General features: G+C 66.3%; 57 protein-coding genes and 1 other RNA gene (1 of these 58 only partly in view). 26 read left to right on the top strand and 32 right to left on the bottom strand.

The window, feature by feature from the left end:
• The 3 genes in view from AC1DKD_RS09525 to AC1DKD_RS09515 are tightly spaced (at most 11 nt apart) and all read left to right on the top strand, a layout consistent with a single transcriptional unit that may run on beyond the window.
• On the top strand, positions 1–10 hold the end of the coding sequence (locus AC1DKD_RS09525; protein ID WP_276286618.1) for an amino acid ABC transporter permease. Its footprint begins 719 nt before the window's first position; the window shows 10 of its 729 coding nt (coding positions 720–729); its start codon lies off the left edge, out of view; it ends in the stop codon at positions 8–10.
• A gap of 11 nt (positions 11–21) precedes the next feature.
• Positions 22–705: a glutamate/aspartate ABC transporter permease GltK gene (gene gltK, locus AC1DKD_RS09520; protein WP_276286617.1), complete on the top strand. Its 684-nt coding sequence runs from the start codon at positions 22–24 to the stop codon at positions 703–705.
• Positions 702–1,436, top strand: coding sequence for an amino acid ABC transporter ATP-binding protein (locus tag AC1DKD_RS09515; RefSeq protein ID WP_477143211.1), 735 nt, complete (start codon positions 702–704; stop codon positions 1,434–1,436). Before gltK ends, AC1DKD_RS09515 begins: the two co-directional genes overlap by 4 nt.
• A 241-nt stretch (positions 1,437–1,677) precedes the next feature.
• On the opposite strand, the gene AC1DKD_RS09510 is transcribed toward AC1DKD_RS09515, so the two are convergent.
• Positions 1,678–2,577 carry a LysR family transcriptional regulator gene (locus AC1DKD_RS09510; RefSeq protein ID WP_441629176.1) on the bottom strand — a complete coding sequence of 300 codons (900 nt, stop codon included), beginning with the start codon at positions 2,575–2,577 and terminating at the stop codon, positions 1,678–1,680.
• A gap of 183 nt (positions 2,578–2,760) precedes the next feature.
• Here AC1DKD_RS09510 and AC1DKD_RS09505 point away from each other — a divergent pair, with 183 nt between their 5' ends.
• Together AC1DKD_RS09505 and AC1DKD_RS09500 are read left to right on the top strand one after the other, a co-directional pair.
• Positions 2,761–3,987, top strand: coding sequence for an alpha-hydroxy acid oxidase (locus AC1DKD_RS09505; RefSeq protein ID WP_441629174.1), 1,227 nt, complete (start codon positions 2,761–2,763; stop codon positions 3,985–3,987).
• A 64-nt stretch (positions 3,988–4,051) separates the two neighbouring features.
• Complete coding sequence (locus AC1DKD_RS09500) at positions 4,052–5,026, top strand: tripartite tricarboxylate transporter substrate binding protein BugE (protein ID WP_441629172.1); 975 nt, start codon at positions 4,052–4,054, stop codon at positions 5,024–5,026.
• Between the two features lie 44 nt (positions 5,027–5,070).
• On the opposite strand, the gene AC1DKD_RS09495 is transcribed toward AC1DKD_RS09500, so the two are convergent.
• On the bottom strand, positions 5,071–5,901 hold the full coding sequence (locus tag AC1DKD_RS09495; RefSeq protein WP_276290167.1) for a class II glutamine amidotransferase: 831 nt from the start codon (positions 5,899–5,901) through the stop codon (positions 5,071–5,073).
• Between the two features lie 144 nt (positions 5,902–6,045).
• On the opposite strand from AC1DKD_RS09495, the gene AC1DKD_RS09490 reads away from it, so the two are divergent.
• The 5 genes from AC1DKD_RS09490 to rnpB all read left to right on the top strand — a co-directional run bounded on the left by AC1DKD_RS09490 (position 6,046) and on the right by rnpB (position 10,885).
• Complete coding sequence (locus AC1DKD_RS09490; protein ID WP_441629170.1) at positions 6,046–7,134, top strand: tartrate dehydrogenase; 1,089 nt, start codon at positions 6,046–6,048, stop codon at positions 7,132–7,134.
• Between the two features lie 5 nt (positions 7,135–7,139).
• Positions 7,140–8,471: a glycerate kinase type-2 family protein gene (locus AC1DKD_RS09485; RefSeq protein WP_477143215.1), complete on the top strand. Its 1,332-nt coding sequence runs from the start codon at positions 7,140–7,142 to the stop codon at positions 8,469–8,471.
• Between the two features lie 49 nt (positions 8,472–8,520).
• Complete coding sequence (gene pyrC / locus AC1DKD_RS09480; protein WP_447429197.1) at positions 8,521–9,555, top strand: dihydroorotase; 1,035 nt, start codon at positions 8,521–8,523, stop codon at positions 9,553–9,555.
• A 95-nt stretch (positions 9,556–9,650) separates the two neighbouring features.
• Positions 9,651–10,475 carry a DUF3025 domain-containing protein gene (locus tag AC1DKD_RS09475; protein ID WP_441629208.1) on the top strand — a complete coding sequence of 275 codons (825 nt, stop codon included), beginning with the start codon at positions 9,651–9,653 and terminating at the stop codon, positions 10,473–10,475.
• 66 nt (positions 10,476–10,541) lie between these two features.
• Positions 10,542–10,885: RNase P RNA component class A (gene rnpB / locus AC1DKD_RS09470), an RNA gene on the top strand.
• A gap of 70 nt (positions 10,886–10,955) precedes the next feature.
• On the opposite strand, the gene AC1DKD_RS09465 is transcribed toward rnpB, so the two are convergent.
• Complete coding sequence (locus AC1DKD_RS09465; protein ID WP_441629166.1) at positions 10,956–11,378, bottom strand: OsmC family protein; 423 nt, start codon at positions 11,376–11,378, stop codon at positions 10,956–10,958.
• 737 nt (positions 11,379–12,115) lie between these two features.
• Here AC1DKD_RS09465 and rplM point away from each other — a divergent pair.
• The 5 genes from rplM to erpA all read left to right on the top strand — a co-directional run bounded on the left by rplM (position 12,116) and on the right by erpA (position 14,736).
• Positions 12,116–12,544, top strand: a complete 429-nt coding sequence (gene rplM, locus AC1DKD_RS09460) for a 50S ribosomal protein L13 (protein ID WP_017226025.1) — start codon at positions 12,116–12,118, stop codon at positions 12,542–12,544.
• A gap of 11 nt (positions 12,545–12,555) precedes the next feature.
• Positions 12,556–12,927: a 30S ribosomal protein S9 gene (gene rpsI, locus AC1DKD_RS09455; protein ID WP_477143210.1), complete on the top strand. Its 372-nt coding sequence runs from the start codon at positions 12,556–12,558 to the stop codon at positions 12,925–12,927.
• 219 nt (positions 12,928–13,146) lie between these two features.
• Positions 13,147–13,809: a DUF6776 family protein gene (locus AC1DKD_RS09450; protein ID WP_477103879.1), complete on the top strand. Its 663-nt coding sequence runs from the start codon at positions 13,147–13,149 to the stop codon at positions 13,807–13,809.
• A 35-nt stretch (positions 13,810–13,844) separates the two neighbouring features.
• Positions 13,845–14,258 carry a bactofilin family protein gene (locus tag AC1DKD_RS09445; protein ID WP_045237844.1) on the top strand — a complete coding sequence of 138 codons (414 nt, stop codon included), beginning with the start codon at positions 13,845–13,847 and terminating at the stop codon, positions 14,256–14,258.
• A 109-nt stretch (positions 14,259–14,367) separates the two neighbouring features.
• The gene (gene erpA, locus AC1DKD_RS09440) at positions 14,368–14,736 is read left to right on the top strand and encodes an iron-sulfur cluster insertion protein ErpA (protein ID WP_017225530.1); all 369 of its coding nucleotides are present in this window, start codon (positions 14,368–14,370) and stop codon (positions 14,734–14,736) included.
• Between the two features lie 83 nt (positions 14,737–14,819).
• Here erpA and AC1DKD_RS09435 read toward each other — a convergent pair whose 3' ends face one another.
• Complete coding sequence (locus AC1DKD_RS09435) at positions 14,820–15,617, bottom strand: phytanoyl-CoA dioxygenase family protein (protein ID WP_441629162.1); 798 nt, start codon at positions 15,615–15,617, stop codon at positions 14,820–14,822.
• 92 nt (positions 15,618–15,709) lie between these two features.
• Here AC1DKD_RS09435 and AC1DKD_RS09430 point away from each other — a divergent pair, with 92 nt between their 5' ends.
• A complete protein-coding gene (locus AC1DKD_RS09430) occupies positions 15,710–16,621 on the top strand; it encodes a LysR substrate-binding domain-containing protein (RefSeq protein ID WP_477111575.1) in 912 nt (303 codons plus the stop codon).
• Between the two features lie 19 nt (positions 16,622–16,640).
• Here AC1DKD_RS09430 and AC1DKD_RS09425 read toward each other — a convergent pair whose 3' ends face one another.
• Both AC1DKD_RS09425 and AC1DKD_RS09420 read right to left on the bottom strand, forming a co-directional pair.
• Positions 16,641–17,783: an anhydro-N-acetylmuramic acid kinase gene (locus AC1DKD_RS09425; RefSeq protein WP_441629158.1), complete on the bottom strand. Its 1,143-nt coding sequence runs from the start codon at positions 17,781–17,783 to the stop codon at positions 16,641–16,643.
• A 16-nt stretch (positions 17,784–17,799) separates the two neighbouring features.
• Positions 17,800–19,176, bottom strand: coding sequence for a peptidoglycan DD-metalloendopeptidase family protein (locus AC1DKD_RS09420; RefSeq protein WP_477143209.1), 1,377 nt, complete (start codon positions 19,174–19,176; stop codon positions 17,800–17,802).
• Between the two features lie 228 nt (positions 19,177–19,404).
• On the opposite strand from AC1DKD_RS09420, the gene tyrS reads away from it, so the two are divergent.
• The 5 genes from tyrS to AC1DKD_RS09395 all read left to right on the top strand — a co-directional run bounded on the left by tyrS (position 19,405) and on the right by AC1DKD_RS09395 (position 23,187).
• Positions 19,405–20,646, top strand: a complete 1,242-nt coding sequence (gene tyrS, locus AC1DKD_RS09415) for a tyrosine--tRNA ligase (protein WP_477143208.1) — start codon at positions 19,405–19,407, stop codon at positions 20,644–20,646.
• 19 nt (positions 20,647–20,665) lie between these two features.
• Complete coding sequence (gene dtd / locus AC1DKD_RS09410; protein ID WP_441629154.1) at positions 20,666–21,136, top strand: D-aminoacyl-tRNA deacylase; 471 nt, start codon at positions 20,666–20,668, stop codon at positions 21,134–21,136.
• Between the two features lie 31 nt (positions 21,137–21,167).
• Complete coding sequence (locus AC1DKD_RS09405; RefSeq protein ID WP_441629152.1) at positions 21,168–21,728, top strand: dihydrofolate reductase family protein; 561 nt, start codon at positions 21,168–21,170, stop codon at positions 21,726–21,728.
• Positions 21,729–21,775: 47 nt separating this feature from the next.
• Entirely contained in the window at positions 21,776–22,435 is a 660-nt protein-coding gene (locus AC1DKD_RS09400) for a YbhB/YbcL family Raf kinase inhibitor-like protein (RefSeq protein WP_441629150.1), read from the top strand.
• A 77-nt stretch (positions 22,436–22,512) separates the two neighbouring features.
• Complete coding sequence (locus tag AC1DKD_RS09395) at positions 22,513–23,187, top strand: histidine phosphatase family protein (protein WP_441629148.1); 675 nt, start codon at positions 22,513–22,515, stop codon at positions 23,185–23,187.
• Between the two features lie 19 nt (positions 23,188–23,206).
• Here the strand turns inward: AC1DKD_RS09395 and AC1DKD_RS09390 are convergent, their stop codons facing one another.
• From AC1DKD_RS09390 to AC1DKD_RS09315, 16 genes are all read right to left on the bottom strand, one after another.
• Positions 23,207–23,932, bottom strand: coding sequence for a queuosine precursor transporter (locus AC1DKD_RS09390; RefSeq protein WP_477143207.1), 726 nt, complete (start codon positions 23,930–23,932; stop codon positions 23,207–23,209).
• Positions 23,933–24,050: 118 nt separating this feature from the next.
• Entirely contained in the window at positions 24,051–24,635 is a 585-nt protein-coding gene (locus tag AC1DKD_RS09385) for a BPSL1445 family SYLF domain-containing lipoprotein (RefSeq protein ID WP_441629144.1), read from the bottom strand.
• 311 nt (positions 24,636–24,946) lie between these two features.
• On the bottom strand, positions 24,947–26,014 hold the full coding sequence (gene ruvB / locus AC1DKD_RS09380) for a Holliday junction branch migration DNA helicase RuvB (protein WP_477143206.1): 1,068 nt from the start codon (positions 26,012–26,014) through the stop codon (positions 24,947–24,949).
• Between the two features lie 127 nt (positions 26,015–26,141).
• Entirely contained in the window at positions 26,142–26,723 is a 582-nt protein-coding gene (gene ruvA, locus AC1DKD_RS09375) for a Holliday junction branch migration protein RuvA (RefSeq protein WP_045237857.1), read from the bottom strand.
• Between the two features lie 158 nt (positions 26,724–26,881).
• Positions 26,882–28,057: a glycerophosphodiester phosphodiesterase gene (locus tag AC1DKD_RS09370; protein ID WP_441629141.1), complete on the bottom strand. Its 1,176-nt coding sequence runs from the start codon at positions 28,055–28,057 to the stop codon at positions 26,882–26,884.
• A gap of 59 nt (positions 28,058–28,116) precedes the next feature.
• Positions 28,117–28,662, bottom strand: a complete 546-nt coding sequence (ruvC, locus tag AC1DKD_RS09365) for a crossover junction endodeoxyribonuclease RuvC (protein ID WP_045237859.1) — start codon at positions 28,660–28,662, stop codon at positions 28,117–28,119.
• 429 nt (positions 28,663–29,091) lie between these two features.
• Positions 29,092–30,666 (bottom strand): bifunctional phosphoribosylaminoimidazolecarboxamide formyltransferase/IMP cyclohydrolase, encoded by a 1,575-nt coding sequence (gene purH, locus AC1DKD_RS09360; protein ID WP_441629139.1) that lies wholly within the window; start codon positions 30,664–30,666, stop codon positions 29,092–29,094.
• Between the two features lie 16 nt (positions 30,667–30,682).
• On the bottom strand, positions 30,683–30,916 hold the full coding sequence (locus AC1DKD_RS09355) for a Fis family transcriptional regulator (RefSeq protein ID WP_006156396.1): 234 nt from the start codon (positions 30,914–30,916) through the stop codon (positions 30,683–30,685).
• Positions 30,913–31,989 carry a tRNA dihydrouridine synthase DusB gene (gene dusB, locus AC1DKD_RS09350; protein WP_035867993.1) on the bottom strand — a complete coding sequence of 359 codons (1,077 nt, stop codon included), beginning with the start codon at positions 31,987–31,989 and terminating at the stop codon, positions 30,913–30,915. Before dusB ends, AC1DKD_RS09355 begins: the two co-directional genes overlap by 4 nt.
• Positions 31,990–32,188: 199 nt before the next feature.
• Positions 32,189–33,457: a UbiH/UbiF/VisC/COQ6 family ubiquinone biosynthesis hydroxylase gene (locus tag AC1DKD_RS09345; RefSeq protein WP_441629135.1), complete on the bottom strand. Its 1,269-nt coding sequence runs from the start codon at positions 33,455–33,457 to the stop codon at positions 32,189–32,191.
• Entirely contained in the window at positions 33,438–33,947 is a 510-nt protein-coding gene (locus AC1DKD_RS09340; protein ID WP_441629133.1) for a hypothetical protein, read from the bottom strand. Before AC1DKD_RS09340 ends, AC1DKD_RS09345 begins: the two co-directional genes overlap by 20 nt.
• Positions 33,944–35,326, bottom strand: a complete 1,383-nt coding sequence (locus AC1DKD_RS09335) for an aminopeptidase P N-terminal domain-containing protein (RefSeq protein ID WP_477143205.1) — start codon at positions 35,324–35,326, stop codon at positions 33,944–33,946. Before AC1DKD_RS09335 ends, AC1DKD_RS09340 begins: the two co-directional genes overlap by 4 nt.
• A gap of 82 nt (positions 35,327–35,408) precedes the next feature.
• Positions 35,409–36,149 (bottom strand): N-acetylmuramate alpha-1-phosphate uridylyltransferase MurU, encoded by a 741-nt coding sequence (murU, locus tag AC1DKD_RS09330; RefSeq protein ID WP_441629129.1) that lies wholly within the window; start codon positions 36,147–36,149, stop codon positions 35,409–35,411.
• 17 nt (positions 36,150–36,166) lie between these two features.
• Positions 36,167–36,505, bottom strand: a complete 339-nt coding sequence (locus AC1DKD_RS09325) for an AzlD domain-containing protein (RefSeq protein ID WP_441629127.1) — start codon at positions 36,503–36,505, stop codon at positions 36,167–36,169.
• On the bottom strand, positions 36,502–37,176 hold the full coding sequence (locus tag AC1DKD_RS09320) for an AzlC family ABC transporter permease (protein ID WP_276289810.1): 675 nt from the start codon (positions 37,174–37,176) through the stop codon (positions 36,502–36,504). The genes AC1DKD_RS09325 and AC1DKD_RS09320 overlap by 4 nt, the downstream gene beginning before the upstream one ends.
• A 105-nt stretch (positions 37,177–37,281) precedes the next feature.
• A complete protein-coding gene (locus tag AC1DKD_RS09315; protein WP_441629125.1) occupies positions 37,282–38,316 on the bottom strand; it encodes an aminoglycoside phosphotransferase family protein in 1,035 nt (344 codons plus the stop codon).
• Between the two features lie 156 nt (positions 38,317–38,472).
• Here AC1DKD_RS09315 and AC1DKD_RS09310 point away from each other — a divergent pair, with 156 nt between their 5' ends.
• From AC1DKD_RS09310 to trpS, 5 genes are all read left to right on the top strand, one after another.
• On the top strand, positions 38,473–40,881 hold the full coding sequence (locus AC1DKD_RS09310; protein ID WP_441629123.1) for an LPS-assembly protein LptD: 2,409 nt from the start codon (positions 38,473–38,475) through the stop codon (positions 40,879–40,881).
• Positions 40,882–40,890: 9 nt separating this feature from the next.
• Positions 40,891–42,387 (top strand): peptidylprolyl isomerase, encoded by a 1,497-nt coding sequence (locus AC1DKD_RS09305; protein WP_477103883.1) that lies wholly within the window; start codon positions 40,891–40,893, stop codon positions 42,385–42,387.
• 27 nt (positions 42,388–42,414) lie between these two features.
• Positions 42,415–43,464, top strand: a complete 1,050-nt coding sequence (gene pdxA / locus AC1DKD_RS09300) for a 4-hydroxythreonine-4-phosphate dehydrogenase PdxA (protein WP_441629121.1) — start codon at positions 42,415–42,417, stop codon at positions 43,462–43,464.
• 20 nt (positions 43,465–43,484) lie between these two features.
• Positions 43,485–44,303, top strand: coding sequence for a 16S rRNA (adenine(1518)-N(6)/adenine(1519)-N(6))-dimethyltransferase RsmA (gene rsmA / locus AC1DKD_RS09295; RefSeq protein WP_441629119.1), 819 nt, complete (start codon positions 43,485–43,487; stop codon positions 44,301–44,303).
• Between the two features lie 153 nt (positions 44,304–44,456).
• Positions 44,457–45,479, top strand: a complete 1,023-nt coding sequence (gene trpS / locus AC1DKD_RS09290) for a tryptophan--tRNA ligase (protein WP_441629117.1) — start codon at positions 44,457–44,459, stop codon at positions 45,477–45,479.
• 96 nt (positions 45,480–45,575) lie between these two features.
• On the opposite strand, the gene AC1DKD_RS09285 is transcribed toward trpS, so the two are convergent.
• The 10 genes from AC1DKD_RS09285 to AC1DKD_RS09240 form a co-directional block, all read right to left on the bottom strand.
• Positions 45,576–46,445, bottom strand: a complete 870-nt coding sequence (locus AC1DKD_RS09285) for a DMT family transporter (protein WP_441629203.1) — start codon at positions 46,443–46,445, stop codon at positions 45,576–45,578.
• A 40-nt stretch (positions 46,446–46,485) separates the two neighbouring features.
• Positions 46,486–46,893: a lactoylglutathione lyase gene (gene gloA, locus AC1DKD_RS09280; RefSeq protein ID WP_035868018.1), complete on the bottom strand. Its 408-nt coding sequence runs from the start codon at positions 46,891–46,893 to the stop codon at positions 46,486–46,488.
• Positions 46,894–47,077: 184 nt separating this feature from the next.
• Positions 47,078–47,959: a M48 family metallopeptidase gene (locus AC1DKD_RS09275; protein WP_441629115.1), complete on the bottom strand. Its 882-nt coding sequence runs from the start codon at positions 47,957–47,959 to the stop codon at positions 47,078–47,080.
• The gene (locus AC1DKD_RS09270) at positions 47,956–48,708 is read right to left on the bottom strand and encodes a lysophospholipid acyltransferase family protein (RefSeq protein ID WP_441629113.1); all 753 of its coding nucleotides are present in this window, start codon (positions 48,706–48,708) and stop codon (positions 47,956–47,958) included. The genes AC1DKD_RS09275 and AC1DKD_RS09270 overlap by 4 nt, the downstream gene beginning before the upstream one ends.
• 17 nt (positions 48,709–48,725) lie before the next feature.
• Positions 48,726–49,304 carry a D-glycero-beta-D-manno-heptose 1,7-bisphosphate 7-phosphatase gene (gene gmhB / locus AC1DKD_RS09265; RefSeq protein ID WP_441629111.1) on the bottom strand — a complete coding sequence of 193 codons (579 nt, stop codon included), beginning with the start codon at positions 49,302–49,304 and terminating at the stop codon, positions 48,726–48,728.
• Between the two features lie 29 nt (positions 49,305–49,333).
• Positions 49,334–51,466, bottom strand: a complete 2,133-nt coding sequence (gene glyS / locus AC1DKD_RS09260) for a glycine--tRNA ligase subunit beta (protein ID WP_477143204.1) — start codon at positions 51,464–51,466, stop codon at positions 49,334–49,336.
• 36 nt (positions 51,467–51,502) lie between these two features.
• Positions 51,503–52,150: a hypothetical protein gene (locus AC1DKD_RS09255; RefSeq protein ID WP_441629107.1), complete on the bottom strand. Its 648-nt coding sequence runs from the start codon at positions 52,148–52,150 to the stop codon at positions 51,503–51,505.
• Positions 52,147–53,106 (bottom strand): glycine--tRNA ligase subunit alpha, encoded by a 960-nt coding sequence (glyQ, locus tag AC1DKD_RS09250; protein ID WP_035868032.1) that lies wholly within the window; start codon positions 53,104–53,106, stop codon positions 52,147–52,149. The genes AC1DKD_RS09255 and glyQ overlap by 4 nt, the downstream gene beginning before the upstream one ends.
• Positions 53,107–53,579: 473 nt before the next feature.
• Positions 53,580–55,172: an apolipoprotein N-acyltransferase gene (gene lnt, locus AC1DKD_RS09245; protein WP_477143203.1), complete on the bottom strand. Its 1,593-nt coding sequence runs from the start codon at positions 55,170–55,172 to the stop codon at positions 53,580–53,582.
• Positions 55,169–56,041, bottom strand: coding sequence for an HlyC/CorC family transporter (locus AC1DKD_RS09240; RefSeq protein ID WP_477143202.1), 873 nt, complete (start codon positions 56,039–56,041; stop codon positions 55,169–55,171). Before AC1DKD_RS09240 ends, lnt begins: the two co-directional genes overlap by 4 nt.
• Between the last annotated feature and the right edge of the window lie 302 nt (positions 56,042–56,343).

The raw sequence follows: 56,343 nt of genomic DNA, 5'->3' as shown, positions 1-56,343 counted from the left end.
CAGCAAGTAAGGGGAGACGTCATGGCATATTCATTTGATTTCAGCTCGATCAACCCGACCACGCTGGAAGTGCTCGGCGAGGGCATGCTTGTCTCGCTCAAGATCACCGTCACGGCGGTGGTGGTCGGCATCGTCTGGGGAACCATCCTGGCGATGATGCGGCTGTCTTCCATCAAGCCCCTGAACTGGTTCGCGCAGGGCTACGTCACCATCTTCCGGTCGATTCCGCTGGTGATGGTGCTGTTGTGGTTCTTCCTGATCATCCCGCAGCTCCTGCAGAAGACGTTCAACCTGTCGCAGGCGTCGGACCTGCGCATGACCTCGGCGCTGATCGCCTTTGCCTTGTTCGAGGCGGCGTACTATTCCGAGATCATCCGGGCGGGTATCCAGAGCGTGTCGCGCGGGCAGATGTTTGCCGCGCAGGCCATGGGCATGACCTACGGGCAGGCGATGCGGCTGGTGATCCTGCCGCAGGCCTTCCGCAACATGGTGCCGCTGCTGCTGACCCAGGGCATCATCCTGTTCCAGGATACGTCGCTGGTGTACGTGAGCGCGCTGGCGGATTTCTTCGGCCAGGCCTACGGCATCGGCGAGCGTGACGGCCGCATCGTGGAGATGCTGCTGTTCGCCGGCCTGGTGTATTTCATTATCTGTTTCTCCGCATCGCTGCTGGTTAAGCGTTACCAGAAAAAGGTGGCCGTATGATCGAAATCAATAACGTCTCCAAGTGGTACGGCRCSTTCCAGGTGCTGACCGATTGCACCACCAAGGTCGCCAAGGGCGAGGTGGTGGTGGTGTGCGGCCCGTCGGGTTCCGGCAAGTCGACGCTGATCAAGACCGTCAATGCGCTCGAGCCGTTCCAGAAGGGTGACATCATCGTGGATGGCACTTCGGTGGGCTCGCCCAAGACCAACCTGCCCAAGCTGCGTTCGCGGGTTGGCATGGTGTTCCAGAACTTCGAGCTGTTTCCCCACCTGTCGATCACCGAGAACCTGACCATCGCCCAGATGAAGGTGCTCGGCCGCTCGAAAGAGGAAGCCACCGCCAAGGGCCTGAAGTACCTGGACCGGGTGGGCCTGAAAGCCCAGGCGGCGAAGTATCCTGGCCAGTTGTCCGGCGGCCAGCAGCAGCGCGTGGCGATTGCCCGCGCGCTGTCGATGGATCCGATCTGCATGCTGTTCGACGAACCCACCTCGGCGCTGGACCCGGAGATGGTCAACGAAGTGCTGGACGTGATGGTGCAACTGGCGCAGGAAGGCATGACCATGATGTGCGTGACCCACGAAATGGGTTTTGCCCGCAAGGTGGCCAACCGCGTGATCTTCATGGACCAGGGCAAGATCGTCGAGGACTGCGCCAAGGAAGAGTTTTTCGGCAATATCGACGCGCGCTCCGAGCGGGCCAAGCAGTTCCTGTCGAAGATCCTGCATCACTGATGATGGGTCAAAACCATCAGGCATGACGAAGGCTGTCACTCCCTCTCCCCTCAGGGGGAGAGGGTTGGGGAGAGGGTTGGGGAGAGGGGGGGCTTAGCCAGGAGCCACTGGAGACGAAGCCAACGGTTTTATCCAGCGCGCGGCGGCATTTGATGCGTCCGCCCTCTCCACCGGCTTGCTCTCCCGCAGGCGGGAGAGGGGAGTCCACATTCCCGGATTCAACTCCCACTGCAATCGCGCCTCACAGTATCCGGCTCGCCGACTGGAAATCGGCCGCCTGCAGCGTCAGTTCCCGCATGGCGCCGACCAGCGGCCGCGAATCGTCGCGCCGCCATTGAAAAGAGTAGGCAAGGGGAAGCAGCGGCGGATCGCTGCGCAGGATGCGCAGCGCCCCGCGTTTCGCCAGCGATTGCGCCCAGCTCTGGGGCAGGATGCCGACACCTATTCCTTCGACCAGCATCCCGGCCACGGCGCCCCAGTGATTGCAGACGATGCGCCGTTCCGGCAGGCTGCCCCGGCCATCCAGCCATTCATCGAGCAGGCGCGTCACGCCCGAGCCGGTTGGCAAGGTCACCAGGGGCCTGTCGCCGAGGGTTTCCGGGCTGACCGGGGCGGAGCGGCCAGTTGCCTGTGCCGACATGCACCAGACAAATTTCGCTTGTGCTATCGCATGGGAAGCAACAGTGCCGCGCGTTGACTTGCCGGCCACCACGGCGAAATCGAGCTCGCCGTCTTCGACGCGCTTTTCCAGCGCCTCGCCAATGCTGACATGGGTTTCCAGTTCCAGGCCGGGATGTGCCTCGGTGATCATCCGCACCAGCCGCGGCAGCCAGGTCAGCGCGGTGAGTTCTCCCACGCCGAAGCGGCATTTGCCATGCAGGCCCGCCACGGTGCCGATCTCGATGCGCAGTTCGTCGGCCGCGCGCAGCAGCGCATGGGCGCGCGGAACCAGCCGGTTGCCGGCGTCGGTGAGGGCCGCCTTGTGCCCGCTTCGATCGAACAGTGCCTGACCCAGCGAATCCTCGAGCTCGGCGATGCGCTTTGAGAGCGATGACAGGGAAAGATGCAGTCGCTGGGCCGCAATGGCGAAGCTCGAGCAGGTGGCCGCCCAATAGAATGCCTCGAGTTGTTTGAGGGTCATGATCTGGTGAGATCAGGCCGGCCGGCGCGTGGCGCGCCGGCTTCTCCGCAGCGTTTTCCCCTGGCTGGCGATGCCTGATACTAATTGAATAAAAGAGAACATAGTATCGGAAATAAATTCGCTTTATGGAATAAAGAGGCCGGCATAGAGTGCGTGTCATCGATCCGCACCCATACCCCGACCATGACTTCAGCCACGGATGCCACCGGCTCCACCCGGCCTACCAACCGCGGCTTCGCCGCCCCGCTGAAACAGGCCTCGCGCGAGTTGCAGCGCATCCTGTCCCTGGATGATTTCGAGCACGCTGCCAGGCGCCGTCTGCCACGRCCGATCTATGGCTATATCGCGGGCGCGGCGGAAGACAACCGCTCGCGCCAGGAAAACCGCGCATCCTTCGACGACTACGCGCTGAGCACGCGCGTGCTTGTGGACGTATCCCGGCGCACCCAGAGCGTGGAGCTCTTCGGCAAGACCTATGCCTCGCCCTTTGGCATTGCGCCGATGGGACTGAGCGCGCTGTCGGCTTACCGCGGCGATATCGTGCAGGCGCGCGCGGCGCAGGCGGCCTGCATTCCGATGGTGCTGAGCGGCTCGTCGCTGATCCGCCTTGAAGACGTGTTCGCGCAGGCCCCGGATGCCTGGTTCCAGGCCTATGTGCCGGGCGACGCGGCACGTATCGATGCCCTGCTGGACCGCGTGCAAGCCTCCGGCTGCCGCACCCTTGTCGTGACCGTGGACATTCCGGTCGCGGGCAATCGCGAGAACAATGTGCGCAGCGGGTTCTCAACGCCGCTGCGGCCCAGCCTGCGCCTGGCGTACGACGGCATCACCCGCCCGAAGTGGCTGGCCGGCACGTTCGCGCGCACGCTGCTGCGCCACGGCATGCCGCATTTCGAGAACTCCTTTGCCGAACGTGGGGCGCCGATCTTGTCGGCCAATGTGCTGCGCGACTTTTCCGCGCGCGACCATCTGGACTGGAGCCACCTCGAGCATATTCGCCGCCGTTGGAAGGGCGTGCTGATCGTGAAGGGAATCCTCGGCGCGCAAGACGCCACGCTGGCCCGCGACAAAGGTGCCGATGGCATCGTGGTATCGAATCACGGCGGCCGGCAGCTCGACGGGGCAGTGGCCCCCTTGCGCGTGCTGCCCGAGATCGTGGCGGCGGTTGGCACGCTGCCGGTGATGATGGACGGCGGCATTCGCCGCGGCACCGACGTCCTGAAGGCACTGGCGCTCGGCGCGAAGCTGGTATTCGTCGGGCGGCCCTTCAACTACGCCGCATCCGTGGCGGGCGAAGCCGGCGTGACGCACGCGATCAACCTGCTGCGCGACGAAGTCGACCGGAACATGGCCATGCTGGGAGTTCGCCAGTGCGCCGAGCTGAGTCCGGCCTTGCTACATCACCGCTGACCGCTGACCGCTGACCGCTGACCGGTCGTCGGTCCATTCCAGACTACTATCAAGGAGACCGCATATGAACAGGCATTCTTTTCTCAAGCTGTGCACTATTGCCATCTGCGCCGCCGGTGCGCCGGCGATCCATGCCCAGTCCTACCCCACCAAGCCGGTGCGGCTGGTGGTGCCGTTCTCTCCCGGCGGCACGACCGATATCGTGGCCCGCGTGATTTCGGCGCCGCTGAGCAAGGAACTGGAGCAAACGGTAGTGGTGGAGAACAAGGCCGGGGCAGGCGGCGTGCTCGGCGCGGCCGAGATCGCGAGGGCCAACCCGGACGGCTACGCGCTGGGCGTGGCGACGGTGTCCACCACGGCCACCAATCCAGCCATCAACCCGAAGATTCCCTACGATCCGCTCAAGGACTTCACGCCCATCATCAATATCGCGGCGACGCCCAACGTCCTTGCGGTGCATCCTTCGTTCCCGGCGAAGAACTATCAGGCCTTCATCGCCGAGCTGAAGAAGAACCCGGCCAGGTACAGCTATGGCACGGCAGGCACCGGCTCCATCGGGCACCTGCAAATGGAGCTCTTCAAGAGCCTGGCTAACCTGTCGATCATGCATGTGCCCTACAAGGGCTCGGGTCCGGCGCTGAACGACGCCGTGGCCGGGCAGGTGGGGGTCGTCTTCGATAACCTGCCGTCCGCGCTTCCCTTTATCAAGGATGGCCGGCTGATTCCCATTGTCGTGTCCGCGCCGGCGCGGGTGGCACAGCTGCCGAACGTTCCCACCTTCAAGGAAGTCGGCCTCGAGCCTGCCAACCGCATGGCGTTCTACGGCATCTACGGCCCGAAGGCGCTACCGCAGGCCGTGGTGGAGCGCGTCAACGTGGCGGTGAGGAAATCGCTTCAGGATCCCGCCGTGCGCAGCCGCATCGAAGCGACGGGATCCCTGGTGGTGGCCAATACGCCCGAGCAGTTCCGCCAGCAGATCGCGCAGGAATACGAAATCTACAAGCGTACGGTAGCCGTGCAGAAACTCACTCTCGACTGAGGGCTGGCAGGGATCGGTGCCACAGGGGCATCCGGGGGGATGGTTCAGGTGCAGGCGCTGTTGGCGGCGTTCTTGGCCTGGACTTCGGGCGGGATCGGCACGGTCAGCGTCATCACCGCGCGGCCCTCCTCGAACATCATCAGCTCGCCCGGCGCGAAGGCGGTCCAGGTCTCGTTGTCGGTCAGCGGCGCGGTGGCGATCACCGCCACGCGGTCGTCGGGCGTGGTGACCTGGGCAAAGTCGATCGACAGGTCGGCGTCGATCAGGTGTGCGGTGGAGAATGGCCACTGGCGCACGATGTAGTACAGGCGGGTGGAGCAGTGGGCGAACAGCGCCTGCCCGTTCGACAGCAGGAAGTTGAAGACGCCATGCAGCGTGATCTCGCGCGTGATGTCGGCCAGCGCGTGGCAGAGTTCGTTGAGCGGCGGCTGCGAGCCGGGGAAGCGCTTGCGCAGCCCCTGCATCAGCGTGCAGAAGGCGAGTTCGCTGTCGGTATCGCCTACCGGCTGGTAGACCCCGGACAGGAAGGGCGAGAAGTCCTTCAGGTCGCCGTTGTGGGCGAAGATCCAGTGCCGGCCCCAAAGCTCGCGCATGAAGGGGTGGCAGTTCTCCAGCAGCACCGTGCCCTGGGTCGCCTTGCGGATATGCGAGATGACGTTCTTGGACTTGATCGGGTAGCGCTTGATCAGGTCGGCCACCGGCGAGGTGCCGGCGGACTGGTTGTCGATGAACAGGCGGCAGGCCTTGTCCTCGAAGAACGCCACGCCGAAACCGTCGGCATGGTGATCCGTGACGCCGCCGCGGGCGGCGAAGCCGGTAAAGGAGAACGTCACGTCGGTCGGCGTGGCGCAGTTCATGCCGAGCAGCTGGCACATGGCGGGGCACCGGACCGGCAGCGGGCCGCCGGATTGCAATAGAATGTTCCATTATCCGGCCTGCCCGGGTTATCTGCCAAGCGCATCGCGTTTTGCAGTGCGTTCCCTCCCGATTTCAAAGCCCGTTCAGCGGGTCTCCGAGACATGAGCAATTACAAGATCGCAGTCATCCCAGGCGATGGCATCGGCACCGAAGTGATGCCCGAGGGGCTGCGCGTGATGGACGCCGCCGCGCGCCGCTTCGGCATCGACATGCAGTTCGACCACTTCGACTTCTCCAGCTGCGACTATTACGCCCGCCACGGCAAGATGCTGCCGGACGACTGGTTCGACACCCTGGTCAAGTACGATGCCATCTACTTTGGCGCGGTGGGCTGGCCGGACGCCGTGCCCGATCATGTCTCGCTCTGGGGCTCGCTGCTGCAGTTCCGTCGCTCTTTTGACCAGTACGTCAACCTGCGCCCGGTGCGGCTGATGCCCGGCATCCGCAGCCCGCTGGTGGACCGCGACGGCAATGCGCGCAAGCCCGGCGACATCGATTTCTACGTGGTGCGCGAGAACACCGAGGGCGAGTATTCCAGCATTGGCGGGCGCATGTTCCCCGGCACCGACCGCGAGGTGGTGATCCAGGAGACAGTGATGACGCGCACCGGCGTGGACCGCATCCTCAGGTTTGCCTTTGAACTGGCGCAAAAGCGGCCGGGCAAGCATCTGACTTCGGCCACCAAGTCCAACGGCATCTCCATCACCATGCCGTACTGGGATGAGCGGGTGGAAGCCATGGCAGCGAACTACCCTGGCGTGAAGGTCGACAAATACCACATCGACATCCTGACCGCGCACTTCGTCCAGCACCCGGACTGGTTCGACGTGGTGGTCGCCAGCAACCTGTTCGGCGACATCCTGTCCGACCTGGGCCCGGCCTGTACCGGCACCATCGGTATCGCGCCCTCGGGCAATATCAATCCGGACCGCACCTTTCCCAGCCTGTTCGAGCCGGTGCACGGCTCGGCGCCGGACATCGCCGGGCGTGGCGTAGCCAACCCGATCGGCCAGATCTGGTGCGGCGCCATGATGCTGGAACACCTGGGCCAGCCGGAAGCCGGCGCGGCCGTGCTCGGTGCTATTGAAACGGTGCTGTCGGCAGGGCCGGACCATGCCCCGCTGACCCGCGATATCGGCGGCAAGGCCGGTACGGCTGACCTGGGCCAAGCCATCGCGGAGGCCCTGTGAACGCGATCGCCCAATCCCTCCCGGCCAGCGCGGCCGATGCCCGCGCCTTGCTGCTTGATACCTTCCGCGCCGCGGTGGCGGCGGCCGACCCGTTGCGCATCGTGGCGGACCACCTGCCGCCGCCCAAGCCAGGCGGGCGCACCCTGGTGGTCGGCGCGGGCAAGGCGGCGGCCTCGATGGCACTGGCGGTGGAGCAAGCCTACGCCGCGCTGGACCGCACCCACATGATCGAGGGGCTGGTGGTTACGCGCTACGCCCACGGCCTGCCGACCGAGCACGTCCGCGTGATCGAGGCCGGCCATCCGGTGCCGGACGAAGCCGGCGAGCGCGCCGCAGCCGAGATCCTCGCGCGGGTGAGCGCACTCGGCCCCGAGGACAGCCTGATCGTGCTGGTTTCGGGCGGTGGCTCGAGCCTGCTGTCGCTGCCCGCCGAGGGCATCGCCATGGCGGACCTCAAGGCCACCACGCAGGAACTGTTGCGCTGCGGCGCGCCCATCACGGACATGAACATCGTGCGCAAGCACCTGTCGCGCATCCAGGGCGGGCGGCTCGCCCAGGCCAGCCGCGCTCCCGTGACCACGCTGATCGTGTCCGATGTGGCCGGGGACGACCCGAGCGCGATTGCGTCCGGCCCCACCGTGCCGGACCCGAGCACCTATGCGGATGCGCTGGCTATCCTGCGCCGCTACGGCGCGGTGGTGCCGCCGGTGGTGCAGGACTACCTCGAACGCGGCGCCCGCGGCGAAGTGGCGGAAACGCCCAAGCCCGGCGATCCGCTGTTCGCGCGGGTCGAAAACCGCGTCATCGCCACTGCCCACGGCAGCCTGGTGGCCGCTGCGGATCACTTCCGCGCGCAGGGTATCCAGCCGGTGGTGCTGGGCGACACGGTGACGGGCGAGGCACAGGAAGTGGCGCGTGTGTATGCTGCGCTGGTCCGCGAGATTCGCGCGTACAATGCGCCGTTCGCGGTCCCGCTGGCACTGATTTCCGGCGGTGAATGCACCGTCACGCTGCCGCAGGGCGGTGGCGGGGCGGCCGCAAAGCCCCGTGGCGGGCGTTRCTCGGAGTTCCTGCTGTCGCTGGCGCTGGAACTGGACGGCGCCGATAATGTGTACGCCATCGCGGCCGACACCGACGGCATTGACGGCTCCGAGGACAATGCCGGCGCGTTGCTGGACCCGTCCACGCTAGACCGCGCGCAGGCCGCCGGCGCCCCGGCGCGTGCCCGGCTCGACGCGCATGACGCCTGGGGCTTCTTCGAGTCCGCGGGCGATCTCGTGGTGACCGGCCCCACGCGCACCAATGTGAATGACTACCGCGCCATCCTGATTCTGTAATCCCAAGAAAAGAGCCAGCCGCAACCGGCGGCCGGTTCCCCCCGAAGCCATGACCCAGACTCTCACCATCACCCGCCCGGACGACTGGCACCTCCACCTGCGCGACGGCACGGCCCTGGCGGCCGTCCTGCCCGATACCGCGCGCCAGTTTGCCCGCGCCATCATCATGCCCAACCTGAAGCCGCCCGTGACCACGGTGGCGCAGGCCGCGGCCTACCGCGACCGCATCCTGGCCGCGCTGCCGGCGGGGCTGGCGTTCGAGCCGCTGATGACGCTGTACCTGACGGACAAGACCAGCGCCGAGGAGATCGTCGCSGCCAAGGCCAGCGGCTTCGTGCACGGGGTCAAGCTCTATCCCGCGGGCGCCACCACCAATAGCGACGCCGGCGTGACCGACCTGCGCCACTGCGCCGCCGCGCTCGAAGCCATGCAGCGCGTTGGCCTGCCGCTGCTGGTGCACGGCGAAGTGACCGACCCGGCAATCGATATCTTCGATCGCGAAGCCGTCTTTATCGACCAGGTGATGACGCCGCTGCGCCGCGATTTCCCCGCCCTGAAAGTGGTCTTCGAGCACATCACCACCAAGGACGCCGCCGAGTACGTGCGCGACGCCGAAGGCCCGGTCGCCGCCACCATCACCGCGCATCACCTGCTGTACAACCGCAACGCCATCTTCACCGGCGGCATCCGCCCGCACTATTACTGCCTGCCGGTGCTCAAACGCGAGACCCATCGCGAGGCCCTGGTTGCCGCGGCGGTATCGGGCAGCCCGCGCTTCTTCCTCGGTACCGACAGCGCCCCCCACGCACGCGGCCTGAAGGAACATGCCTGCGGCTGCGCCGGTTGCTATACCGGGCTGCACGCCATGGAGTTGTACGCGGAAGCCTTTGAGGCGGCCGGCGCGCTGGACAAGCTGGAAGCCTTCGCGAGCTTCAATGGCCCGGCCTTCTACAGCCTGCCGCGCAACAGCGGCACGCTCACCCTGAGCCGCGAGGACTGGCAACTGCCGGCCGAACTGCCCTACGGCGATACCACCCTGGTCCCGCTGCGTGGCGGTGAAACACTGCGCTGGAAAGCCCGCTAAGCCACGCTGGCGAAGCGGAAGCGGATGCTGTAGTGGATGTGAAGAACCAGGGCCGGGCTACGTCGGCTTCACATGATGCGGCCGCCGGGACCCGGCTGGCCGCGGCGGTGGCGGAGGTCGACTGGGCCCGGCCATGGTTTCGCCCCTTCGCCGCGCACGGCACGGCACTTGCCTCGGCGCTGCAGGGCGGCGCCGACTTGCGCGCTGCCCTCAGCGAAATGGCCACGCGGCTCGCGTTGCGCAATGCCCGCGGCGTGCCCTTGCGCTTCGTGCCGCAAGCGGAGCTGCCGGCAGGCACCGCCTACGAGGCGCATATCTTCGCCACCGGTGCCGTGCCGACGCGCGACAACCTGCACGACTTCTTCAATGCCCTGATCTGGCTGCATTTTCCCCGGTCCAAGCGCGTGCTGAACCGGCTGCAGGCCCACGCCATCGCCGCGACCGGCGTGCAGAGCCGCCGTGGGAGCCTGCGCGATGCCGCCACCTTGTTCGACGAAAACGCCATCCTCTTCCTGAGTGCCGATAGCGGCCTGGAATCCGTGCTGCGCGGCTTTGGCTGGGAACATCTGTTCGTGGCGCGGCGATCGGTCTGGGTGGGTTGCGGCGACGCGGACGGCGACGGCGCCAGCTGCAGCGTGGTGCCGTTCGGTCACGCCCTGCTGGAAAAACTGGTGCGGCCTTACAAAGCCCTGACCGCGCACGCCTGGCCGCTGGCGGTTCCGCCGGAAGCCGGCGCCGCGCTGCCCGGCTCGCTGGACGATTCCGTGTGCGCCTCGCTCGAGGCCGCCGAACTGCACAGTGGCCGCTTTGCGCCATTACCGGTGCTGGGCATCCCCGGCTGGTGCGAAGCCAATTGCGATCCGGCCTTTTACGCGGATACCAGCGTGTTCCGCAGGGGGCGCCGCGCCCAGGCCGCCTAGCGGGCAAGGCGCGCGGGTGGCGGTTTTGCGGGCCAGGCGGCCAATCGGTGTTAGACTGCGGGCCGCAAAGCAGGCCAGACAATCGCTGCTTGCACCCGCAAGGTGTGCAAGGGGAGGAAAGTCCGGACTCCACAGGGCAGGGTGTTGGCTAATAGCCATCCACGGCAACGTGCGGAATAGGGCCACAGAGACGAGTCTTGCCGCCGGGTTCGCCCGGTGGGAAGGGTGAAACGCGGTAACCTCCACCTGGAGCAATCCCAAATAGGCAGGCATTGAGGCGGCCCGCTGAGCCTGCGGGTAGGGAGCTTGAGCCGGTCGGTAACGGCCGGCCTAGAGGAATGATTGTCACGTGCCGGCAACCGCAAGGAAGCCGGTGCGCACAGAATCCGGCTTATCGGCCTGCTTTGCTTCTCGAATTTCCCGGCGTGGCCAGCCGCCCATCCGCATGGGCGCGCGCTGGCCGGGCCTGCCGTGCGGGGCTTATGCCTCGACGATCTCCATCGTATGCGTGATTTCCGCCGTCTTGGCCAGCATGATCGAGGCCGAGCAATACTTGTCGTGCGACAGCTGGATGGCGCGCTCGACGGTGGCGGGGTTCAGGTTCTTGCCGCTGACCGTGAAGTGGAAGTTGATCCGGGTGAACACCTTGGGATCCTCGCCGGCACGCTCGGCTTCGAGCTTCACGCTGCAGCCGCGCACGTCTTGCCTGCCACGCTTCAGGATCAGCACCACGTCATAGGCGGTGCAACCCCCGGTACCCAGCAATACCATTTCCATCGGACGCGGCGCCAGGTTGTGGCCACCGCCTTCGGGCGCGCCGTCCATGGCCACGATATGGCCACTGCCCGTCTCGGCCACGAAGCTCATGCCGTCGGTGCCCATCCAAGTCACTTTGCATTCCATTTTGTTCGTTCCTGCGCTCTGGTGAGTGCGTATCCGATCACGAACACGCGATTTCGAAACTTGCTTTTTTGAGTATAGGGCACTTGTCCGGAAGTGCCGTAATTCGGCTATTTTGCCGAAAACTGAAGTTTTCCTCTAAGATGACAGTACGATGACAGTGTACGTTTCATCTAAGCATTTGATTTTATTGGATAAAAATTAAAATCCTGTGCTCTGACAATTTTTTACAATGCGAAATGACATTTCGCACTGCAAATTCCCTTGCGCTGCGAAGGCGCTCGTGTATAATTTGAATCATTGAACGACGGCGCACACGGCGCCGCAGAGTGCGAAAGCGAACCGCACCACGAGCCAGCCCCGTCGATCTCCCAGTGTCTCCTCCACCCTCCTCCTTTGGTGGATTCAAACCCAAGCTCGATAGCTTGGGTTTTTTTTATTCTGCGCCCGCCGGCGCAAGCGCGCCGGGCCAGCCAAGTGCTCGTTGCGCTGCTTCTGGCCGTCGCCATCGGTTTGGCGACGAACCACCGGCGGCAGGGATGGCACCATCTTGACGCAATCCCCCAACTTTGCTTGTACTTGTGCCTGATTCCGCAGTATACTCGTCGGCTTTTCCGTCATGCCCGCGGGAAAGAATTCAGGGAGAGCCTGCACACACAAGCAGGAAGGTCAGATCCTAAGGGTCGACCGACGACGCAAGTCATGTTTCGGGCAGGTTCTACAAAGTCTCAGGAAAAATCATGAAGACCTTTTCCGCAAAGCCTGCAGAGGTTAAGCGCGACTGGTACGTGATTGACGCGACGGACAAAGTCCTCGGCCGTGTTGCCAGCGAAGTGGCACGCCGACTGCGCGGCAAGCACAAGCCGGAATTTACTCCGCACGTCGACACGGGTGATTACATCATCATCGTCAACGCAGCCAAGCTGCGTGTCACGGGTACCAAAGAAACCGACAAGAAGTATTATCGTCACTCGGGCTACCCGGGCGGCATTTACGAAACGACGTTTGGCAAGATGCAGCAGCGTTTCCCGGGCCGCGCCCTGGAAAAAGCTGTCAAGGGCATGTTGCCGAAGGGCCCGCTGGGCTATGCAATGATCAAGAAGCTGAAGGTTTACGCCGAAGCTGATCATCCGCATGAAGCACAGCAGCCTAAGGCGCTGGAAATCTAAGGGGGCCATCCATGATCGGAAATTGGAATTACGGTACTGGCCGCCGCAAGAGCGCCGTGGCTCGCGTCTTCATCAAGTCGGGCAAGGGCGATATCATCGTCAACGGCAAGCCCATCAGTGAATATTTCGCTCGCGAAACCTCGCTGATGATCGTGCGCCARCCGCTCGAACTGACTGCCAACGTAGAGACCTTCGACATCAAGGTCAACGTAAGAAGGTTGGTTTCCACAAGGCGCGTCGTCGGAAGCAATTCTCGAAGCGTTAATGTGTGTTCGGCGGATCCGGTGCAACCGGATCTGGCTGCGCAAAAAAAACCGCACGGTTCGCCGTGCGGTTTTTTTTTGCCGTGCCTGGCTGCAAGACGCGGGAGTTGCGCTCAATGACGGGTTTTAACCACCTTTTACAAATACTTTGCATCTCCCCGGATACAATCCCTGCTCCTGTCGCCCGGAGAACCCGCCGATGAACCGTTGGCCAGACAACCCGCACCGCGCCGGCCTGCCTGCGCTGTGCACCCGTGGCGCATGAAGTACCGTTTGCCGCGCCCGCGCCGGAGTTCGCTGTCCAGGCGCCTGGCGGTACGTTCGCATCTGCCGTGGCCGATGCGCGCGCTGGCCGCGGTCCTGGTTGTCGTTGTGGGGGCGCTTGTCGCAGGGTGGGCGTATGACGCCGGCCGGCGGCTGACGGGCGCGGCACCGGACATCACGGCGGAGAACGCGGCGCTGCGGCAGCAGGTGGCGTCGATGGCGGCGCAGCGTGAACGCTTGCAGGCGGTGGCCAATACGGCCGAAGCACAGCTGCAGATGGCGCGTGCCGCCCAGGAAGGCCTGGCCCAGCAGTTGAAGGCGGCGGAAGGCGAGGTCGCCCAGGTCAAGGAGGATCTGGCCTTCTTCGAAAGCCTGTTGCCGGCCAGCGGCAATACCTCCGGCATCCATGTCCGGAGTTTTCGCGTCAGTCTCGATGAGGCCGACGCACTGAAAATGCATTATCGCTTGCTGATAATGCAGGGTGGATCCAAGGCTTTTTCATCCTTGCCTGAATTCCGGGGTGAGTTACAGTTGGTCGTTTCGCTGATGAGGGATGGCAATCCGGTCACTTTGAGCCTGCCCGAAGCCGGGACCAGCGCGCTGCCGGGCTTGCGCCTGACGCATTACCAGCGGATCGAAGGTGCTTTCGCGCTGCCCGCCGGTGCCGTGGCGCGGGCGGTGACAGTACGAATTTTGCAAAACGGTCAGTTGCGCGCGACCCAGACGGCAATGCCGTGAGGCTTGCGCTGGGCCAGCAACGAGAAGAGGGACCTATGTTGTTTTCCAAGAAGAAAGGCCTGGCGATCGATACCCTGATTGGCCAGCACAGCGTGATCGAGGGCGACCTGACATTTTCGGGTGGTCTGCGCCTGGATGGACGGGTGCGCGGCAATGTGACGGCTGCCGCCGATCAGACCAGCATGCTGGTCATCAGCGAAAAAGGCGTGGTTGAGGGCGAAGTCCGCGTCGGCCACTTGATCCTGAACGGTACCGTCACCGGCCCGGTGCACGCTACCGAACTGCTGGAGTTGCAACCGCATGCGCGCGTGCAAGGTGAAGTGCACTACGCTGCGCTCGAAATGCACCAGGGCGCGTTAGTGGAGGGACGTCTGGTGCCGCTGGGCGGCGGCGAACCCAAGGCACTCCCCAACCTGCTCCTCGCCTCGGGTGCGCAGGAATCCGCCTGATACCGCATCTCCGGTCAGTCCGGGCAGCAGAACCCCTTGAATTCACAGGGTTTCGGCACGATCTTGCCAGAGCGCTTAAAATACAGGCGTATCTAAATAGGAGAACCCCATGAACGCAGTCGCAGAGGCACCCGTTACCGAGGACATGCCGGCCCCGTTCGTCTTTACCGACAGCGCTGCCGACAAGGTCAAGCAGTTGATCGAGGAAGAGGGCAATGCCGATCTGAAACTGCGCGTGTTCGTGCAGGGCGGCGGTTGTTCCGGCTTCCAGTACGGCTTCACCTTCGATGAAGAGGTGAACGAGGACGACACTACGCTGGACAAGAACGGCGTCACGCTGTTGATCGATTCGATGAGCTACCAGTACCTGGTGGGCGCGGAGATCGATTACAAGGAAGACATCAACGGCGCCCAGTTCGTGATCAAGAACCCCAACGCAAGCACCACCTGCGGCTGCGGCTCTTCGTTCTCGGTGTAAGGCTCGCCAGCGCGCCGCGGATTCGGCGGCAATAGAAAAGCGCACCTCGGTGCGCTTTTTTGTTGCTCAGGACCGCCGACGGCTTATTGATCTCGGCGCCACACAACCGGAAACCAGTCCTCGCGCATCCGCTCGCCGCTGCGCAGTCCGATTCCGGGGAAGGGCGGCGAGGTGCGCCCCGGCCGCTCCAGGTAGCGCACGTCGTCGCCCAGGAAACGGGCCGAGAAGGCGCGGCGGCGCCCCGTGCCGGCATTGCCCGCGGCGCCATGCACCGTGCGGAAGTCGAATACCACGGCATCTCCCGGCTCCAGTTCCGGCATCAGGATGGCGTGGCTGCCGTCGTCCACGTCCGGCATCTCCATGAACTGGTCGTCGCCGGCATAGAAATTCTCATTGCTGGCCCAGCGCTTTGGCCGCACCAGCTTGGGCCAGCGGTGCGAGCCCAGCACCACGCGCAAGGTGTTGGCCGTGGTGACCGGGTCCAGCGGGATCCAGTAGCTCGCGGTCTGCAATCCGTCCACGCAGTAATAAGGCAGGTCCTGGTGCCAGGGCGTGGGCTTGGCCGTGCCGGGTTCCTTGACCAGGATGTGCTCGTGGAACACTTGGACCGCCTCGGCCTGCATGATCTGCCCGGCGATCGCGGCGGCCGGGGAGTGCTCGATGAATCGGGCGAAGGGCGCGATGCGCTGCCAGTTACAGTAATCCTCGAAGAAACGGCCGCGTTCGCCGGTACCCACGTTCTCGATGGCGAAGGGGCCGGGCTCGGCGAGATTCTGCTCGAACCCTTCACGCAGCGAAGTCACCCAATCGGCGAAGGCGCCGCGCAGTACCAGGGCGCCGTCGCGCTGGTATGTCTCGATGTCGTCTGCAGTGATTTGCATGATGGTCCCTTGGGTGGCTGGTCCGGGACGAGTATCGGGCCAGGGCATCAATAGGAAAAGAATATATTTCCTATGTTGTAGTATAGGAAATCATGATCGCGTTCTCCTTCCGCCAGCTTGAGTACTTCGTCGCCGCCGCAGAGCACGGCAGCATCAGCGCCGCGGCTCGCGCCCGTCACGTATCGCAGCCCTCGGTGTCACAGGCGGTGGCCCAGCTCGAAGAGGTGCTGGGCGAAACCTTGTTCCGGCGTCAGGTGAGCCGCGGGCTGGAATTGACGCCGGCGGGACAGCGGTTGCTCGGGCGCGCGCGCGATATCCTGGCGCTGGCGGCCGGCCTGGTCACGGAGGGCGCCGGAGAGGCGGCGCGTGGCCTGAGCGGGCAGCTTTCTCTGACGTGTTTCCAGGACCTCGGCGCCTATTACGCGCCCCGGCTGCTGGCCGGATTCCGCCGCCTGCATCCGCACGTTGCCGTCACGCTGTTCGAAGCCGACCTGGCCACGGTGCACCGCGCGCTCACTGCCGGAAAGGCGGAACTGGCGCTGACCTACGATCTGGGTTTCGACCAGCGCATCCCGCGCTGGATACTGGCCCGGCTGGAGCCCTACGCGTTGCTGCCCGCCGGCCATGCGCTGGCCGGGCAGCCGAGCGTGAGCCTGAAGGACCTGGCGGGCGAGCGGCTGATCCTGGAGGACATCGCGCAGACACGCGAGTACTTCCTCTCGCTGTTCTGGGCACATGGCCTGCGGCCGCAACTGCACCAGTACACCCAGACCTTCGAGATGCAGCGCGGGCTGGTGGCGCATGGCTATGGCGTAGCCCTGTCCTGCACGCGGCCGGCGGGCGATCACAGCTATGACGGCCGACCCATCGTCTGCCTGCCGCTGCGCGAAGCCGTGACRCCCCAGCGCGTAGTGCTGGCGCGTTCGCCGGCAATGCGGCCTTCGCCGGTCGCCGAAGCGTTCATCCAGTGGGTTTACGAGGCGGGGCACGCCGAGCCGGCATAGCGGCGCAGATGCCCGCGTGCTATCGCGGGTAGAGCGCGCCCAATACGCGCGGACCGGCTGCGCCGGTGACGGTCGGCACATTGCCGGGTGCTCGCCGCAGCATCTGGCGCGCCAGCCAGGCAAAGGCGATGCCTTCCACCTGCGATACCGGTACGCCCAGGTCGTCCGAGCTTTGCACCGTCACGCCGGGGAGCGCCCGCGCGAGCAGCGCCATCACGAAGCTATTGCGGGCGCCGCCGCCGCAGACGATCAGCCGCATGGCGTCGGGCGCGTGCGCGCGGACATCTCGGGCGATGGCCTCGGCCGTCAGCGCGGCCAGCGTGGCTTGCACGTCGGCGGGATCAAGCGGCTGGCCGAGCTGGGCGAGATGGCTCTCCAGCCAGGCGGGATGGAAGAGGTCGCGGCCGGTGCTTTTGGGCGGGGCCACGCTGAAGTAGGGCTCGGCAAGCAGGCGCGCCAGCAAGGCCTGGTCGACCTTGCCGCTGGTTCCCCAGGCGCCGTCGGCGTCGTAGGGCAGGCCGTGGTGCCGGTCGATCCAGTAGTCGAGCAGCACATTGCCCGGACCGCAGTCGAAGCCGGTGACGGGACGTGCCGCATCGCTTTCGCCAGCGGCCGGCAGCACGCTGATATTGGAAATGCCGCCGATATTGCAGGCCACCCGCGTCTCGGCTGCATCGCCGAAGAGGGCCTGGTGCAGCGCAGGTACCAGGGGCGCGCCCTGGCCGCCGGCGGCCACGTCGCGGCTGCGAAAATCGGCCACCACATCGATACCGGCAAGCTCGGCCAGCAACGCCGGCTGCTGGCTCTGGCGCGTGTAGCCGATGCCGTCGTAGAGGCCGGGCCGGTGGCGCACGGTCTGGCCATGCGCGCCGATCGCCGCGATGGCGGACGGTGCCATGCCGGCATCGCGCAGCAGCATCGCCACACAAGCGGCATAGACGCGCGCCAGCCCGTTGGCGGCCAGCGCCTCGCGGTGTATTTCATCGTCGCCTGGCTGCTGCAGCGCCGCGAAGGCCTCGCGCAGTTCGGCCGGGAAGGGCTGGTGGGCGGCCGCGAGGACCGCGGGACGCGGTCCCGAGAAATCCACCAGCACGCCGTCCGCGCCGTCCATGCTGGTGCCGGACATGATGCCGATAAAGCAATCCGGGGGTGCGGTCTGCATGCTGGCTGCGGCTCGTTTAGTTGTTGGCGGAAGCCACGTTGTAGGTGCGCAGCGCGTTGATGCGGCTCAGCATCTCGCTCGTATAGCTCAGGAACTGCTGGCGCGCCGGGCCCGACAGCGCGGGCGTGTCGAGCGCGGCGATGGCCAGCGGGTTCAGCGGCACGTCGTTGACGCGGAACTCATAGTGCAGGTGCGGGCCGGTGGCCCAGCCGGTCTGGCCAACGTAGCCGATGACCTGCCCCTGCGACACGCGCTGCCCGCGCTGCATGTTGGCAAAGCCGGACAGGTGGGCGTAGTAGGTGGAGTAACCGCTATGGTGCTTGAGGATGACGATGTTGCCGTAACCGTTCTGCTGGCCGACAAACTCGACCTGGCCGTCGCCCGCGGCCATGACCTTGGTGCCTGAAGGCGCGGCAAAGTCCACGCCCTTGTGTTGTGCCCATTGATGGTGCAGCGGGTGGTCGCGTCCGCCGAAGCCCGACGATACGCGCGAGAACKCCACCGGCGAGCGCAGGAACGGCCGCTTCATGCTGCGACCGTCAAAAGTGTAGTAAGCGCCCTGCGTGCTGCCTTCCGGGGCATACCAGAGCGCCTGGTGCAGCTGGTTGTTGTTGATCAGCTCGACCGCGACCACCCGGCCATTGCGCACAAAAGTACCGTCGCGGAATCCGGCTTCGTACACGATGCGGAAGCGGTCGCCGCTGGTGATGTCGTGATGGAAGTCGATCACGCCGGAGAAGATCGAAAGCATCTGCTGCACGATGTCGTCGGGCACGCTGGCCGCATCCATGGCCTTGAAGAAGCCGCCTGTGGCGATCGCGCCGGACAGCATCTCGTAGTGCAGTTCGTTTTTCACCGATTGCACGCGCGCCTTGTAGACCGGTTCGTCGTCGCCGACGCGCTCGATGACCAATTCGCGCGAGGCCTTTGCGTCACCTCCGAGGTTGGCCTGCAGCGACATCAGCAGGTTGTTCTCGTCGACCTCGGCCTGCACGGTCTGGCCGGGGTTGAGCTCGAACAGGCCGCGCGCCGTGGTGTTGCGGCGGATAAAGGCCTGCGCATCGGGGTCGTCCACGCCGAGCCGCTTGAGCAGGCTGGCAATGGTATCGCCGCGCTGCATGCGCTCCTCGCGCACAAAGGTGGCGTCGGTTTCGGTAAGCTGTTCTAGCTGGGCGCGCAAATCCGGCAGCCGGATGGCCTCCCGTACACGTGGAGCCTGGGGGTCGTCGTAAGCGTTACGGGGGGCCACGCCCATGGCGGCGGCCATGCCCAGCGTGAACACCGTGCCAACCGCTGCCGTCAACTGCTTGCGCCTTCGGGCGTGCAGGGCATTGGTCGGATCGACTAGAACCACCAGCTCACGCGCGAAAACTTCGCGGAGTCTGGACCACATCACGTAAAATTCACTCTTTGGTTCGGGCTGCGCTGCCGCGACGATTTTTTGCCTCGTCTGCCTTCCTCCCCCGAGGTGCGGCGCCTGCCATATTGGTTTGCCGCCTAGAATGGCGGTTGGCCCACGGGATTGTTCCCGTCAGCACAAGAAGCGCGGATTATACCAAAACCGGCCGCAAGCCGTTTTTGAGCCCCGTCTGAATTTTCATGTTTTTCAAAGACTTACGTCATGACTGAAGTTTCCTCCGGCGCTGCCACCTCCTACCCCCTCACGCCCTCCGTGATGCACGCGCTGGAGGTGTCCAAACGCGGTTGCGACGAACTGCTGGTCGAATCCGAATGGCTGGCGAAGCTCGCGCGCAGCGAGGCCACCGGTGTGCCGCTGCGCATCAAGCTGGGCCTGGACCCGACCGCGCCCGATATCCATATCGGCCACACGGTGGTGCTCAACAAGCTGCGTCAGTTGCAAGACCTGGGCCACCAGGTGATTTTCCTGATCGGCGACTTCACCTCCACCATCGGCGATCCTTCCGGGCGCAACGCCACCCGTCCGCCGCTGACCCGCGAGCAGATCGAGGCGAATGCCCAGACCTACTACAGCCAGGYCAGCCTGGTGCTCGATCCGGCCAGGACGGAGATCCGCTACAACAGCGAGTGGTGCGACCCGCTGGGCGCGCGCGGCATGATCCAGCTGGCCGCCAAGTACACCGTGGCGCGGATGATGGAGCGCGACGACTTCACCAAACGGTTCCGCACTGGGATTCCCATTTCGGTGCATGAGTTCCTTTATCCGCTCATGCAGGGCTACGATTCCGTCGCGCTCAAGGCCGACCTGGAGCTTGGCGGCACCGACCAGAAGTTCAACCTGCTGGTCGGGCGCGAACTGCAGAAGGAATACGGCCAGGAGCAGCAGTGCATCCTGACCATGCCGCTGCTGGTGGGCCTGGACGGCGTGGAGAAGATGTCCAAGTCCAAGGGCAACTACATCGGCGTGGCCGAAGCGCCGGGCGAGATGTTCGGCAAGCTGATGAGCATCTCTGACGACCTGATGTGGAAGTACTTCGAGCTGCTGTCGTTCCGGCCCATGAGCGAGATCGACCTGATGAAGCAGGAGATTTCCCTGGGCCGCAACCCGCGCGACTGCAAGGTGATGCTCGCGCAGGAGATCGTCACGCGCTTCCACAGCGCCGCCGATGCAGACCGCGCGCTGGAAGATTTCAACCACCGCGCGCGCGGCGGCGTGCCCGACGATATCCCCGCGGTCAGCCTGATCGGCGCACCGCTGGGTATCGCCCAGTTGCTCAAGCAGGCCAACCTGGTGCCGTCCACCTCGGAAGCCAACCGCAATATCGAGCAGGGCGGCGTCAAGATCGACGGCGCCATCGTCAGCGACAAGGGTTTGAAGGTGGCTGCCGGCACCTATGTCGTACAGGTGGGCAAGCGCCGTTTCGCGCGCGTGACGCTGGCTTGAGCCCGGCCGGGAACCGCGCATGATCGCGCTGATCCAGCGGGTCGCACAGGCCCGCGTCACCGTCGGCGGACGGACCACCGGCGAGATCGGCGCCGGGCTGCTGGCGCTGGTGTGCGCCGAGCGCGGCGATACCGAGGCGCAGGCCGAGCGCCTGCTCGCCAAGTTGCTGGCCTACCGCATATTCTCCGACACCGACGGTAAGATGAACCTGCCGGTGCAGGACATCGATGGCCGCGGTACGCGCGGCGGCCTGCTGGTGGTGTCGCAGTTCACGCTGGCCGCCGATACCAACAGCGGCACGCGGCCAAGCTTCACCCCGGCCGCGGCGCCGGCGGACGGCGAACGCCTGTACAACCATTTCGTGGCCAGGGCGCGCGCTGCGCATGGCGAGGTGCAGACCGGCGAGTTCGGCGCCATGATGCAAGTCAGCCTGGTCAATGACGGGCCCGTCACGTTCTGGCTGCGGGTACCGCCCGCCGCCGCGCGCTGATGCCGTAGCCGCCGCGCCCACAGGATCGCCGATGACCCAGACCGTTACCCTTTTCATTGCCACCAGCCTCGACGGCATGATTGCCTCGCCCGACGGCGGGGTGGACTGGCTGTTTACCGCCGGCGACTACGGCTTCGAGCCCTTCCTCGCCAGCGTCGACCGTATCGTGTCGGGCCGTGTCACCTACGAGCAGAGCCTCGGCTTTGGGCCGTGGTCCTATGGCGACCGCCCCTTCCACGTGTTCAGCAGCAGCGCCGAACCGCTAGCGCGGCCCGAAGGCGGACCCTGGCGGATCGAACAGGAGGCCGAGCCGGTGCAGCAATGGCTGGCCCGCTTCAAGCATGAGCACAAGGACCGCGACGGGCACATCTGGCTGCTCGGCGGCGCGCAGGTGGCGCAGGCTTGCCTGGCCGCCGGCCTGGTCGATGCGATGGAACTGTTCGTCCATCCCGTCGTGCTGGGGCAGGGCATTGCCCTGTTCACCGGCAGCGGGCGTTCGGACTGGCGCCTGGAGGCGCATCGCGCTTTCGACGACGGCCTGCTACAACTCAGCTACCGCCTTACCTCACCGCCGGGACCGGCCACGGCCTGATCCCGCACGCCGCGCTGCGCGCGGCGCCTACCAGCAAGGAGAGACACATGAAACTCTGTAGCAAGGCTTTTGCCGACAACGGGCCCATTCCCGTCGAATTCGCCTTCTGTGCGATCGATCCCGCCACGCACGTGACACTGTCGAGCAACCGCAATCCCGACCTGCACTGGGACGAGGCCCCGGCCGAGACGCGCTCCTTTGTGGTGATCTGCCATGACCGCGACGTGCCCAGCCGTGGCGATGACGTCAACCAGGAAGGCCGCGAAGTGCCCGCCTCGCTGCCGCGCGTGGACTTCTTCCACTGGGTGCTGGTGGATATTCCGCCCGGCCTGCGCACGATTTCGGCCGGCAGCCACAGCGATGGCGTGATCGCTCGCGGCAAGCCGGGCCCCGAGGCAACCGGCGGCACCGCCGCCGCGGGCGGCCTGCGCCACGGCGTGAACGACTACACCGGCTGGTTCGCCGGCGACCCGGACATGAAGGGCGATTACTACGGCTACGACGGCCCCTGCCCCCCGTGGAACGACACCCTGGTGCACCACTACGTGTTCACCGTCTACGCGCTTGACCTCGACCGCCTGCCGCTGGATGGCACCTTCACGGGGGCGCAGGTGCGCGAAGCGATCCAGGGCCACGTACTGGCGCAGGCAGCGATCACGGGCACCTATACCCTCAATCCGAAGCTCGCCGGCCACCCGGCACAGTAAGCTACCGGCAGGCGGTGCGAAGGTACTGTCTGCCAGGGCCGCCACGAGACCGCGTRGCGTCGCGTAAAGGAAACGGCATGTCGCAATTGCCCGGGCCGCATTCGCTGGCCTTCACCCACCTGATCCTGATTCGTCACGGTGAGACCGCCTGGAACCGCGAGCGGCGCCTGCAAGGGCAGCTCGACATCCCGCTCAACGCCACTGGCGTGGCACAGGCAGATGCGCTGGCCCGGGCGCTGGCGGCAGAGCCCATCGACGCGGTCTACGCCAGCGACCTGTCGCGCGCAATGCAGACGGCGGAGCCGCTGGCCGGGGCGCTCGGCCTCGCAGTGCAGCCGGATCCCCGTCTGCGCGAACGCTGCTACGGTGCGCTCGAAGGCATGACCTACGCGGAAGTGGCCGAACAATTGCCCGAGGATTTCGCCAGGTGGCAGGCGCGCATCCCGGACTATGCGCCCGATGGCGGGGAGTCCTTGCTGGCCTTCCATGAGCGCGCGGTGGAAGCCGCGCTGGCGCTGGGGCGCCGCCATCCCGGCGAGCGCATCGCCCTGGTGGCGCACGGCGGTGTGCTGGACTGCCTGTACCGCGAGGCCAACGACATGACGCTGGAAGCGCCGCGGCGACATGAACTGCTCAACGCCAGCATCAACCGCCTGCGCTGCGACAGCGTGCGGCTGACGGTCATGCAATGGGCCGACGTGGACCACCTCGAAGCGCTGACCCTGGACGAAGTCGACCGCCGGGTCCCTTAGCCCCGCTGGCCGCTGCCCGTCAGACGCGCAGGCGGAAGGGCGTGAAATTGGTGTTGCGGTCGTAGTAGTCTTCGCGTTCGGCCTGCTTGAGGAATCGCACCACCTTGTAGGTGACCGGCGTCATCACCACTTCCCAGCCGGTCTTGAGGATGTATTGGGCGATGGCCACCTGGATCACCTTTTCCAGCGGCCATATGCCGTAGAAGGCGATCACGTAGAACAGCGAGGAATCGACCAGTTCACCGGCCAGCGTGGAGCCGATGGTGCGCGTCCACAGCCAGCGGCCTTCGGTCCACAGCTTCATCTTGGCCAGCACGTAGCTGTTGGCGAAGCTGCCGCAGCAGAACGCGATCAGCGAGCCCAGCGCGATGCGCCAGGTATTGCCGAAGACATCTTCCAGGCTCTTCTGGTAGTCGCCCATGAAGGGCGCCACCGGCATCTTCAGCACCACCAGGCTCATGAAGGTGGCGAACGCCAGGKCGGCGAAGCCGGCCCAGACCACGCGGCGGTCGCGCCCGTAGCCGTACACCTCGGTCAGCACGTCGCCAAAAATATAGGAAATCGGGAAGAACAGCACGCCCGCGCCGAAGGTCACCGGGCCGATCCACGGCAGCGTGACCTGGGCCGCCTTGGCCGCGCCGATAAGATTGGAGCAAAGCAGGACCGTGACGAACGCCACCATCACGAGGTCGTAGTAACGGTAGACGCGCCCGGTGTGGCCGGGCGTGGCTGTGGATGTGGTCATCGGGGTGTTCCGGGGGCGGCCTTGCCGCGATTATGCCAGCCACGCAAACACCGTGCCTGTGACGCAGGCGAACGCAGCCCTGGCCCGGAGGCCAAGGCTGACCGAAATGGCCCCGGGGCTAGATGTTCAGCTTGCCGATCTTGGAGCCATCCAGCGAGATGTCGAACATCAGGCCTGCATTGGTCTGCACGAAGCCGATCACCGGCTGCTGGCCGGTGATGGTATCGAGCTTGCCATTGGCTCCGACCTTGGCGAGCGCCACGCTGGCATCGGCGCCGACCGTCCAGCCGCTGCTGTTGACGAACTTGTTGTAGGCCTCGGGCGTCATGAACATCAGCACCACGGCCTTGGACTGGCCGCCTGCCGTCAGGCCGATCATGCCCGAGGTGGTGCGGTAATAGCCCACCGACGCTCCCTTGGAGCGCAGCACGCCTTCGCCATATTCGCCGCCGATCCCCAGGCCTGCCGACAGCACGCGCGGGAAGATCAGGATCCCCTGCGCGCGATTGGCCAGTTCGCGCGAGCCATCGACCGTCGAAAACAGCCGGTTGATTGCGCCATCGGCGCCCGCGTCGATCTCTTGCCTCTTTGCCGCGGCATCGGTTGGCGAATTGGTGCCCGTGGTGGTGCAGCCCGCGGCAAAGGCSGTGGCCACGACCAGGCCCGAGCCCGCCATCCGGGTAACAAACTGGCGTCGATTCATGTGCTCTCTCCTGTCTGGGAAAAGTTAGCCGGCCGTCTGGCGTCTGACGTCGCCGTGTTTCGGCGGTCGGGGCTAAGTCATTGTGGACAAGGAGGCAGCCGCCAGCAATGCACGACAAAAGAATTGTCTGCGGGGCTCGAAAGTATTTAATGCGGGGAGCGTTGGGAGGAATCCTATGCGTCGCCTGTGGCGGCCCGAGTGCGGGAAGCGGTCGCGAGGGCTACGGGGAGACCGGGCTACAACCGCCTGGCCTCAACGTCAGGATCCCCCCTTGCGTGCGCACGTTGTTGCAAGCGGTTGCTCTTTCCGGCTTACGCCGGCGGCAGCTCGCCGCTTTCGACGCTCTCGCCGGGCGCGGCCAGGCCGAAGTGGCGGTAGGCGGCGGCAGTGGCCATGCGGCCTCGTGGCGTGCGCTGCAGGTAGCCCTGCTGGATCAGGAAGGGTTCAAGCACGTCCTCGATGGTGTCTCGCTCCTCGCCGATGGCGGCGRCAAGGTTGTCGACGCCTACCGGGCCGCCGCTGAATTTGAGCAGGATCGCTTCCAGCAGCTTGCGATCCATCAGGTCGAAGCCGACTGCGTCCACGTCGAGCATGGCGAGGGCGGCGTCGGCGATGGTGCGTGTGATGTTTCCGTCTCCCTTGACCTCCGCATAGTCGCGCACGCGGCGCAGCAGGCGGTTGGCGATCCGTGGCGTGCCGCGCGCGCGGCGCGCGATTTCCAGCGCGCCCATCGGGTCGATGCGGGCCCCCAGCAATTGCGCGGAGCGCGTGACGATGCGGCCCAGTTCCTCGGCGGTGTAGAACTCCAGCCGCGCGACGATGCCGAAGCGGTCGCGCAGCGGGTTGGTCAGCATGCCGGCGCGGGTGGTGGCGCCGAYCAGSGTGAASGGCKGCAGRTCGAGCTTGAYCGAGCGCGCGGCCGGGCCYTCGCCGATCATGATGTCGATCTGGWAGTCYTCCAKSGCCGGGTACAGSAYTTCCTCGACCACCGGCGASAGGCGRTGGATCTCGTCSAYGAACAGGACGTCGTTGGCTTCCAGGTTGGTCAGCAATGCGGCCAGGTCGCCGGGGCGCTCCAGCACCGGGCCGGAGGTCTGGCGCAGGTTGACGCCCATCTCACGGGCAATGATGTGCGCCAGTGTCGTCTTGCCCAGTCCCGGCGGCCCGAACAACAGGACATGGTCGAGCGCTTCGCGGCGGTTGCGCGCGGCATGCATGAAAATGTCCAGCTGGCCGCGCACTTTCTCCTGGCCGACGTATTCGTCGAGCAGCTTGGGACGCAGCGCCCGCTCGAACGCCTCCTCGTTGGGGGAGACGGCGGTAGGGGCGATCACGCGATCGGCGCTCCGGTCGGTGGCTAGCTTGTCGGTTTCGATCATGTTTCTGGTGCGGGCAAAGTGGTTGGATTGTAGCCCTTCCGGGCACGGCGCCGGCCGCACGGGCCCGGCGCAGCCAGCGCAGACTCAATCCTGGAGGCCCCTCCGGCTTGCCCTCGATCCGGCCCGGTCAGCCCTTGGACAGGGATTTCAGCGCCAGCTTGATGCCGTCAGACACGCCGGTGCCCGCCGGCACCTGCTTGATGGCCAGCGCCGCCTCTTTCTCCGAATAACCGAGCGCCAGCAGCGCGTTGAGGATGTCGACGGCGTTGTCGTGCACCGGCGTGCTGCCGGGCGCGTGGCCAAGCTCGGCGCCGAGCTTGCCCTTGAGTTCGAGCAGCAGGCGCTCGGCGGTCTTCTTGCCGATACCCGGCACCCGCGTCAGGCGTCCGGCTTCCTGCAGCGTGATCGCCTGCGCCAGCTCGCTGACCGACATCCCCGAGAGCACCGCCAGCGCCATGCGCGCGCCGATGCCGGTGATCTTGATCAGTTCGCGGAAGGTGTTGCGCTCGGTGGCGCTGCCGAATCCGTACAGCAGGTGCGCGTCCTCGCGCACGATCTGCTGCGTCAGCAGGGTGACGGGCTGGCCGACGGCGGGCAGGTTGTAGAACGTACTCATCGGCACGTCGATCTCATAGCCGACGCCGTGGCAATCGACCAGCAGATGCGGGGGATTCTTCTCGATGAGTGTGCCGGCGATGCGTCCGATCATGGTGTGGTGTCTGCTGCGAATTGCGGCGCGCGCGCCTGGAATCAGTGAAGTGCGACAGCAGCGGCGCCCGAAGCGTCTCGCCATCGCGAAGCCCGCCAGTGTAGCCCAGCGTGCGGCGCGCCGGCGATCCGCGCGCCGCTTTCCCGGTTTGCTCCGGGCTAGCGTCCCGGTGTGTCCACCGCTTGCCGGCCCAGCGCCGGATCATCAGTGAAGAAGCCGTCGATACCGGCGGCGAGGAAGGCCTGTACCTCGCGCACCATGCCGGCGGGACTGCGCGTGGCATCGTCGCCGCCGGTGCGCAGGTTGCGCGGCAGGAAGCTGTTCTCCGGGCGGAAGGTATAGGGATGGACCAGCAGCCCGGCGGCGTGCGCGCTGCGCACCAGCGCGGTCGGCGTGCCGAGGTTGCCGCTGGCGTCGCGCGGCACCACGCTGGATTTCTCCGGGCCGATGCCGTTGGCGTAGCTGGCCACCTCGCGCAGCCCGACCGGCGTCATCATGTCGGCGAACGTGCGCGTATCGCCGGCCAGGCGCCAGTCGGCCGGGCGGTTCCTGGCGCCGCCCATCAATTGCACGAGCTTCACGTTGGGCATGCTGTTGCCCAGGCGCTGGTGCAGATCGCGCAGGTTGCCAGTCTCGAACGACTGCACGAACACCGGCGCGCTGCGCGTGTATGCGTGTGCCCGCAGCGTGGCCACCAGCTTTTCTTCCAGCGGCAGGCCGATGCCGCGGAAATAGCTCGGGTGCTTGGTTTCCGGATAGAGCCCGATCACCCGTCCGCTGCGCTGCGAAGCCCTGGCCACCATTTCGATGATTTCGTCGAAGGTGGGGATTTCGTACTTGTCGTTGTACTGGGTATTGGCCTTGCGCAACTGCGGAATGCGCTCGCGCGCGCGCAGCGTCTTCAGTTCGGCCAGCGTGAAGTCTTCGGTGAACCAGCCATCCAGGCGCTCGCCGTCGATCACCTTGATGCGCTTGCGGCTGGCGAACTGCGGCAACTCGGCTACGTTGGTCGTGGTGCCGATCTCGTTCTCGTGGCGGGCCACCAGCACGCCGTCGCGGGTCATTACCAGGTCAGGCTCGACTACATCGGCGCCGTCCTCGATGGCGCGCTCGTAGGAAGCCAGCGTGTGTTCCGGGCGCAGCGCACTGGCGCCGCGGTGTCCGATCACCAGGGCCTTGGGTGCGGCAGGCGCCGGGCTCGGGGCCGGAGTTGCGGGCGTGGTGGCAACAGGCGGCGCCGCGCAGCCGGAGAGGATCGCGGCGGCAAGCGCGGACAACAGTGCGGGCACGCGGAGGGATCGGGACGAACTCAAGGCGCGGAACGAGCGGGGCATGCGGCATCCTTTGACAGGGAACCGCTCGATTGTAAGAGACTTGCCGGTGCCGGCCGGGACTAGCCGATCAGGCGGCCGCGCCGTACGCGCATGCCTTTGCGTATCAGGTCCGGAGCCAGCCCGGTCAGCGCGTCGAGCGTGTTGCTGCCATTGGCATGGCAGATGGCCATGCCAAGCGCATCGGCGGCGTCGGAGCTGGGCCGGCCCGTCAAGCTCAGCAGGCGCATCACCATCTCCTGCACCTGCTCCTTGTTGGCGCGGCCGTAGCCGACGACTGCCACTTTCAACTGGAGGGCGGTGTACTCGAACACCGGCAGGCCGTAACTCACCAGGCCGCAGATTGCCGCGCCGCGAGCCTGGCCCAGCAGGAGGGTGGATTGCGGGTTGACGTTGACGAACACCTTCTCGATCGCTGCGCAATCGGGGGCGTAGGTGCGGGTGACTTCGCTGATGCCGTCGAAGAGGGTCTTCAGCCTTGCAGGCAAGCCGCTGTCGCCGTCGCTCTTGATGGTGCCGGAGGCGATGTAGGTTAGCTTGTTGCCGTGCTTTTCCAGCACGCCGAAGCCGGTGGTGCGGAGRCCGGGGTCGATGCCGAGGATACGCATGGGGTTTGTTGCTCGGCTAATGAGGGTGATTGCGTGATTGGGGGATTGTAGCGCTGAGTTTGCTTTTGGGGATTTTTGGGGGGTGTAGCTAAAGGCAACTGCTTGACTTCAAAGTCAAAGGCTTAAAGTCAAAAGCAGTTTCACCACCCCTGCGGGGCGGCGACCTACTTTCTTGTCTTGCCAAGAAAGTAGGCAAAGAAGGCGCCCCATACGGCCTGGTACACCTTGACGGCTCGCTTCGCATCGCGGGCTGGTGTGGCCCGCCCCTGGGGCGCTCCACACGGCTACACCGAATTTTGATCGGGCGATATCGCTGTTTCTTTGTGCTGGTTGGCRCCCTCTCCCGCTTGCGGGAGAGGGCGGGCGCTTGCTATGCCACGATGGGTTGTTTGCCCAGCCCGTGACAATCGCCCGGACCAGGCCCGGACCTCAATGCCGGAAGTGGCGGACGCCGGTCAGCACCATCGCCACGCCGCGCTCGTCCGCGGCGGCGATCACTTCGTCATCGCGCATGGAGCCGCCCGGCTGGATCACGCAGGTGGCACCTGCGTCCACCACCACATCCAGGCCGTCGCGGAACGGGAAGAACGCATCCGAAGCCACCGCCGAACCCGTCAGCGTCAGCCCTGCATTCTGTGCCTTGATGCTGGCGATCCGTGCCGAATCGACCCGGCTCATCTGGCCGGCGCCAACGCCCAGCGTCATCCCGCCGCCACAGAACACGATGGCGTTCGACTTGACGAACTTGGCCACGCGCCATGCAAACATCAGGTCGGCCATTTCCTTCGGGGTCGGCTGGCGCTTGGTCACCACGCGCAGTTCGTCCTGTTGCACGTTCCGGGCGTCCGGGCTCTGCACCAGCAGGCCGCCGCCGACGCGCTTGAAGTCAAACGGGTTGAGGCCCGCGCCCAGCGGGATTTCCAGCAGGCGCACGTTCTGCTTGGCGGTGAACACCGCGCGCGCGCCGGCGGTGAAGGACGGGGCGATCAGCACTTCGACGAATTGCTTGGCCACGATCTGCGCGGCGGCTTCGTCGAGTTCGGCATTGAAGGCGATGATGCCGCCGAAGGCCGAGGTCGAGTCGGTCTTGAAAGCCTTTTCATAGGCTTCCAGCGCGTTGGCGCCTACCGCCACGCCGCACGGGTTGGCGTGCTTGATGATCACGCAGGCGGCGCCGTTGGCGGGGCTGAAGGACTTGACGCATTCCCACGCGGCGTCGGCGTCGGCGATGTTGTTGTAGGACAGTTCCTTGCCCTGCAGCTGCTTGTAGTTGGCCAGCGCGCCTTCGGGTGCCTTCAGGTCGCGGTAGAACGCGGCCGACTGGTGCGGGTTCTCGCCGTAGCGCATTTCCTGCACCTTTTCGAAGGCCAGGTTGAGCGTCTGCGGGTAGGCGCTGCGAGTCTGGTGCGACTTGTCCGCGCCGAGGCTGGTCAGGTAGTTGGTGATTGCACCGTCATACTGCGCGGTGTGGGCGAACACCTTGGTGGCCAGGCGGAAATTGGTCTCGTAGCCGACGCTGTTGGCGTTGGCGCGCATTTCGGCCAGCACCGGCGCGTAGTCGGCCGGGTCCACCACGACGGTGACGTCGCGGTGGTTCTTGGCAGCSGAGCGCAGCATGGTGGGGCCGCCGATGTCGATGTTCTCGATGGCGTCCGGCAGCGTGCAGTCATCCTTGGCCACGGTCTGCTGGAACGGGTACAGGTTGACCACCAGCAGGTCGATGGTGGGGATGTTGTGCTCGGCCAGCGCGGCCATGTGCTCGGGCAGGTCGCGGCGGGCCAGGATGCCGCCATGCACCTTCGGGTGCAGGGTCTTGACGCGGCCGTCGAGCATTTCGGGGAAACCGGTGTAGTCGGCCACTTCCGTGACCGGCAGGCCGGCTTCGGCGAGCAGCTTGGCGGTGCCGCCGGTGGAGAGCAGCGTGACGCCGAGCGTGTTGAGCTCGCGGGCAAATTCGACGATGCCGGTCTTGTCGGATACGGAGAGGAGGGCTTGCTTGATCATGGCTGTGGGGAACACTTCAAAGTAAACCGTGCTGCTGCAACTTCTTGCGCAGCGTATTGCGATTGATGCCCAGGTAGGCGGCAGCGAGCGACTGGTTGCGCTCGGCGCGCGCCATCACTGCTTCAAGCAGCGGCCGTTCCACGGCTTCGAGCACCATGTTGTACATATTCGACGGCTCTTCGCCGTCCAGGTCGCGAAAGTAGGCACCCAGGCTGTCCCGGATGCACTGGTCGATAGCGTTGCGGCTCATGCGGCAAGCAACTCCCCGTTATTGTTGTTGTTCGACTCGTTGCGTTTCTCTTCGTCGGCGTCGTCCGCGCCCTCCTCCACGTAGACCAGGCGCTCGGACAGCTGCGCCTGCTCGTCGAAGAAGGCGTTGACCGCGGCCAGCTGGGCCGTGGTGCTGTCCAGCGTGTTCATGCGGTGGCGGAACAGGTTGGCGCCGGCCAGGCCGCGCGTGTACCAGGCAATGTGCTTGCGCGCGGTGCGCACGCCGGTGAACTCGCCGTAGAAGTCGTAGTGATCTTCCAGATGCGCGTTCATGATGGCGCGGATTTCGGCGACTTCCGGCTGCGGCAGCAGCTCGCCGGTGGCGAGGTAGTGCTCGATCTCGCGGAACAGCCAGGGCCGGCCCTGCGCCGCGCGGCCGATCATGATGGCATCGGCGCCCGTCACGGCGAGCACATGCTTGGCTTTTTGCGGCGAGGTGACATCGCCATTGGCGACCACGGGAATCGAGACCGCTGCCTTGACCGCGGCAATGGTCTCGTACTCGGCTTCCCCCTTGTACAGATCGGCGCGCGTGCGGCCGTGCACGGTGAGCATGCTGATGCCGGCATCCTCGACCATGCGGGCCACGCGCAGCGCATTGCGGTTCTGGCGGTCCCAGCCGGTGCGGATCTTGAGCGTGACGGGCACGCGGTCGCCAACCGCGGCGACCACCGCCTCGACGATGCGAACCACCAGCGGCTCGTTCTGCAGCAGCGCCGAGCCGGCGGCGACATTGCACACCTTCTTCGCCGGGCAGCCCATGTTAATGTCGATGATCTGCGCGCCGCGATCCACGTTATAGCGCGCCGCCTCGGCCATCATGGCGGGCTCCGCACCCGCGATCTGGACCGAGATCGGCTCGACTTCGCCGGTGTGGTTGGCGCGGCGCATGGTCTTCTCGCTCTTCCACAGCTGTGCGTTGGAGGCGACCATCTCGGACACCGCATAGCCCGCGCCGAGCTGCTTGCACAGCTGGCGGAAGGGCCGGTCCGTCACACCGGCCATGGGCGCGACGAACAGGTTGTTGCGGAGTTGGTGCGGTCCGATTTGCACGATATAAGACTGGCGAGGGCCGCCAGGCGGCCCGCAACGAGACAAAAATGAAAATGGCATACCCTGCCGAAACGTTGCTCGGCGTCATTCAGTGGGCATGTGCGAGGGCAGGATTTTACCGCCAAACGGCCCGGGTTGCTCAAGATTTGAGCAAATATTGCTCCGGTCCGGGTGGCAGGCGAGGGTGCCGGCGCCGCCGCTAGCGGCGCGTGCCGTACATCATCTGGCGCGCCAGCGCGTCCTTGAGCGGGCCCAGGCAGGCAAGCGCCGCCAGCGACGCGCCGCGCGCGTGGGCGGCGAGCGGGTAGGAGACGCCGAACACGCGGGGCAGCAGGTCGGTTACGCCGATGGTGATGGCGCGATCCCGCTTTTGTTGCGCCGCAAACGCCAGCAAGGCCTGCGGTCCGCAGCCGGTGCGCAGGGCGCCAGCCAGGGCAAATGCGTCGCGCAGGCCCAGGTTGAGGCCCTGGCCGGCGACGGGATGGAGTGTCTGCGCCGCATTGCCGACCGCGACGATGCGGCCCTGCACGGTGACTGGTGCGGCATTCAGTCCGAGCGGGAAGGCGTGCCGCTTGCCGATGCCGGTGAAGCGGCCCATGCGCGGGCCGAAGGCTTGCTCCAGCTCGGCGAGGAACTCGGCTTCGGGCAATGCCAGGCGGTGCGCCGCCCGCTCCGGCGGACAGCACCAGACCAGGGCGTAGCCGGGCGTGCCGTGCTCCTCGTGTGGCAGCAGGGCCAGTGGCCCTTCCTCGGTGAAGCGTTCCCAGGCCCAGCCCGGCTGCGGGCGCGAGCACGCCACATGGGCAACGATCGCGGTCTGGCCATAGTCGCGCCGGTATTTTTGACCCTGGACGCCGCGGGTGGACTGCTGATGGAACAGCCCGCCTTCGGCTTGCACAGCCAGGCGCGCGTTAAAGACGACCGGCTGGCGGTCATGCGTATGGCCGCTCAGGTGTACCAGCCCGACGCTTTCGTCTGCAATGCGGTCCGCGCCGGCTTGCGGGGCGCGCTGCTCCAGGCGATCGATGCGCGTGTCGTAGGCTCGCGCCAGGCGCTCGCCGTCGGTGCCGGGGGCGGCATGGATCGCCTGGCCCAGCGCGCGCTCAAGTGATTCGCACAGATCGCCGTAGCGCACCACGTAACCGAGCGCGGGAACATCGTAGTCGTCGCGGTGCAGCTTGACGTGGCCAAAGCGCCCGCGTTGCGACACGTGGATATGCTCGATCGGCGTGACCGCCCGGGGCCAGGCGCCGATCTGCTCCAGCAACTGGCGGCTGCCGTAGGACAGCGCAATGGCACGCGGGTCGCGCGCCGCGCGCGCCGGGGTGGCGGCGTCGATCAGCGTCAGGCGCCACGGGCTCCTGCGCAGCAGCAGGCATGCCAGCGCGAGGCCTACCGGCCCTGCGCCGACGATGGCGATATCCGGGAAGGCCGCGCCGGGGGCGCGTTCAGTGCTTGCCGGACTCATGCGCACTGTCGTCAGGTTGGGCGGCCGGGTGACTGTCGTTGCCCACGTTGTCCGAGCTGGCCTCCACGGCCTGCGCGCCCCGCTTCCAGCAGTTGGCATCCGTGCGGTGCTTGCCCGCCGCGGCATCGCGCAAGGCGTTGTCCAGCTTCTGCTGGCTGAAACCGGGGAAGGCCTGCAGGCGTTCCACCAGCGCCGCGTGATTGACCGCGTTGAGCGGCACCACGCAGCCCCGGGGCGTGCCGTCGGCGGCCGGGTCGCCGACCAGGATCAGCCAGGCGGGGCCAGCCCACGGTTCACGGTTCGAGACCCGCACCACCACGCGTTCGATCGCGTCCCACTCAAGCTCTTCGCGCTGGCCGTCGGGGCGATGCACCACCACGCGGTCATCGTAGAGATTGACCACGAACGGTTGCGCGGGATCGTAGGAGGGCGCGCGGCTGGTTTCCACGCGATTGCCTACCGGAAGTACCTTGCGTAGCCAGCCAATCATCGTGCACCTCCCGCGTCGCGCATCAGCGCTTCAATTTCGTCAGCCTTGACCGGGGCGCCGCGCGTCATCAGCTCGCAGGCGCCATGGGTCACCACGGCATCGTCCTCGATGCGGATGCCGATATGCCAGAAGCGCTCCGGCACATCCGGTGCCGGGCGCACGTAAATGCCGGGCTCCACCGTCAGCACCATGCCGGGCTCCAGCGGACGCCAGGGGCGCTCGCCCTCTGCCGGCGCGGCGCCGGGCACGCGGTACTCGCCCACGTCATGCACGTCCATGCCGAGCCAGTGGCCAGTGCGGTGCATGTAGAACTGGCGGTAGCTGCCGTTGGCCAGCACATCGTCGATGCTGCCGCAGCGGTCGCGGTCGAGCAGGCCGGTATCGAGCATGCCCTGCGCCAGCACGCGCGTGGCGGCGTCGTGCGGCACGTTGTAGGGCACGCCGGCGCGGGTCTCGGCAATGGCGGCTTCCTGCGCGGCCACCACCAKGTCGTACAGCTCGCGCTGGGCCGGCGAGAAGCGGCCGGAGACGGGGAAGGTGCGGGTGATGTCGGAGGCGTAGCCATCGAGCTCGCAGCCCGCGTCGATCAGGCACAGTTCGCCGTCGCGCAGTTCCGCAGGGCCGGCGCGGTAGTGCAGCACGCAGGCATTGGGTCCGGCGGCGACGATCGAGTTGTAGGCGACGCTCTGCGCGCCATGGCGGCGGAACTCATACAACAACTCGGCTTCCAGGTGGTACTCGCGCAGCCCCTGGCGCGACGTGCGCATGGCGCGCACATGGGCCTGTGCCGAGATCTCGGCGGCGCGGCGCATGGTGGCTATCTCGCCAGCGTCCTTGAACAGGCGCATCTCGTCGAGGATGGTGCGGATGTCGAATGCCGCCGACGGCGCCGTTACGCCGGCGCGTCCTTGCATGCGTACCGTTTCCAGCCAGCGGCGTACCTGCATGTCGGTGCGGGTGTTGGAGGCCAGCGGGTAAGCCACCACAGCGTGGTTGGCCAGCAGCGGCGGCAGCAGCGCATCGATCTCCTCGACCGAATGGGCTTCGTCGAAGCCGAAGGCGGCCTGCGCGCCTTCCGGGCCATAGCGGAAGCCGTCCCAGATCTCGCGCTCCTCGTGCTTGGGGCGGCAGAACAGGATGCTGCGCTCGGCGCCGGATGCCTGTGCCACCATCACCAGCACCGCCTCGGGCTCGGTGAAGCCGGTCAGGTAATAGAAATAGCTGTCGTGGCGATAGGGGTAGTCGCTGTCGCGGTTGCGCATGGCTTCCGGCGCGGTGGGCAGGATCGCCACGCCGCCGCCGGCGGCGCGCAGTTGCTGCAGCACGCGGGCGCGCCGGTCGCGACAGGCGAGAAGGAGGGCGGAGTCGGGTGCGGACATGTGTGGGGCCACGTGGATGGGGAATAGGGCAGATTCTACCGCCGCCGGATTGCCGGCGGCGGTACTTGGCCTGGCAGGCCGCTCAGTGCAGGGGCGCGGCGGCCGCGCCGCGCCGGGCTTGTACCTGGGCATCCAGGGCCGCCAGCTGGGCCGGCGTGCCGACGTTTTCCCAGATGCCATCGAAGCGCTCCCCGCTGGCCAGGCCGGCGGCCACCGCCGCGCGGTAATAGGGCGTCATGGCAACTTTCTGCCCCGGCTCGATGGCGATGAACAGCCTGGTGTCGTACAGGCCTATATTGCCGAAGGTCAGGGCCGGAGCTGCCGGCGTTGGCGCGGGCAACAGCACGCCATCCGCACCCAGCGCGAAATCGCCGTCCGGATGGAACGGCGGATTGGGCACCATCACCAGGTGCATGCGTGGCTCGGGCGCGCCGGCCATGGCAAGCGCGCGGGGCAGCAGGGCGCGGAAGTCGAAGTCGGTGAAGATGTCGCCGGATACGGCCAGGAAGATCTCCCCGCGCGCGGGCGCGGCCGACAGCAGCGGCAGCGCCTGGGCAATGCCGCCGGCGGTTTCCAGCGCGCTGGACTCGGCCGAGTACGCCAGGCGCACGCCGAACCGGCTGCCGTCGCCGAGCGCTTGTTCGATCTGCCCGCCAAGCCAGGCGTGATTGATCACGATGTCCTTGAAGCCGGCACGCGCCAGCGCCTCGATCTTCCAGGCGATCAGCGGCTTGCCGCCGACCGCCAGCAGCGGCTTGGGGCAGGTATCGGTGAGCGGGCGCATGCGCTCACCGCGCCCGGCTGCAAAAATCATGGCTTTCAATGCACGGTCTCCGGCGCTTATTTCAGCGCGTGGTTCAGCAGGTACGTCATCGCGATCAGGGTGGCCATGCCGCCGGCGATGGTCCAGCCGATGCTGCGTGTTTTCGCTGCAATGACGATGGCCACCAGGCCGGCCACCAGGCGCGCGTTGCCGGGGCCGATATCGACCTGGCCGCCGCGCATCAGCAGGTCGGGCGCAATCAGCGCGGACAGCATGGCGGCCGGCACGAACTGCAGCGCGGTGCGGAACCACGACGGCAGCCGCACCCGGCCTTCCACGGCGATGAACGACAGGCGGATCAGGAAAGTGGCGAGGCCGGCGCCGATGAACACCAGCAACAAGGTCATCTCGCTCACGCGGCGGGCTCCGTGGAGGCCGGCTTGGGCTGCCCGCGGCCCTTGCCCAGCAGCAGCATGCCGGCGGCAATGCCTCCGAGTGCCGCCACCATCAGGCCAAGTTTGTGCGGCATGCCGAAACAGGCCACGGCCAGCGCCGTCGCCACCAGCGCCGCGGCGGCGTGGGAGCGGTGCTTGATGCCCGGCACGATGATGGCGATAAAGGTGAGCGGCAGGAAGAAATCGAGCGGCCAGTCGCGCGGAACCTGGGCGCCGACCAGCACGCCCGCCAGCGTCGAGACCTGCCAGCTGGCCCACAGCGCGAAACCCGCGCCAAAGAAGAACCAGTGGCGGTAGCGCTTGTGCGCGTCGTCGTCGGACAGGCGCCGCGTCATGGCGGCGAAAGCCTCGTCGGTCAGCAGGTAGGCGATCAGCGCCTTCCAGCGGCCCGGCAAGTGCGCCAGCGCGGGAGCCAGGGTGGCCGAGTACAACGCATGACGCAGGTTGACCATGGCCACGGTCACGGCGATCAGCACGGCCGGCGTGCCCGCCGCCCACAACTGCGTCAGGATCATCTGCGAGGCGCCGCCGAATACGATCGCGCTCATGGCGCAGGCCAGCCATGCGGGCATGCCGGCGTTGACTGCCAGCACGCCATAAATCAGGCCGAACGGCGCCACGCCGAGCAGCATGGGCGCCAGCGCGCGCACGCCCGCCCACCATTCGCCCCGGCGGGTGAGGGGCGGCGGAGGTTCGCTACCGGGCGTGATGAGCGTCACATGCGTCACTGCGGGATATCAGAACGTATAGCCGACAGGTCGCTCGACGCCGTCGAGCGCGTCGAACAGGCGTACCAGCTTGCGCAGTTCGATGTAGCGGCCGGCCACCTGGCGGGCGTACTTCAGCACCAGCGGCAGGTTGGCCAGGTAGCCGTCCTTGCCGTCGCGGTGGTACAGGCGGGCAAAAATGCCGAGTATCTTGAGGTGGCGCTGCAGGCCCATCCACTCGAAATCCCGGTAGAACTCGCCAAAATCGGCGGCCACCGGCAGCCCGGCCTTGCGCGCGCGTTCCCAGTAGCGGATCAGCCAGTCGAGCTGCTCCTGCTCGTCCCATTCGATGTAGGCATCGCGCCACAGCGAGACCGCGTCGTAGGTGATGGGGCCGATCACCGCGTCCTGGAAATCCAGGATGCCGGGGTTGGCCCCGCCGTCCAGCACCATCAGGTTGCGCGAGTGATAGTCGCGGTGGACATAAACCTGCGGCTGCGCCAGGTTGTTGGCCAGGAGCGTCTGCATCACTTCGGCCAGGCCGGCTTCCTGGTCGGGCGTCAGCGTGACGCCGAGGTGCCGTGCTACATACCACTGCGGGAACAGGTCGAGTTCGCGCTGCAGCAGCGCGCGGTCGTAGGCGGGCAGGGCGCCGGGCCGGGTCGCGAGCTGGATTTTCACCAGCGAAGCGGATGCATCGTCATACAACTGGCGCGCGCTGCCAGCGTCCAGGCGGGACAGGTAAGTGGTGTTTCCGAGGTCGCTCAGCAGCAGGAATCCTTGCTCTAGATCCTGCGCCAGTACCCTGGGCACGGTCACGCCGGCTGCGCCGAACAATTCCGCCACATGGATGAAGGGGCGGCAGTCCTCCTGCGCGGGCGGCGCATCCATCACGATGACGGTGGGATATTCCGGGTGGCTGGTGGTGGCACGGAAGTAACGCCGGAAGCTGGCATCGGCGGATGCCGGGGTGCAGGAATCGGGGTTGACGGGCCAGGATGGACCGAGTCCGGACACCCAGACTTTGAGCTGGTCGAGACGCGGGTCGAGTGGATGAGCTGCCATGCCGGAAAGGGAGAATAGGATGCCCCGTATAATACCCGACCAGACCCGGGCCCCGGGGCGGCTCCCAGGCGGGCCGTCCATGGCCCGACAGCCTGCTCCGGCGGCGGCTGGCGGCTGCTGTGCCGCCGCCGCCGCTCTGACTCATGACCCGCTCGCATGACCGAACAACGACGATCACCGAACCAGAAGGCAAGCAAGACATTGGCGCGACGCCCCGGAAGCGCATTGCGCCCGCTCGTGTTGGCCATGGCCGGCTGGTCGGTGGGCGTTCACGCGCAGGCCGTGAGTTCCGCCATCCCCGACCTGCCGGTGGCCGAGCCCGCCGCCGAACAGGTGCCCGAGACCCCGCCGGTACCCGGCGAGCTGGTGCCACGCCTGGCCGAACCGGGCAACGCCAAGACCAGGCCCGCCGAGCCGGACGACAATCCGCCCACCTTTGCCTCGGGCGACCGCATGACCGGCTATAACCAGCGCGGCGTGGAACTCGAAGGCAACGCGGAGCTGCGCCGCGCGGGCGGCGTGGTCAAGGGCGACAAGCTCACTTACGACCAGGACAGCGACGAGGCTTTCGTCCACGGCAACGCCCGTATTTCGCGCGACGGCTCGCTCGCGGTCGGGCCGGAAGCCCGGCTGAAGGTGGAGGCCAACGAAGGCTACATGCTGTCGCCGGACTACTATTTCCAGGAAACCGGCGGCTCGGGCAAGGCCGAGCGCATCGATTTCATCGACAAGAACCTCAGCACGATCAAACGCGCCACCTATACGACCTGTTCGCCCGACAATGCGGACTGGTATTTCAGTGCCCGCGAGCTGGATATCGACAGCGACCGCCAGGTCGGCACCGCCTACGGCGGCGTGCTGCGCTTCTTCGACGTGCCGATCATGGGGGCGCCGGTGTTCAGTTTCCCCTTGAACAGCGAGCGCCGCAGCGGCGTGCTTCCGCCGCTGTTCGGATATGGCTCCAAGTCCGGCGCGGACCTCACGGTTCCGTACTACTTCAATATCGCGCCCAACCGCGACCTGACAATATTCCCGCGTGTGTTGACTTCCCGCGGGGTGCAGCTGGGCTCCGATTACCGCTATATCGGCGAGGGTTATTCGGGACGCATCCGCGGCGAATTCCTGCCGGACGACCAGAAGACCAAGACCAACCGCTGGGCATACTCGGTCCAGCACTACCAGAACATCGCCAAGGGCCTGAACGCGTACGTCAACCTGAACAAGGTATCGGACGACCAGTACCCCGACGACCTGACCCGCTCGGTAACGCAGGCAACGCTGCGCCAGTACACGCAGGAAGGCGGAGTCAGTTACAACTGGCAGGATCTGACTGTATTGGCGCGGGTGCAGAAGTTCCAGACGCTGGCGCCGAGCCAGCCCTCGTACGAACGCGTGCCGCAGCTCAATGCGAAGTACATTCGCTACGACCTGGGCGGTTTCGATGTGCAGGTGGATACCGATTACACGCGCTTTCGCATTCCGCTGAGTACAAGCGGCACGCAGCAGCCCCAGGGCGAGCGGGTCTATTTCCAGCCCTCGATCAGCTACCCGATCCTCCGGCCGGGCTGGTTCGTCACGCCCAAGGTGACGTTCAGTGCCACCCAGTACCAGATGGAGCCGTCCACCAACACGCCCGGTGCGCCGAATACGCTGACCCGGACATTGCCGACCGTGAGCCTGGACTCGGGCATGACCTTCGAGCGCGACGCGCCGAGCGTGAGCCGGCTGTTTGGCGTCAACTACGTGCAGACGCTTGAGCCACGCCTGTTCTATGTCTACACGCCATTTCGCGACCAGAGCCAGTTCCCGCTGTTCGATACGGTACAGTCCGACTTTGGCTATGGTCAGATTTTCAGCGAGAACCCGTTCACCGGTTATGACCGCATCGCCGATAACAACAAGGTGACGGCGGGCGTGACCACGCGCCTGATCGAAGCCAGCAGCGGGATCGAGCGCTTCCGCGGCACCATCGCCCAGCGCTATGACCTGACCGGCCAGCGCGTGCAGCTCAACGGCACCGACCCTGCCGGCCAGACTGGTTATTCCGATCTGCTGGCCGCCACCACGATCCAGATGTTCAAGGGTTACTACCTCGATGCCGGGCTGCAGTACAACCCCTCGAGCGACCGTGTGATCTATTCGAATATCGCCTTCTCGTGGCGGCCCGAGGTGCGCAAGACGCTGAATATCGGCTATCGCTACCGCCGCCCGACCTCGGTGACGGACAATACCGCCATTGACCAGTTCGAGATTTCGAGCCAGTGGCCAGTGACCCAGCGCACCTATGGCATTGGCCGGGTAGCGTTCGACCTGAACGCGAGCCAGCTGGTCGATGCGCTGGCCGGCTTCGAATACGCGGCGGATTGCTGGGTGGGACGTGTCGTCTACCAGCGCTTCCGCAACACCACGCAGGGCTACACCGGGCGCATCTTCTTCCAGGTGGAGTTCCGCGGGTTGTCCAAGATTGGCTCCAATCCGCTGGATGTGCTGCGGCTGAACGTGCCGGGTTATGAGCCCGTCGTCGCCAGGCCTGTGATCCCATCCCAGCTCGACCACTATGAATGACGGACCATGATGAAACGTCAAGAATTCACCGCGATCTCCTCCTTGTCGTCCCGCCTGACCGGCTGGCAAAGCCTTTTGCTGAGCGCGCTGCTGGCTGCTTTCGCGCTGCCCGCCGCGGCGCAGCTGAAGGCTCCCGGGCAGAAGGCCACCGGCATTTTCATGCCCCAGGCCGGTGGCAGCGCCGCTGCTTCGCCCAGCCAGCCGCGCCTGGGCGTATCGCAGCCCGGCACGAGCGCCCAGCGCTCGCAACTGGTGGACGAGGTGGTGGCGATCGTCAACAGCAGTGTGATTACCCGGCGTGAACTGCTGGACCGCGCCGACGATATCGAATCGCAGTTGCGCCAGGCCAACCGGCCGGTGCCGGCGCGTGCCGACCTGCTGGGCGAGGTGCTGGAGCGCCTGGTGATGGAGCGCGTGCAGACGCAGGCCGCGCAGGAAGCCGGCATCAAGGTGACGGACCAGGAAGTCGACCGCGCCATCGAGTCCGTGGCGCAGCAGAATAAAATGAACGTGACCGACCTGCGCAGCCAGGTCGAGCGCACCGGGATGACCTGGACCAAGTACCGGGATGAGTTGCGCAAGCAGGTGCAGGTGATCCGCCTGCGCGAGCGCGAGGTGGATTCCAAGATCCAGGTCTACGACGGCGAGATCGACAACTATCTCGCGGCGAATGGTGCACCGGGCACTGCCGCTGCTGCCACTGGCCCCACCGAATACAACGTGGCCCAGATCCTGGTGCGCGTGCCGGACGATGCCTCGGAGGCGCAGAAGGCGGCCTTGCGCGCCAAGGCCGAAGGGCTGCTCAAGCAGGCCCAGGGTGGCGCGGATTTCGCCGAGCTGGCGCAGGCATCCGATGCGCCCGAGGCCGCCAAGGGCGGCTCGCTTGGCTTCCGCGAGATCGGCCGGCTGCCGGCGCTGTTCGCCAATGCCGTGCTTGACCTGCAGGTCGGTGGCGTGGCGCCGCAAGTGATCGAGAGCGCCAACGGCTTCCACGTGCTCAAGCTGCTGGCCAAGCGCAACGCGCCGGCGGCGTCGTCGAGCCCGGCCGCCGCCGACAAGATTACCCAGACCCAGGTACGCCATATCCTGATCCGCACCGGCCCCAACATGCCGGAGGCCGAAGCGCGCCGCCAGCTGGTCACGGTGCGGGACCGCATTACCCACGGCGGAGACTTTGGCGAAGCGGCCAAGCGATTCTCCCAGGACGGATCGGCGTCGAACGGTGGCGATCTCGGCTGGGTATCGCCGGGCGAGCTGGTGCCGGAATTCGAGCAGGCCATGAACCGGCTGCGCCCGGGCGAAGTGTCTGAACCCGTGGTCAGCCAGTTTGGTGTCCACCTGATCCTGGTGGTCAATCGCCGCGAGACCGAAGTTTCGCCGGAGAAGCAGCGTGATTTCGCCCGTGCCGAGGTACGCGAGCAGAAGCTGCGCGCGGCCTATGAAGACTGGCAGCGCCAGTTGCGCCAGGCCGCCTACGTGGAATACCGCGTCAACCGCCAGCGCTAAACACGCCAAACAGAAGACATCGCCGCCATGTCAGAGCCGCTCGCGCTAGCCATCACCACCGGGGAACCCGCCGGCATCGGTCCCGACATCACCGTGGGTGCCTTGCTGCAACTTGCGGGCGAGCATCCGCAAGTGCGCTTTCACGTGCTGGGCGACGCGCGCCTGCTGGCCGCGCGTGCCGCGGCGCTGGGCGCGGCGCACGCCTGGGCGCACAGGCTGGCGGACGGCAGCGTGGTGAGCGAAGACATCGCACTGGACGTGCCGTGCGAAGCCGGCCGGCTCGATGCGCGCAACGGGGCCTACGTGCTGGCCTTGCTCGATGCCGCGATTGACGGCTGCACCGGTGGCGCGCACGGCACGCCGCGCTATGCCGGCATGGTGACCGCGCCGGTGCAGAAGAGCACCATCAACGATGGCGGCGTGCCCTTCACCGGCCACACGGAATACCTTGCCGAACGCGCCGGCGTGCCGCGCGTGGTGATGATGCTGGCCGGCCCGCAGCCCGCGCATGCCAACGCCATGCTGCGGGTGGCGCTGGCCACCACCCACCTGCCATTGCGCGCGGTGCCCGATGCGCTGACGGTGGCCATGCTGGTGGAGACGCTGACCATCGTCGACGCCGACCTGCGCCGCCATTTCGGCATTGTCCGCCCGCGCATCCTGGTGACAGGCCTGAACCCCCACGCCGGGGAAAGCGGCCACATGGGCCATGAGGAGATCGACGTGATCATCCCCGCGCTGGCCCACGCCGTCGACGCGGGCATCGACGCACGCGGCCCATACCCCGCCGACACGCTGTTCCAGCCCCGCCACCTCGACGGGGCCGACTGCGTGCTGGCGATGTACCACGACCAGGGCCTGGCGCCGCTCAAGTACGGTACCTTCGGCCACGGCGTGAATATCACGCTGGGCTTGCCTTTTATCCGCACATCGGTCGACCATGGCACTGCGCTCGACCTGGCCGCGAGCGGCCGGGCCGAGCACGGCAGCATGATCGAGGCGATCCGCAGCGCCATCGCCATGGCCGGCCACGCCAACGGCCGGCCGCGCGCCGCGCCGCTGGCGGCAACACGCTGACGCCCGAGCGAGACCCAACTATGCGTTCCAACGTACACCAGGGCCATGTGGCCCGCAAACGATTCGGACAGAACTTCCTGGTCGATGACGGCATCATCCATGGCATCGTCAGTGCCATCGACCCGCAGCATGGCGATGTCCTGGTCGAGATCGGCCCCGGTCTCGGCGCGCTGACCCAGCCGCTGCTGGAGCGCCTGCCGCAGATGCAGGTGGTCGAGCTCGACCGCGACCTGGTGGAGCGCCTGCGGCGCCGCTACGGCGATCGCCTGGTGATCCACGCGGGCGATGCGCTGGCCTTCGATTTCGGCAAGCTGTGCGAAGCCGGCAGGCCGCTGCGTATCGTCGGCAACCTGCCGTACAACATCTCCAGCCCGCTGCTGTTCCATCTGGCCGAGTTCGCCGACCAGGTGCGCGACCAGCATTTCATGCTGCAAAAGGAAGTGGTCGAGCGCATGGTGGCCGAGCCCGGCAGCAAGGCTTTCGGGCGGCTGTCGATCATGCTCCAGGTGCGCTATCACATGGAGCATGTGCTCGACGTGCCGCCGGCGTCGTTCAATCCGCCGCCCAAGGTCGACTCCGCCGTGGTGCGCATGATTCCCTGGCCGCGGCAAGCCGACGGCCTGTTGCGCTCGCCTTATCCCGCCTGCAACCTGACGGTGCTGGGCGATGTGGTGGCCGCGGCTTTCTCCCAGCGGCGCAAGGTCCTGCGCAATACGCTGTCGATGCTGCGCGACCAGGTCGATTTCGACGCGCTTGGCTTCGACCTGGCCCGGCGCGCGGAGGAAGTTCCCGTCGCCGAATACGTTGGGCTGGCACGGCAACTCGAGGCCACGCCCTGATGATGCGCGCGCCCATGCCCCATTGGTGGCGCTGCTGAAGGCAGCGGCACGTCGTCATCCCCCGATCCCGACTCTAGCCGCCGCAGCCCGGTCGGCAGGCCTGTGCCCCCGCCGACCGGTGCCCGCGGCGCTTCTCTTACCGAAGGAAATGCCATGACTAGCGAAACGCAGGCGCCCCAGCGCAAGGTCATCCTCACCGGCGACCGCCCCACCGGCCAGCTTCACCTTGGCCACTACGTTGGCTCGCTCAAGAGCCGCGTGGCACTGCAGGACACCCACAAGCAATATCTGCTGCTGGCCGACACCCAGGCCATGACCGACAACGCGCACGATCCGGAAAAGGTGCGGCGCAACGTGCTGGAGGTGGCGCTCGACTACCTGGCGGTCGGCATCGACCCGGCCAAGACCACCATCACGGTGCAGTCGCACCTGCCGGCGCTGGCCGAACTCACCCTGATGTACCTGAACTTCGTCACGGTGGCCCGGCTGGAGCGCAATCCCACCATCAAGGAAGAGATCCAGGCACGCGGCTTCGGACGCGATATTCCCGCTGGCTTCCTGTGCTACCCGGCCTCGCAAGCGGCCGACATCACCGGCTTCAAGGCCCAGGTGGTGCCGGTGGGCGAGGACCAGGCGCCGCTGATCGAGCAGACCAACGAGATCGTGCGCCGCATCAACCACCAGGTTGGCCGCGAGGTCCTGCCCGAAGCCGCCGCGCTGATCCCGCGCTTCGGCCGCCTGCCCGGCGTCGACGGCAAGGCCAAGATGAGCAAGTCGCAAGGCAATGCGATCCCGCTCGCGGCCACGCCTGAGCAGATCAAGGAAGCGGTCATGCGCATGTACACCGATCCCAACCACCTCAAGGTGTCGGATCCGGGGCAGGTCGAGGGCAATATGGTGTTCACCTACCTCGATGCGTTCGACGAGGCGGTCGATGAAGTGGCCGAACTGAAGGAACACTATCGGCGCGGCGGACTGGGCGATATGGTGCTCAAGCGCCGGCTGGAGGGCGTGCTGCAGGCACTGCTGGCGCCGATCCGCGAGCGCCGCGAGGCACTGGCAAAGGATCCGCAGCACGTGTTCGATATCCTGAAGCAGGGCACGGAGCAGGCCCGCGTCGTTACCCAGGCGACGCTGGACGAAGTGCGCGAGGCGCTCGGCATGTTCAGCTTCTAACCCCGGCGCATCCGCGCGGGCGTAGCAAAAGAGCCGGCGCATGCCGGCTCTTTTGCATCTTTTGCGTCTATTGCGCGGTAAGCCGGGTGCGTTCGCTCAGGCCCGCCGGTTGACCAGCACGATGCCGGCCAGCACCAGCACCGCCGCCACGGCAAACCGCATGCCCACGGCATCGTGCATCAGCACCACGCCGAATGCCACACCGAACAGCGGCGTCAGGAACGAAAACACCGATAAGCGCGAAGCCAGATATTGGCGCAGCAACCAGAACCACGCCAGGTAGCTGGCAAAGGCTATCAGCACCGACTGGTAGAACAGGCTCGCCAGCACCAGGCCGTCAACCCGCGCATGCAGGTGCTGGCCGGCGGCAAGCGCCATGGCCAGCAGCATCACCGCCGACACGGCCAGTTGATAGAGCAGCGTCTTGCTGGCCGGCGCCGATGCCAGCCGGCTGGCACGTACCACCACCGTGGTGGCTGCCCACAGGAATCCGGCAAGGATGCCCAGCGCATCGCCCAGCAGCGTGCTGCCGCCATGCGCGGCAGGTGCGGCGATGCCATCGGCAAAAGCCAGCGCCATGCCGCAGAAGGCCAGCCCCACGCCAACCCACTGCCCGCGCCGCAGCCGTTCCCCGGCGACGGTCATGTGCAGCCCGAGCGCGGTGAAGATCGGCGCGGTATAGAGGAACACCGCCATGCGCGAAGCGCTGGTGTGGCCAAGGCCAACGAAGATGCAGAAGAACTCTGCGCCGAACAACAGGCCGGCCAGCAACCCCGCGCCCAGCGTGCCATCGCGCTGCCACAGCGGCGTGCGGCGCCAGGCAGCGAAGCCGAACACCAGCAAGGCCGCCACCGCTGAGCGCACGCCAGCCTGGAGCACCGCGCCCATCGACGGCGCTGTCACTTTGATCACCACTTGCTGCAGCCCCCATGCCAGGCAGAGCACGACCATCAGGGTGATGGCCATGCCGTCGAGCGGGCGCCGGGTGAGCGGTTGGGCGCTCACTTCAGGGGCGGCTGGCGTCGCGCGTGGAATTGCGCTCGATCAGTTCGATCTTGTAGCCGTCCGGGTCTTCGACGAAGGCGATCACGGTGGTGCCGCCCTTGACCGGGCCGGCCTCGCGCACGACATTGCCGCCGGCGGCGCGGATGCGCTCGCAGGTGGCCGCCGCGTTGTCGGTCTCCAGCGCGATATGGCCGTAGGCGGTGCCCATTTCATACTTGTCGACGCCGTAGTTATAGGTCAGCTCAAGCACGGCCGTTTCGGATTCCGGGCCGTAGCCGACGAAGGCGAGGCGGTACTTGTATTCGGTGTTGTCGCTTTCGCGCAGCAGTTGCATGCCGAGGATGCGGGTGTAGAAGTCGATCGAGCGTTGCAGGTCGCCGACGCGGAGCATGGTATGGAGGAGTCGCATTTTGGGAGAGATATGATTTTTCTTGAATGGGGCGGATATTCTAAACGGGATGCGCAAGGCGGGTATGCCGCTGGCGCTGATCGCCATTTTTCCGTTTGAAATCAAGGGTCTGATACTCGCATTGCAGGGTTGCGGCCGGCACCTTGCCACGCGCCTGGCGGAGTGCCAGGCCAGGAGGCCGGGCTCAGAACGTCGGCAGCAATTCCGGCGGATGCGCCCTCAATTGCGCCCGGGCATCCCGGAATTCCGGAAAGATCGATGCCACCGTATCCCAGAACCTGGGGCTATGGTTCATCTCCTTGAGATGTGCCAGCTCATGCGCGGCCACGTAGTCGATCATCGACAAGGGAAAATGCATCAGCCGCCAGTTCATCCGGATCTTGCCGTCGGCGGTGCAGCTGCCCCAGCGCGTCGCGGCCGATGTCAGCGCAAACGCGCTGTGCCGCACGCCGAGCTTGTCGGCGTAGATATCGAGCCGCTGCGCCAGCAGCCGCTTGGCCTGGTGCTGAAGCCACCCTTGCACGCGATCCTTGATCTGCTGCTCATCGGCATGCACAGGCAGCGCAAGATGAAGAATGCGGCTGTCGGCGTCGAACACCAGTACGCCGGTGGGCGATTCGAGTTTCAGCGTGATGGGCTTGCCCAGAAAGGGCAGGCTCGCGCCTTCGCGCCATTGCACGGTGGGCAGCACGCGCCGGGCTTCGCGATGCTGCCATTCCCCCAGCTTGTTGAAGATCCAGCGCTGTTTTTCGAAGATGGCGGACTCGATGTCGGCCAGCGTCACCCAACGCGGCGCCGTGATGGACAGGCCGCGGTCGTCCACGGTGAAACCGATGGTACGGCGCGACGAGCGCTTGAGCGTGTAGTGCACGCCGCGTTCGCCCACCAGCAGCAGCCGCGCATTGGGCTGCGGCTGTGGCCAAGGTTGCGAGGCGGGCGGGACCGGTTGCGCAGGCGTAACCCCCGGTGCCATGCCCGGTGCCATGTCGGCGCCGGCCAGGGCGTCTGACAGCGGCAGCTCCATCTGGGAGCCGGGGGCATCGGGGGACGGGCGCAGCAATTTCATGCGGGCGTTTTGCTCCGGTAGCTCTCGCCATCGATTCTACGCATATCTCGTTCGATCCACGCCTCAACCTCTTGGTTGACCTGGTCCGCGGTCTTGTTGGCCGAGGAAATCGGCGCGCCGACAGAGACCGTGATCATCCCGGGATATTTCAGGAACGAGTTGCGCGGCCACAGCCGCCCGGAGTTGACGGCCATCGGAATCACCCACGCGCCCGTTTCCACCGCGAGGCGGGCGCCGCCGCTCTTGTAGCGGGTCTTCTCCAGGCCGGATGGCGTGCGCGTACCCTCCGGGAACATGATGATCCAGGCGCCTTCAGACAGCCGCTCCTTGCCCTGCCGCACGGCGGAGGCGAAGGCGCGCGTGCCTTCCTTGCGGTTGATATGCACCATCTTGAGCATGCCCAGCGCCCAGCCGAAGAAGGGCACCATCAGCAGTTCGCGCTTGAACACGAAGCACATCGGCTTGGGCAGCGTGGCCAGGTAAGCGACCGTCTCCCACGCCGACTGGTGCTTGGACAGCACCACGACCGGCTTGTCGAGCATGCCGTCGAAATGCTCGCGGCCTTCGTAGCGGTAGCGAATGCCGCAAATCACGGCGGCCGCGGCGGTGACCATCCGCGGCCAGCCGCGCACGAAGCGGTAGCGGCGGTCGGCATTCATGAAGGGAAAGACAATGAAGCACGCGCAGGCATACGGCGGCGTCACTACCAGAAGGAACAACGCGAACAGCAAGGAGCGGAGGAAAATCATCGGTGCGGGAATTGGGTTCAGGAACCGGCCTGGCGCGGAGCGCCATCGCCGGTGAGCAGCCAGCGCGCGAAAGCGCGCAGGTCGTCGTGGATCAGCGTGCCGGGCGGCAGGCCGCCCTTTTTCTCGGTCTTGGCGCCTTTGCCGGTCAGCACCAGGTGCGGGGCGCAACCCACCGCCAGCCCCGCCTCGAGATCGCGCAGCGAGTCGCCTACCAGCGGCACGCCCTTGAGCTCTACGCCAAAGCGTTCGGCCAGCTGCTCAAGCATCCCGGCCTTGGGCTTGCGGCAATCGCAGCCGTCCGCCGCCGTATGCGGGCAGAAGAAGACCGCGTCGACGCGTCCGCCGAGATTGGCCAGCGCCTTGTGCATTTTCTCGTGCATGGCGTTGAGCGCGCTCATCTCGAACAGGCCGCGGCCGATGCCGGACTGGTTGCTGGCGATCACCACGCGATAGCCGGCCTGATTGAGCGCGGCGATCGCTTCCAGGCTGCCATCGATGGGGATCCATTCGTCGGGCGTCTTGATGAACTGGTCGCTGTCGAGGTTGATGACCCCGTCGCGATCGAGCACGACAAGCTTGGGCGGTGTCTGCGGCATGATGGCCTTCCGTTATGGTGCCCGGCCGCTCAGGCGGCCAGCTTGGAGATGTCGGCCACGCGATTGGCCAGCACGTGCAGCGAGGCCAGCAGCGCCAGCCGGTTGGCACGCAGTTGCGCGTCTTCGGCCATCACCATGACGTCGGTGAAGAACTGGTCGACCGCCGCGCGCAGCTGCGCGAGGTCGCGCAGCGCGGTGGCGAAGTCGCCGTTGGCGAAGGCGGCGTCCACCTGCGGGCGCACGCTTTCCACCGCCTTGTGCAGCGCGCTCTCGGCGGCTTCCTGCAGCAGCGCCGGCTGCACGGTGCCAATGGGGTCGGTGTTCTTGCGCAGGATGTTGGTGATGCGCTTGTTGGCCGCGGCCAGCGCTTCGGCTTCGGGCAGCGCGGCAAAGGTGCGCACCGCTTCCAGGCGGGCCAGGATGTCGTCCAGGCGCTGCGGGCGCAGGCTCACCACGGCTTCCACCTCGTTGGTGGTGTAGCCCTTGTCCTTCAGGTAGCCGCGCAGGCGGTCGTACAGGAAGTCGGCGATCGCGGCTTGCGCGGGCTTGACCGCGGCGATGCCGGCGAAGGCCTGCTGGGTGAGCTCCAGCAGTGCGTCGATCGACAGCGGCAGCGGCGTCTCGACCAGCATGCGCAGGATGCCGAGCGCGTGGCGCCGCAGTGCGAACGGATCCTTCTCGCCGGTGGGCGACAGGCCGATGCCCCAGATGCCGACCAGCGTCTCCAATTTGTCGGCCAGCGCGACAGCCAGGCTCACCGGGCCGGCGGGCAGGGCGTCGCCGGCAAAACGCGGGCGATAGTGCTCGGAGCAGGCCAGCGCCACGGATTCGGCTTCGTCGTCGTGACGCGCGTAGTAGGTGCCCATGGTGCCCYGCAGCTCCGGGAACTCGCCGACCATGTCGGTCAGCAGGTCGGCCTTGGCAAGTTCGGCGCCGCGCATGGCGGCCGCTTTTTCCACGGCAATGCCGGCGGCGCCCATCGCGTCGGCGATGTGGCCGGTGATCTGCTGCAGGCGCTGCACGCGGTCGAGCTGCGAGCCGATCTTGTTGTGGTAGACCACATTGGCCAGTTGCGGCACGCGCGAGGCCAGGGTCTTCTTGCGGTCCTGGTCGAAGAAGAACTTGGCGTCGGCCAGGCGCGGGCGCACCACGCGCTCATTGCCGCTGATGATGGATTCCGGCGTGTCCGTGGCCAGGTTGGAAACCACCAGGAAGCGGTTGCGCAGGTGGCCTTCGGCATCGGTCAGCGCGAAGTACTTCTGGTTGGTCTGCATGGTCAGGATCAGGCATTCCTGCGGCACTTCGAGGAAGACCTCCTCGAAATGGCAAGGATAGACCACCGGCCATTCCACCAGCGAATTGACTTCGTCGAGCAGGGCATCGGGCATGACGACCTGGTCGGCGCCGGCCTGCTCCAGCAGCGCGTTGCGAATGCGTTCACGGCGCTCGGTGTAGCTGGCCAGCACGCGGCCTTGCGATTCCAGCACGGCGGCATAGTCGCCGGCCCGGGCAATCTCGATCTCGCCGCCAGACAGGAAGCGGTGGCCCTGGGTGGTCCTGCCGGCCTGGAGCCCCAATGCACTGACCGGCACCACTTCGGTGCCGAGAAGGGCCACCAGACGGTGCGCGGGGCGCACGAAATGCACGGTGCTGCCGTCCGGACGCTGGTAGCTCATCACCTTGGGGATGGGCAGCCTGGCGATGGTGTCGTCCAGTGCCGCCTGCAGGCCGGCAACCAGTTCGGCGCCGCGCGCGGTGTAGCGGTAGAAGAAGGCGTCGGCCTTGCCGTCGGAGGCGCGCTCCAGGGTTTGCCAGTCGATCGCTTCGACGCCCACCGATTTGGCCAGCGCGGCCAGCTTCTTGGCCAGCGGCGCCGTCGGCTCGCCGTTGGCGTCCAGCGCCACCGTCAGCGGCAGCACTTTTTCGCGCTGCTCGCGGTCTGGCGCGCTGCGGCGCACGCCGGTGACTTGCGCGGCCAGCCGGCGCGGCGTGGCGAAAGAGGTGACGGCGGCGCCGTCATCCAGCAGGCCACGCTCGGACAGGCCGGCGAACAGGCCCTGCGCGAAGGCGTCGCCCAGGCGCGCCAGCGCCTTGGGCGGCAGCTCTTCGGTGAACAGCTCGATCAGCAGCGTATCGTTCGAATCGGTCAGGGTTTGCGACATGAATCGTTTCCAACAAGTTGTGGCACGCGCTGCGCCTTAGCAGCGCGGTGCAATAGTAGGTTCTACGCCGGACAACAGCCACAGGCCGTTTTGCTGGCGGAATTGCAGCGTGGTCGCTACGCACTGGCTGTCCGTGCTGCCGCCGCTGCTTGCGCTGCTGCCGCGGGTGCCGGGGGCGGGACGCGGTGCGAAGAAGCGGGCATCGAGCCGGCGCAGGCGCTTGTCGTAGCGGATCTCGTCGATGCGGCCGCTTACCCAGAAATCGATCTTGGGCGGCAGCTGCGCGGCCGAGTAGTACGTCTTGATCTGGCGGCGTACCCGGCCGTTCACTGTCTCGGTCTCGGTCCACGTGAGCGGGTAACGGATCGCGCTTTCATAGGCGCGCAGCGGCACGCGGTGCCAGCCCAGATCCCTGGAGCCCGACAGGTCGCACGAGAACGTGCGCACCAGCTGGGTCCACTGGTCCAGCGAGTTGTTCGGGCCGAAGGCGCCGTGCCAGTGCCGGTCGATGGCCTGCTGCAGTGCCTGCGGATTGGCTTCGCAGACATTGGACAGGTCGGCCGGCAGGTACAGCGCCTGCGGGCTCGGCACGGGCGCCGAGGCCTGGGCGGCGCCGGACGCTCCCAGGGCCAGCATCGCCAGGGCAGCGCATCCGCGCAGCGCGCCGCGCGCCGCGCGGGTCATGCGGCGGCCTCGCGTTCGCACATCGGAAAGCCGAGCGACTCGCGCGAGTCATAGTAGGCCTGGGCCACCAGCCGCGACAGGTTGCGGATGCGGCCGATATAGGCCGCGCGCTCTGTGACCGAGATCGCGCCGCGTGCGTCCAGCAGGTTGAAGGTGTGGGCGGCCTTGAGCAGTTGCTCGTAGGCGGGCAGCGGCAGGCGTTTGGCGGCGTCGGCCGGCGCGGCCTGCCCGGCGTCCTGCTTCGCCTCGGCGGCGCCCATCAGGCGCTTGGCTTCCGCTTCGTGTTCGGCGAAGTGGCGGAACAGGATCTCGGTATTGCTTTGCTCGAAGTTGTAGGTGGATTGCTCCACTTCGTTCTGGTGATAGACGTCGCCATAGGTCAGGCGGCGCGTCTTGCCGTTTTCTTCCCACTCGGTCCACACCAGGTCATAGATGTTCTCGACCTTCTGCAGGTACATCGCCAGGCGCTCGATGCCGTAGGTGATCTCGCCGGTGATGGGCTTGCAGTCGATGCCGCCCACTTGCTGGAAATAGGTGAACTGCGTCACTTCCATGCCGTTGAGCCAGACTTCCCAGCCCAGGCCCCATGCGCCCAGCGTGGGATTTTCCCAGTCGTCCTCGACGAAGCGGATGTCGTTCTGCTTCAGGTCCAGGCCCAGCGCTTCCAGCGAGCCGAGGTACAGCTCGAGGATGTTCTCGGGCGCGGGCTTGAGCACGACCTGGTACTGGTAATAGTGCTGCAGGCGGTTGGGGTTCTCGCCATAGCGCCCGTCCTTGGGGCGGCGCGACGGCTGCACATAGGCGGCGCGCCACGGCTCCGGCCCGATCGCGCGCAGGAAGGTATGCACGTGCGAGGTGCCGGCGCCGACCTCCAGATCGATGGGTTGCAAGAGTGCGCAGCCCTGCCGGTCCCAGTAGGCCTGCAGGGTGAGGATCATTTGTTGGAAGGTCAGCATAAGCGAAGACTAGTAAGGGCCTGCACACAGGCCAGCAAGCAAGCAAGGGCGGGCGCCGGGCGGCAAAGTTGCCACGGCGCCTCACGAAGATCGTGCCAAACCCTGAATTCTATCGGTTTTTTTCAGGCTGCCCGCCATCGGCACGACCCTTGCATGAGTCACGACATCCAATCCCGCCCGCGGGGCTGGTATGTGGTGTCGGCGTTTTGCAACGAATCGGGTAAACACCGAAGCCCTCTAAAGCTCTGCCGGATACTGGCCGTTAGTGTTTTTGTATACAGTATTAAGCAGAGCTGTGCATAACAGCCGAAACCGTCCGAATCAATTCATCAGGGGGACACCGGTCATGTCGCTACTTTCTCGGAAGCCTTATCTCGTCGCCATCGCAGTGATGATAGCCGCCGCCTTGCTGTCGGCAGTGGCTGGCGTGGCAGCCTGACACGCCTGCTGGGCTGTCTGCGGCCCGGCCGCCGTCAGCGTTGCTGGCGGCGGCGCCAGGCCGCCAGGGCCAGCACCAGCAGGCAGGCTGCCAGCGCCGGACTATTTCCCCAGCGCACATATGGGGTGAAACCCTGTGTGCCCTGCACATTGGCGGTGAGCGTGCCGACCGTGAAGGTCGGCAAGCGCGCGGCCACCACGCCGTCCGGCGTCACCACGGCAGTCATCCCGGTATTGGTCGAACGCAGCATCGGCCGGCGCATCTCCAGCGCGCGCATGCGCGAGATCTGCAGATGCTGGTCCAGCGCAATGGTGTCGCCGAACCAGGCCAGGTTGGTCACATTGACCAGGATATTGGCCGGCACCGGCTGGCTGCGCAGCGTCTCGGCGATTTCCTCGCCGAACAGATCCTCGTAGCAGATATTGGGTGCCACCATGATGCCGCGCACCGGCAGCGGGGCCTGGTCCAGTCCGCCGCGGCGGAAGTCCCCGAGCGGCATCTTCATCATGTCCACGAACCAGTGGAAACCCAAGGGAATGAACTCGCCGAACGGCACCAGGTGGTGCTTGTTGTAGCGATACAGCCGTTCGGTCAGCGGACCCAGGCCGAAGACGCTGTTGGTGAAATCGACCGGCGAATCCGCGCCGGCGGCGCCAAACAGCACGGTGGTGCCGCTGGCCACGGTGAAGTCGCGCACCGCGATGGCGATGTCGACGGGCAGGTCCTGCAGGATCACCGGGAAGGCGGTCTCGGGCGTGACCACGAGATCGGCCGGGGCGGCCGTGATCAGGTCGCGGTATAGCTCGATGGAGCGCTGCACGCCGGCCGGTTCGAACTTGATGTCCTGTGCCACATTGCCCTGCAGCAGCCGCACGGCAATGGGCTTGCCGGCCGGGGTAGTCCAGGCGACCGGCACCAGCGCGGCGCCGCCCAGCGGCAGCGCCACGGCTCCCGCCAGCGCGAGCGCGCCGGTGCGCTTGCCGCCCGGGCCGGCGCTGCCGAAGCCGCGCACCGCTGCCACCAGCAATGCAGCCACAGTTGCCGCCAGCGCGCCGATGCCGTAGACCCCGATCAGCGGCGCGAAGCCGGCCAGCGGACCATCGGTATGGGCGTAGCCGCTCGACAGCCAGGGAAAACCGGTGAACATTACGCCGCRCAGCCATTCGGACAGCCCCCAGGCCGCGCCGAAGGCGAGCGGCGCCAGCAGCGTCACGGAGGCCGCGCGCGTCCGGCGCGCCATCAGCCAGTGCCATGTCGCGGCGGCCAGCGCCGGAAAGAGCGCGATGAAGCCGGCAAGCAGCAGCACGGCAAGCAGCGCCATCCAGGCTGGCATCTCGCCATAGACGTGCATGCTGATATAGAGCCACCACACGCCGGAGAGGAACCAGCCCAGGCCAAAGGCGTAGCCGGTCGCGGCCGCGCCGCGGGTGCGGGGCGCATCGGCGACCAGCGCCACCAGCCCAGCCAGCGACAGCAATTGCAGCCACCACCAGGTATGGGGCGCGTAGGCCTGGGTATGGGCGACGCCCAGGATGGCGGCCAGCAACAGTCGGGGCAGGCTCACGCCGCGCGCGTTGTCGCGCCCGGCGCTGGCGGCGCCGGGCCATGCCTGGAGCAAGCGCTTCATGCGCCGTCCACTTCGGGCGGGTTGAGCGGGGCCTCGCGGCGCACCAGCAGCAGGTGCGCCTGGCGGGCATCGGCGCGCAGGACTTCGAAGCGCATCGGGGGCAGTATCACCACTTCGCCGCGATGCGGCACGTGGCCAAGGTGGTTGCTCAGCAAGCCGCCCACGGTGTCGACGTCGTGATCGGAGAAGTGCGTGCCGAAGGTTTCGTTGAACTGCTCGATCTCGGTCAGGCCATGCACGCGCCAGCCGCCATCGGGCAGTTGCACGATCTTGTCATGATCCTCGTCAAGGTCGAACTCGTCCTCGATGTCGCCCACGATCTGTTCCAGCACGTCCTCGATGGTGACCAGGCCGGCGACGCCGCCATACTCGTCCACSACSATSGCGATGTGGTTGCGGTTGATSCGGAASTCGCGCARCAGGATRTTGAGGCGCTTGGACTCGGGGATGAAYACRGCCGGGCGCAGGGTCTCGCGCAGGTCGAACTCCTCGTCGGTGTAGTACCGCAAGAGGTCCTTGGCCAGCAGGATGCCGATGATGTTGTCGCGGCTGCCTTCGTAGACAGGAAAGCGCGAGTGCGCCGTCTGCCGCATGAAGGGGATGAAGCTCTCCGGCGCGTCGGCGATATTGACGGTGTCCATCTGGCCGCGCGGCACCATGATGTCGCGCGCGGTGAGTTCGGAAACCTGGAACACGCCCTCGATCATGGAGAGGGAGTCGGCGTCRATCAGGTTGCGCGCATGCGCATCCTGAAGCACCTCGAGCAATTCAGCGCGGGTATCGGGCTCGGGGGAGATGAAATCCGAGAGCCGTTCGAGCAGGGATCGGGGACGGTCGGCTGACTTCGAACTGGGGTAAGGGTCGTTCATGGCGCGGCGAGCGCGGGGTGGATATCGGTTGAAGGATACACTAAAAGGGTTTGGGATCTGTGACGGGGGGGGGTGGGGCGGGGTTTGAAACTGCGACTTCTGCGCTTCAACTGCTTAACTTCAAGGTCAAAAGCAACTGCAGTTTCACCACCCCTGCGGGGCGGCGACCTACGTTCTTGTCTTGCCAAGAAAGTAGGCAAAGAAGGCGCGCCGGATGGGGCGACCCCCCCTCGTCGGCAGACAAAAAGAGCGGCCGGGACCCAAACTCGCATCGCCTTAAGGCGATACTCAAACATGGGTCC

It is taken from the genome of Cupriavidus sp. 05T313, from assembly GCF_056396665.1.
Note: the sequence above shows the minus strand (reverse complement) of the source record. Positions and strands in the feature narration are given on the sequence as shown.

Coding starts and splice junctions, on each gene's coding strand:
- gltK (WP_276286617.1), top strand. CDS start 22: ATGGCATATTCATTTGATTTCAGCTCGATCAACCCGACCACGCTGGAA.
- AC1DKD_RS09510 (WP_441629176.1), bottom strand. CDS start 2,577: ATGACCCTCAAACAACTCGAGGCATTCTATTGGGCGGCCACCTGCTCG.
- AC1DKD_RS09500 (WP_441629172.1), top strand. CDS start 4,052: ATGAACAGGCATTCTTTTCTCAAGCTGTGCACTATTGCCATCTGCGCC.
- AC1DKD_RS09495 (WP_276290167.1), bottom strand. CDS start 5,901: ATGTGCCAGCTGCTCGGCATGAACTGCGCCACGCCGACCGACGTGACG.
- AC1DKD_RS09490 (WP_441629170.1), top strand. CDS start 6,046: ATGAGCAATTACAAGATCGCAGTCATCCCAGGCGATGGCATCGGCACC.
- AC1DKD_RS09465 (WP_441629166.1), bottom strand. CDS start 11,378: ATGGAATGCAAAGTGACTTGGATGGGCACCGACGGCATGAGCTTCGTG.
- rplM (WP_017226025.1), top strand. CDS start 12,116: ATGAAGACCTTTTCCGCAAAGCCTGCAGAGGTTAAGCGCGACTGGTAC.
- AC1DKD_RS09450 (WP_477103879.1), top strand. CDS start 13,147: ATGCGCGCGCTGGCCGCGGTCCTGGTTGTCGTTGTGGGGGCGCTTGTC.
- AC1DKD_RS09445 (WP_045237844.1), top strand. CDS start 13,845: ATGTTGTTTTCCAAGAAGAAAGGCCTGGCGATCGATACCCTGATTGGC.
- erpA (WP_017225530.1), top strand. CDS start 14,368: ATGAACGCAGTCGCAGAGGCACCCGTTACCGAGGACATGCCGGCCCCG.
- AC1DKD_RS09435 (WP_441629162.1), bottom strand. CDS start 15,617: ATGCAAATCACTGCAGACGACATCGAGACATACCAGCGCGACGGCGCC.
- AC1DKD_RS09425 (WP_441629158.1), bottom strand. CDS start 17,783: ATGCAGACCGCACCCCCGGATTGCTTTATCGGCATCATGTCCGGCACC.
- dtd (WP_441629154.1), top strand. CDS start 20,666: ATGATCGCGCTGATCCAGCGGGTCGCACAGGCCCGCGTCACCGTCGGC.
- AC1DKD_RS09405 (WP_441629152.1), top strand. CDS start 21,168: ATGACCCAGACCGTTACCCTTTTCATTGCCACCAGCCTCGACGGCATG.
- AC1DKD_RS09400 (WP_441629150.1), top strand. CDS start 21,776: ATGAAACTCTGTAGCAAGGCTTTTGCCGACAACGGGCCCATTCCCGTC.
- AC1DKD_RS09395 (WP_441629148.1), top strand. CDS start 22,513: ATGTCGCAATTGCCCGGGCCGCATTCGCTGGCCTTCACCCACCTGATC.
- ruvA (WP_045237857.1), bottom strand. CDS start 26,723: ATGATCGGACGCATCGCCGGCACACTCATCGAGAAGAATCCCCCGCAT.
- AC1DKD_RS09370 (WP_441629141.1), bottom strand. CDS start 28,057: ATGCCCCGCTCGTTCCGCGCCTTGAGTTCGTCCCGATCCCTCCGCGTG.
- AC1DKD_RS09355 (WP_006156396.1), bottom strand. CDS start 30,916: ATGAGCCGCAACGCTATCGACCAGTGCATCCGGGACAGCCTGGGTGCC.
- AC1DKD_RS09345 (WP_441629135.1), bottom strand. CDS start 33,457: ATGAGTCCGGCAAGCACTGAACGCGCCCCCGGCGCGGCCTTCCCGGAT.
- AC1DKD_RS09340 (WP_441629133.1), bottom strand. CDS start 33,947: ATGATTGGCTGGCTACGCAAGGTACTTCCGGTAGGCAATCGCGTGGAA.
- AC1DKD_RS09320 (WP_276289810.1), bottom strand. CDS start 37,176: ATGCTGCTCGGCGTGGCGCCGTTCGGCCTGATTTATGGCGTGCTGGCA.
- AC1DKD_RS09315 (WP_441629125.1), bottom strand. CDS start 38,316: ATGGCAGCTCATCCACTCGACCCGCGTCTCGACCAGCTCAAAGTCTGG.
- AC1DKD_RS09310 (WP_441629123.1), top strand. CDS start 38,473: ATGACCGAACAACGACGATCACCGAACCAGAAGGCAAGCAAGACATTG.
- AC1DKD_RS09305 (WP_477103883.1), top strand. CDS start 40,891: ATGAAACGTCAAGAATTCACCGCGATCTCCTCCTTGTCGTCCCGCCTG.
- pdxA (WP_441629121.1), top strand. CDS start 42,415: ATGTCAGAGCCGCTCGCGCTAGCCATCACCACCGGGGAACCCGCCGGC.
- rsmA (WP_441629119.1), top strand. CDS start 43,485: ATGCGTTCCAACGTACACCAGGGCCATGTGGCCCGCAAACGATTCGGA.
- trpS (WP_441629117.1), top strand. CDS start 44,457: ATGACTAGCGAAACGCAGGCGCCCCAGCGCAAGGTCATCCTCACCGGC.
- AC1DKD_RS09285 (WP_441629203.1), bottom strand. CDS start 46,445: ATGGCCATCACCCTGATGGTCGTGCTCTGCCTGGCATGGGGGCTGCAG.
- gloA (WP_035868018.1), bottom strand. CDS start 46,893: ATGCGACTCCTCCATACCATGCTCCGCGTCGGCGACCTGCAACGCTCG.
- AC1DKD_RS09275 (WP_441629115.1), bottom strand. CDS start 47,959: ATGAAATTGCTGCGCCCGTCCCCCGATGCCCCCGGCTCCCAGATGGAG.
- AC1DKD_RS09270 (WP_441629113.1), bottom strand. CDS start 48,708: ATGATTTTCCTCCGCTCCTTGCTGTTCGCGTTGTTCCTTCTGGTAGTG.
- gmhB (WP_441629111.1), bottom strand. CDS start 49,304: ATGCCGCAGACACCGCCCAAGCTTGTCGTGCTCGATCGCGACGGGGTC.
- AC1DKD_RS09255 (WP_441629107.1), bottom strand. CDS start 52,150: ATGACCCGCGCGGCGCGCGGCGCGCTGCGCGGATGCGCTGCCCTGGCG.
- glyQ (WP_035868032.1), bottom strand. CDS start 53,106: ATGCTGACCTTCCAACAAATGATCCTCACCCTGCAGGCCTACTGGGAC.